This is a genomic window from Litorisediminicola beolgyonensis (assembly GCF_042679605.1).
GTDB lineage: Bacteria > Pseudomonadota > Alphaproteobacteria > Rhodobacterales > Rhodobacteraceae > Litorisediminicola > Litorisediminicola beolgyonensis.
Genome location: NZ_JBHTMU010000032.1, coordinates 1 through 49,366 on the forward strand (window position 1 = coordinate 1; position 49,366 = coordinate 49,366).

The 49,366-nt window shown below is 67.6% G+C and carries 41 protein-coding genes; 39 read left to right on the forward strand and 2 right to left on the reverse strand.

The annotated features are described in order from the left end of the window. Positions 1–138: 138 nt before the first annotated feature. The 39 genes from ACFQ4E_RS15460 to ACFQ4E_RS15650 all read left to right on the forward strand — a co-directional run bounded on the left by ACFQ4E_RS15460 (position 139) and on the right by ACFQ4E_RS15650 (position 47,176). Positions 139–1,137, forward strand: coding sequence for an Ldh family oxidoreductase (locus ACFQ4E_RS15460; RefSeq protein WP_386805109.1), 999 nt, complete (start codon positions 139–141; stop codon positions 1,135–1,137). A gap of 4 nt (positions 1,138–1,141) precedes the next feature. Next, on the forward strand, positions 1,142–2,152 hold the full coding sequence (locus tag ACFQ4E_RS15465) for a YeiH family protein (protein ID WP_386805111.1): 1,011 nt from the start codon (positions 1,142–1,144) through the stop codon (positions 2,150–2,152). Between the two features lie 17 nt (positions 2,153–2,169). Then, on the forward strand, positions 2,170–2,586 hold the full coding sequence (locus ACFQ4E_RS15470) for a universal stress protein (protein WP_386805113.1): 417 nt from the start codon (positions 2,170–2,172) through the stop codon (positions 2,584–2,586). A gap of 257 nt (positions 2,587–2,843) precedes the next feature. Then, the gene (locus tag ACFQ4E_RS15475) at positions 2,844–3,515 is read left to right on the forward strand and encodes a hypothetical protein (protein ID WP_386805114.1); all 672 of its coding nucleotides are present in this window, start codon (positions 2,844–2,846) and stop codon (positions 3,513–3,515) included. 1 nt (position 3,516) lies between these two features. Then, positions 3,517–4,530, forward strand: a complete 1,014-nt coding sequence (locus ACFQ4E_RS15480; RefSeq protein ID WP_386805116.1) for a hypothetical protein — start codon at positions 3,517–3,519, stop codon at positions 4,528–4,530. Between the two features lie 12 nt (positions 4,531–4,542). Continuing rightward, positions 4,543–6,252, forward strand: a complete 1,710-nt coding sequence (locus ACFQ4E_RS15485) for a Dyp-type peroxidase (protein ID WP_386805118.1) — start codon at positions 4,543–4,545, stop codon at positions 6,250–6,252. A gap of 10 nt (positions 6,253–6,262) precedes the next feature. After that, positions 6,263–7,609, forward strand: coding sequence for a cytochrome P450 (locus ACFQ4E_RS15490; RefSeq protein ID WP_386805119.1), 1,347 nt, complete (start codon positions 6,263–6,265; stop codon positions 7,607–7,609). Positions 7,610–7,914: 305 nt separating this feature from the next. Beyond that, positions 7,915–9,801 (forward strand): PhoX family protein, encoded by a 1,887-nt coding sequence (locus ACFQ4E_RS15495; protein ID WP_386805120.1) that lies wholly within the window; start codon positions 7,915–7,917, stop codon positions 9,799–9,801. 451 nt (positions 9,802–10,252) lie between these two features. Further along, entirely contained in the window at positions 10,253–13,027 is a 2,775-nt protein-coding gene (locus ACFQ4E_RS15500; protein ID WP_386805122.1) for a Hint domain-containing protein, read from the forward strand. Between the two features lie 226 nt (positions 13,028–13,253). Then, positions 13,254–13,838, forward strand: a complete 585-nt coding sequence (locus ACFQ4E_RS15505; protein WP_386805124.1) for an ANTAR domain-containing response regulator — start codon at positions 13,254–13,256, stop codon at positions 13,836–13,838. Next, positions 13,835–15,013, forward strand: coding sequence for an ABC transporter substrate-binding protein (locus ACFQ4E_RS15510; protein ID WP_386805126.1), 1,179 nt, complete (start codon positions 13,835–13,837; stop codon positions 15,011–15,013). Before ACFQ4E_RS15505 ends, ACFQ4E_RS15510 begins: the two co-directional genes overlap by 4 nt. 247 nt (positions 15,014–15,260) lie before the next feature. Beyond that, positions 15,261–16,628: a CmpA/NrtA family ABC transporter substrate-binding protein gene (locus ACFQ4E_RS15515; protein ID WP_386805128.1), complete on the forward strand. Its 1,368-nt coding sequence runs from the start codon at positions 15,261–15,263 to the stop codon at positions 16,626–16,628. A 90-nt stretch (positions 16,629–16,718) separates the two neighbouring features. After that, positions 16,719–17,795 (forward strand): ABC transporter permease, encoded by a 1,077-nt coding sequence (locus ACFQ4E_RS15520; RefSeq protein ID WP_386805130.1) that lies wholly within the window; start codon positions 16,719–16,721, stop codon positions 17,793–17,795. A 12-nt stretch (positions 17,796–17,807) separates the two neighbouring features. Beyond that, entirely contained in the window at positions 17,808–19,490 is a 1,683-nt protein-coding gene (locus ACFQ4E_RS15525) for an ABC transporter ATP-binding protein (RefSeq protein ID WP_386805132.1), read from the forward strand. A 4-nt stretch (positions 19,491–19,494) separates the two neighbouring features. Next, entirely contained in the window at positions 19,495–21,921 is a 2,427-nt protein-coding gene (gene nirB / locus ACFQ4E_RS15530; RefSeq protein WP_386805134.1) for a nitrite reductase large subunit NirB, read from the forward strand. Next, complete coding sequence (nirD, locus tag ACFQ4E_RS15535; RefSeq protein WP_386805136.1) at positions 21,918–22,247, forward strand: nitrite reductase small subunit NirD; 330 nt, start codon at positions 21,918–21,920, stop codon at positions 22,245–22,247. The genes nirB and nirD overlap by 4 nt, the downstream gene beginning before the upstream one ends. After that, entirely contained in the window at positions 22,247–24,877 is a 2,631-nt protein-coding gene (locus ACFQ4E_RS15540) for a molybdopterin-dependent oxidoreductase (protein WP_386805138.1), read from the forward strand. The genes nirD and ACFQ4E_RS15540 overlap by 1 nt, the downstream gene beginning before the upstream one ends. A gap of 13 nt (positions 24,878–24,890) precedes the next feature. Then, positions 24,891–26,273, forward strand: coding sequence for a siroheme synthase CysG (gene cysG, locus ACFQ4E_RS15545; protein ID WP_386805140.1), 1,383 nt, complete (start codon positions 24,891–24,893; stop codon positions 26,271–26,273). 183 nt (positions 26,274–26,456) lie between these two features. Beyond that, positions 26,457–27,752 carry a sensor histidine kinase gene (locus ACFQ4E_RS15550; RefSeq protein ID WP_386805142.1) on the forward strand — a complete coding sequence of 432 codons (1,296 nt, stop codon included), beginning with the start codon at positions 26,457–26,459 and terminating at the stop codon, positions 27,750–27,752. After that, positions 27,749–28,741 carry an NADH-quinone oxidoreductase subunit B family protein gene (locus tag ACFQ4E_RS15555; protein ID WP_386805144.1) on the forward strand — a complete coding sequence of 331 codons (993 nt, stop codon included), beginning with the start codon at positions 27,749–27,751 and terminating at the stop codon, positions 28,739–28,741. Before ACFQ4E_RS15550 ends, ACFQ4E_RS15555 begins: the two co-directional genes overlap by 4 nt. Beyond that, positions 28,738–30,171, forward strand: a complete 1,434-nt coding sequence (locus ACFQ4E_RS15560) for a nickel-dependent hydrogenase large subunit (RefSeq protein WP_386805146.1) — start codon at positions 28,738–28,740, stop codon at positions 30,169–30,171. The genes ACFQ4E_RS15555 and ACFQ4E_RS15560 overlap by 4 nt, the downstream gene beginning before the upstream one ends. Continuing rightward, positions 30,168–32,396, forward strand: coding sequence for a carbamoyltransferase HypF (gene hypF, locus ACFQ4E_RS15565; RefSeq protein ID WP_386805148.1), 2,229 nt, complete (start codon positions 30,168–30,170; stop codon positions 32,394–32,396). Before ACFQ4E_RS15560 ends, hypF begins: the two co-directional genes overlap by 4 nt. A gap of 219 nt (positions 32,397–32,615) precedes the next feature. Continuing rightward, positions 32,616–33,716 (forward strand): hydrogenase small subunit, encoded by a 1,101-nt coding sequence (locus tag ACFQ4E_RS15570; RefSeq protein WP_386805150.1) that lies wholly within the window; start codon positions 32,616–32,618, stop codon positions 33,714–33,716. Between the two features lie 2 nt (positions 33,717–33,718). Continuing rightward, a complete protein-coding gene (locus tag ACFQ4E_RS15575) occupies positions 33,719–35,512 on the forward strand; it encodes a nickel-dependent hydrogenase large subunit (RefSeq protein ID WP_386805152.1) in 1,794 nt (597 codons plus the stop codon). A gap of 15 nt (positions 35,513–35,527) precedes the next feature. Then, on the forward strand, positions 35,528–35,704 hold the full coding sequence (locus ACFQ4E_RS15580; RefSeq protein WP_386805154.1) for a hypothetical protein: 177 nt from the start codon (positions 35,528–35,530) through the stop codon (positions 35,702–35,704). Between the two features lie 35 nt (positions 35,705–35,739). Then, positions 35,740–36,489, forward strand: coding sequence for a Ni/Fe-hydrogenase, b-type cytochrome subunit (gene cybH / locus ACFQ4E_RS15585; RefSeq protein WP_386805176.1), 750 nt, complete (start codon positions 35,740–35,742; stop codon positions 36,487–36,489). A 288-nt stretch (positions 36,490–36,777) separates the two neighbouring features. Next, entirely contained in the window at positions 36,778–37,386 is a 609-nt protein-coding gene (locus ACFQ4E_RS15590; protein ID WP_386805156.1) for a HyaD/HybD family hydrogenase maturation endopeptidase, read from the forward strand. Positions 37,387–37,390: 4 nt separating this feature from the next. After that, positions 37,391–37,711 (forward strand): HypC/HybG/HupF family hydrogenase formation chaperone, encoded by a 321-nt coding sequence (locus tag ACFQ4E_RS15595; RefSeq protein ID WP_386805158.1) that lies wholly within the window; start codon positions 37,391–37,393, stop codon positions 37,709–37,711. 12 nt (positions 37,712–37,723) lie between these two features. Continuing rightward, positions 37,724–38,107: a hydrogenase accessory protein gene (locus tag ACFQ4E_RS15600; RefSeq protein WP_386805159.1), complete on the forward strand. Its 384-nt coding sequence runs from the start codon at positions 37,724–37,726 to the stop codon at positions 38,105–38,107. Between the two features lie 27 nt (positions 38,108–38,134). Continuing rightward, on the forward strand, positions 38,135–38,965 hold the full coding sequence (locus ACFQ4E_RS15605; RefSeq protein WP_386805178.1) for a hydrogenase expression/formation protein: 831 nt from the start codon (positions 38,135–38,137) through the stop codon (positions 38,963–38,965). Next, positions 38,962–39,750 carry a [NiFe]-hydrogenase assembly chaperone HybE gene (hybE, locus tag ACFQ4E_RS15610; protein ID WP_386805161.1) on the forward strand — a complete coding sequence of 263 codons (789 nt, stop codon included), beginning with the start codon at positions 38,962–38,964 and terminating at the stop codon, positions 39,748–39,750. Before ACFQ4E_RS15605 ends, hybE begins: the two co-directional genes overlap by 4 nt. Continuing rightward, positions 39,751–40,659: a hydrogenase expression/formation protein HupK gene (locus ACFQ4E_RS15615; RefSeq protein WP_386805162.1), complete on the forward strand. Its 909-nt coding sequence runs from the start codon at positions 39,751–39,753 to the stop codon at positions 40,657–40,659. Beyond that, positions 40,652–40,993: a hydrogenase maturation nickel metallochaperone HypA gene (gene hypA / locus ACFQ4E_RS15620; protein ID WP_386805164.1), complete on the forward strand. Its 342-nt coding sequence runs from the start codon at positions 40,652–40,654 to the stop codon at positions 40,991–40,993. The genes ACFQ4E_RS15615 and hypA overlap by 8 nt, the downstream gene beginning before the upstream one ends. Then, the gene (gene hypB / locus ACFQ4E_RS15625) at positions 40,993–41,820 is read left to right on the forward strand and encodes a hydrogenase nickel incorporation protein HypB (protein ID WP_386805166.1); all 828 of its coding nucleotides are present in this window, start codon (positions 40,993–40,995) and stop codon (positions 41,818–41,820) included. The genes hypA and hypB overlap by 1 nt, the downstream gene beginning before the upstream one ends. Further along, positions 41,817–43,292 carry a sigma-54-dependent transcriptional regulator gene (locus ACFQ4E_RS15630; protein ID WP_386805168.1) on the forward strand — a complete coding sequence of 492 codons (1,476 nt, stop codon included), beginning with the start codon at positions 41,817–41,819 and terminating at the stop codon, positions 43,290–43,292. The genes hypB and ACFQ4E_RS15630 overlap by 4 nt, the downstream gene beginning before the upstream one ends. A gap of 3 nt (positions 43,293–43,295) precedes the next feature. Further along, entirely contained in the window at positions 43,296–43,586 is a 291-nt protein-coding gene (locus tag ACFQ4E_RS15635) for a HypC/HybG/HupF family hydrogenase formation chaperone (protein ID WP_386805169.1), read from the forward strand. Then, complete coding sequence (hypD, locus tag ACFQ4E_RS15640) at positions 43,583–44,719, forward strand: hydrogenase formation protein HypD (RefSeq protein WP_386805170.1); 1,137 nt, start codon at positions 43,583–43,585, stop codon at positions 44,717–44,719. Before ACFQ4E_RS15635 ends, hypD begins: the two co-directional genes overlap by 4 nt. Before the next feature lie 2 nt (positions 44,720–44,721). After that, the gene (gene hypE / locus ACFQ4E_RS15645) at positions 44,722–45,765 is read left to right on the forward strand and encodes a hydrogenase expression/formation protein HypE (protein ID WP_386805180.1); all 1,044 of its coding nucleotides are present in this window, start codon (positions 44,722–44,724) and stop codon (positions 45,763–45,765) included. Positions 45,766–46,177: 412 nt separating this feature from the next. Then, on the forward strand, positions 46,178–47,176 hold the full coding sequence (locus tag ACFQ4E_RS15650; protein WP_386805171.1) for an IS1595 family transposase: 999 nt from the start codon (positions 46,178–46,180) through the stop codon (positions 47,174–47,176). Between the two features lie 77 nt (positions 47,177–47,253). Here ACFQ4E_RS15650 and ACFQ4E_RS15655 read toward each other — a convergent pair whose 3' ends face one another. Both ACFQ4E_RS15655 and ACFQ4E_RS15660 read right to left on the reverse strand, forming a co-directional pair. Continuing rightward, a complete protein-coding gene (locus ACFQ4E_RS15655; RefSeq protein ID WP_386805173.1) occupies positions 47,254–48,390 on the reverse strand; it encodes an MFS transporter in 1,137 nt (378 codons plus the stop codon). Beyond that, on the reverse strand, positions 48,387–48,911 hold the full coding sequence (locus ACFQ4E_RS15660; RefSeq protein WP_386805175.1) for a TetR/AcrR family transcriptional regulator: 525 nt from the start codon (positions 48,909–48,911) through the stop codon (positions 48,387–48,389). The genes ACFQ4E_RS15655 and ACFQ4E_RS15660 overlap by 4 nt, the downstream gene beginning before the upstream one ends. Positions 48,912–49,366: the final 455 nt, after the last annotated feature.

Here is a 49,366-nt window from a genome sequence, read left to right on the forward strand (position 1 = left end):
CCAACGGCCGCAACACCGCCGCAGAGGCCTTGGGCCACCGCGAGTTCTCCATGACCAAGCTCTACCGGAGCGCGTGACCGGAACGCGGGCGGCCCTTCGGGGCCGCCCGTCCTTGTGGGCGGCAGCATGACCGACACGATGAGACTTTCCCTGGGCGAGGCCGAGCGGCTGCTTGCGGCCGCATTCGCGGGCGCAGGCGTGCCCGGCGCGGTTGCGGCCTCGGTGGCGCGCGCGCTGGTCGCGGCGGACGCCGAGGGGCAATCGGGGCACGGGTTCAGCCGGGTCGCCGATTACGTGGCGCAGGTGCGCTCGGGCAAGGTGCGGGCCGGGGCCGGGATCGCGGTCACGCGGTCGGCGACCACGGTCGCGACCGTCGATGCGGGATACGGCTTCGCCTATCCGGCGCTCGACCGCGCCACCGCGCTTGCGGCAGAGATCGCCCAGGAACACGGATCGGCGGTCGTGGCGGTGGCGCGCTCGCATCATTGCGGGGCGTTGTCGGTGCAGGTGGACCGGATCGCGCGGGCCGGGTGCCTCGGGATCATGGTCGCCAACGCCCCTGCCGCCATCGCGCCCTGGGGCGCGAAGACGCCGCTTTACGGCACCAACCCCATCGCCTTCGCCGCGCCGCGGCCCGACGGCTCCACTTTCGTCGCCGATCTGTCGCTGTCGCGGGTTGCGCGCGGCAAGGTGATGAACGCCAGGAAGACCGGCCAGCCGATCCCCGCGGACTGGGCGCTCGACCGCGACGGCGCTCCGACGACCGATCCAGAGGCGGCGCTCGCGGGCTCGATGCTGCCCATCGGCGGCGCCAAGGGCACGGTCCTCGCGCTGATGGTCGAGATCCTCGCCGCGGTCCTGCCAGGCGCCAGCCTGTCGCGCGAGGCGAGCTCGTTCTTCGACGCCGAGGGGCCTCCGCCGGGCACCGGGCAGACGCTGATCGCGATCCGTCCGCCCGATCCGGCGGCATTCGGCGCGCGGCTGGAGCGGCTCTTCGCGCTGCTTCTGGCCGAAGAGGGCGCGCGGCTGCCGGGGGCGCGTCGCGATGCGACGCGGGCAGAGGCCGAGCGCGACGGGCTGGTCCTGTCCGAGCCATACCTGACACAGATCCGGCGCTTGGCCGGTGTGGGAGACTGACGCGATGACCGACACGCTCGACACGCTGCGACGTCTCTTTCCGGGCCTTCTCGTGGCGCTTCTGGTGGCGCTGGCGAGCCGCTTCGTCTCCGAGCATTACGGCGCGCCCGCGATGCTCCTGGCGCTTCTCTTCGGGATCGCGCTCAACTTCCTCGCCGCAGAGCCCAAGGTCGGGCCGGGGATCGCCTTTGCCTCGCGCACGCTTTTGCGCTTCGGGGTGGCGCTTCTGGGGCTGAGGATCACGCTCGAGCTGGTCACGGGCCTCGGCGCGATGGTCGTGGGGCTGATCGTGGCGGGGGTGGTGCTGACGATCCTCTTCGGCCTGTCGGTGTCGCGCTTCTTCGGCTTCCGCTACCGCTTCGCCTTTCTCTCGGCGGGCTCGGTGGCGATCTGCGGGGCGTCGGCGGCGCTGGCCATCGCGGCGATCCTGCCGCGGGACGAGAAATCCGAGGACCGGCTGGTCTTTACCGTGGTCGGCGTGACGGTGCTGTCGACGGTGGCGATGATCATCTACCCGATCCTCACCGACCTCATGGGGCTGAACGACCGCGAGGCGGGCATCTTCATCGGCGCGACGGTGCATGACGTGGCGCAGGTCGTGGGCGCGGGCTACTCGATCTCGGTCGAGGCCGGGGACACCGCGACGCTGGTCAAGCTCCTGCGCGTGGTGATGCTGGCGCCCGTGGTCGCGCTCGCGGCGCTCGTCGTGCGCAGCTACGCCAGCGAGGCCGAGATGGGCGGCACCCGTCCGCCCATCGTCCCGGTCTTCGTCATGGGGTTCCTGGCGCTCGCGGTGCTCTCGGCCTCGGGGCTGGCGCCGGAGGCCGTGACCAAAGCCGGATCGAACCTGTCGTCCTGGTGCCTTCTGACCGCGATCGCGGCGGTGGGGGTCAAGACGCAACCCGGCGAGGTTCTGAAGGTCGGGTCGGGCGCGGCGCTTCTGATCGTGACCGAAACGCTGTTTCTTGCGGCACTGGTGGCCATCGCGCTCGCCTACATGCCGTCCACCACCTGAGAGAGCGGGAGGCCCGGATGGGCAAGTTCGATCATATCGTTATCGCCGTGGCGCTCGATCACGAGGCGCTGGTGCCCGCAAAGCTCGAGATGGCGCGCGGGCTTCTTGCCCCGGGCGGCAGGATCACGCTTCTGACCGTGCTCGAGGACGTGCCCGGGTTCGTGGCCGAGTTCGTCGAGATGCGCGACGCCAACCACCTGACCACGAAGGTGCGCGACAAGGTCGCGAGTTTCGCGGGCGATGCGCCGGACGTGTCCGTCGCGGTCGCGAAGGGCAAGGCGGGCGTGCAGATCGTGGGCCATGCCGAGCGTGAGGGCGCGGACCTGATCATCGTCGGCTCGCATGCGCCCTCGGCGCGGGACTATTTCCTCGGCTCGACGGCGGCGCGGGTCACGCGCCGGGCGCATTGCTCGGTTTTCATCATCCGAGAATAGCGAATGTCCGGGCGCCGTTAACTTCAGGCGTCTGAGGCGCGTGCAGGGGCGCCCGAGCGCCGCGCATTGCGACCTTTCGAACTGGCGGCGCGCGGAACTGCCGTGCGTCTGACCAGCGCGCGCGGGAACCCGCGGGTCGGGTGACCTAGCGGAAATTATCCTTTGACAGGGCCGGGTCTTTTCCGGCCTCATACAGCCATAGCGTGCGCCCACTCAGCGCACGGATATTTTTTTATGGAAGTCATTGGAGCGCGCGCATGTCGAACGTCGCCGGAAAAGCCTATGCGATGAACGTGGTGACCCCCAGCCATCCCCGGCTCACCTGGATCAACAGATTGCTCTTCATGGCGGCGCGCGGGCTGCCGTCGAACCTGATGGGGCTTCTGGGCCTCTCGCTCATCCATTTCGCGCGCTGGGTCATCATAAAGCGCGACCAGTGGCCCGATCTGGGGCAGGGCAAGGAGACGATGGAGAGCGATTACATGCTCTTCTGCTCGAACTTCAACGGGACCTGGGACCAGTATATCGACGCCTTCTCGGACGGGATTCCGAACGGGCTGAACCTCTTTTGGTACTCGGCGACGAAATACCCGCTCTCGATCCCGATCACGCCGTTCAAGACCTACATCACCTACAACCAGATCGGCACCGACTACTATTACAACGCCACGCCCGGCTCGGCGCAGCGCGACGTGAAATCGGCGCTCAAGGTCTATGACGCGGTGCTCGACCTGACCGAGGCGCACAAGGCGGGCGATGCGGAAGCCTTTGCCCGGGCCTTCGACGCGGCGTTCCTGAAGGTGCAGACCGATCTCGGCGATCCGGGCTTCGGTCCGGTCGCGAGCCTCGATACCGAGCGCGCGGACGTGAACCGACTGGCCTTCATCGCGGCGGCGCAGCAGCGCTTCGCAAGCGAGAAGGGGGCGTAGCATGGCCGATTTCGACAGCGGACACCTGTTTCTCACTTATCTTATCCCGATCAAGGCGGGCGGGCCCAAGGATGACGTCTCGTATCGCCAGAAGGTGCGGATCGAGCTGGCGCGGCTGCCGCCCGCGCACCAGTCGCCCGCGACGCAGAAGACCAAATATGCGGCGCCCTTCGCCCGCAACACCCGCACCCATTTCGCGCGGATGTTCGTGCTCGACGACGTGGTCAGCAATGGCCGCAACCGGCAGGACGTGCTGGTGGCGACGGTGCGGGGCGTCAACACCATCGACCCCGAGCACGTGGATCGGTTGAATTCGGCCTATCTCGTCTTCACCGCCGATATCGACGCGGTCGAGGAGGACGGCGACCCGCTGCCCGCGACGCTGTCGCCGGAGCGGCAGAAGCGGGCGCGGCTCTCCTATGCGCGGCTGCTCTGGGACACGATGGGCGAGGAGATCGAGGCGATCTTCGGCAATTGTCATGGCTTCGAGAGCGTCACCAGCGCGGCGGAGTTCGGTGCCTATCTGGAGCGCTGCCATGTCGAGACGACGATGCCCTATCACGACTATTACCTGGAGCTGCCCAAGTTCAACGACCTGCCGCTGAAGCTCCTGATAGGTGTCGTGGCGGTGCCTGCGGCGGTGGCGGTTCTGGCGCTGGTCCTGGCGCTTTTCGGGATGGGGTCACTTTGGGGGTTGAGCACGCTTCTGATCGCCGTCGTCGGCATCGTGGCGACGGTGGCGGCGTTCATCGGTGCCGTGCGCTACGCCAACGCCAACGGGGCCAAGCCCCTGGCTCCGGGCAGGCATGACGACCTGAGAACCGTCCTGAAGGCGCTCTACACCCAGCAGGCTTTCGCCGATTTCGTGGCCGACCACCAGGGCGAGAGCCCCGAGCGCCTGCACGCCGCCTTCGGCGACTTCATCGCGCGGCACGCGCCGGGCGATGTCGCCCAGCCGACGCAGCGGCCGGGGGTGATCTCGTCGGCGGCGCCGCAGCCGCAAGCGCGTGTGTGAGGAGGCGGGATCATGACCTATCGGCTCAACCTGCATGACATCCAGGGCAACGTGACCCGCGCCTATGGGCGCTTCTCTTTTCCCTTCGCGCGGTATTTCTTCTTCCAGATCCGCGACCCCGCCGCGGGCCGGGCCTTTGTCGACGCGGTGCGCCGGGAGGTGACGACCTCGGCGCGCTGGCCCGAGGAGGCCGACAAGCCGGACTGCACGGTCAACATCGCCTTCACCTTCATGGGGCTCTACTGGCTCGAGGTGCCGAACCGCACGCTTCAGGGCATGCCCGAGGTCTTTGCCTCGGGGATGCGGGCGCGGGCGTCGATGCTGGGCGACCGCGATCCGGGCAAGACCGAGGAGGACGACCCCGGCTGGGACCGCGACTGGGATCCGATCTGGCGGGGCAATCGCAAGCCGGGGCTCGCGGGCGGCAAGGATGTCCATATCCTCGTGACGCTGAACGCGCAGTCGGACACCGGCGATGCAGATCCGAGGAGCCCCGAGTTCCTCGCCCGGATGAAGGTGCCGCACCCCGCGCTCGAGACCCGGACCGAGTGGCTTCGCGGGCTCTGCAATGACGGGCTGGTGCTGATCGAGGAGAACGGCCGCTCGGGCGAGGCCGCGTTCCAGGACGCCTCGGCGGTGTTCGGCGAATTCGGCGGGCTGACCCTGCCCACGGCGCGCGAGCATTTCGGCTTCACCGACGGGATCGGCGATCCGGTGTTTCGGGGCCAGTATCCCGAAGCGAGCGAGAAGACCGCCGTGATCGGGCGCGGCAAGCGAATGGGCAAGGGCTGGGAGCCCCTGGAGCCGGGAGAGTTCCTCTTCGGGCATACCGGCGAGAGCCAGGAGCTGCCGCCCACCGCGATGCCGCCCGAGTTCATGCAGAACGGCACCTTCATGGCCTATCGCAAGCTTCATGAGAATGTCGGCAGCTTCAACGCGGTGCTGGATGAGGAGGCCGAGCGCTTTGCCGCGATCATGAAGGTCGATCTCTTCGAGGCGCGTGAGACGCTGATGGCCAAGATGTGCGGCCGCTGGTCGGACGGCGTCCCGGTGGCGGTGATCCCGGATTTCGACGGCTGGGTGGCCTTCGGTCACGCGGGCGGCTGGCTGGACGAGACCGGGCGCTTCCTCAAAGAGCCTGTCGCCTGGGCGAAGAACATCGAATATATCCGCACGCCCGCGGCCTCGGATTTCCGCTATGGCGACGACATGGCCGGGTTCAAATGCCCGGGCGGCGCGCATATCCGGCGGGTGAACACGCGTGATTACCTCGATCCGCTCAACGCTTTCGGCGTCGATCCCAAGACCGGGGTGCAGCCCAAGAACCCCAAGGCCAACCATGCGCTGAACAAGCGCCGCCGCGTCCTGCGGCGAGGTCTGCCCTACGGTCCGCCCGATTTCGAGCATCGCGACGACGAGACCGAGCAGGGCGTGATCATGATGATCCTCGGCGTCGACCTTTTCCGCCAGTTCGAGTTCGTCCAGCAGCAATGGATTCAGTACGGGCTCGATTTCCACCAGGGCAACAACACCTGCCCGATGCTCGGGCGTCACGACCGCCACAGGCGGCACATGATCCCGTCGGACCCGTCCTCGGGCAAGCCGCCCTACATGATGACCAAGCTCAGGACCTTCGTGGAGTGCCGCGGCGGCGAGTATTTCTTCGTGCCTTCGATGATCGCGCTACGGATGATCGCGATGGGCATCGTCGATCCGACATGAGGGGCCGGCGATGCTGGCGCGGGTGAGCGAGGCCTTCGCGGCGGTCGGGCGGCTGATCGCCGTTCTGATCGAAGGCTTGGTCGCGCTGGGATGGCTTCTGGTGAAAGGCGCCTCCGTCTTCGCCTCGGGCGGGCGCGCGGCGCTTCTGCCGTTTGTCACGGACGCGCAGGCGCAGTCCCGGGTCTACGCGGTGCTGCGGGCGTTCTGGCCGAACCTGTCGCTCAAGGCGCAGGTGATGAAGGCCTACGAGAACACCGGCACGGCGGTGGTGACCCGCCATGCCGATTGCCTCGATGTGCTGAGCCGCGACGCGGAGTTCGAGGTGGTCTACGGGCCGCGGATGCGCAAGCTGACGGACGGGGCCAACTTCTTTCTCGGGATGCAGCCGGGCTGGCCCTATACGCGCGACACCTCGGCCATGCGCCTCGCGGCGCGGCGCACCGATGTCGCCGAGACCGTCCTGCCGCGCGCCGCGTCGCTGTCGGAGCGGATCGTCGCCGAGGCGGAGGGCGAGATCGACCTGGTCCCGGCGCTGTCGCGGCATGTTCCCTGGGACATGACCGAGCGCTATTTCGGCGTCGGCGGCAGGCCCGACGAGATGCAGCGCTGGACGACCGAGCTCTTCTGGTACCTCTTCGAGGACCTGCCCGCCGATCCCGACCTGGAGGCGCGCGCGATGGCCCATGCGGCGGGTCTGCGCGACACGCTCGACCGGGCTGTCGCCGAACGGAAAGCAAGCGGGCAGCGGGGTGAGACCATCCTCGACCGCTGTCTTGCGCTGCAAAGGGCGGAGACACCCGGGATGGACGATCTCGGCATCCGCAACAATCTTCTGGGGATCCTGATCGGGGCGATCCCGACCATCTCGAAGGCCTGCTGCCTGGCGCTCGACGAGCTCTTGCGGCGGCCCGAGGTCCTGGCGCGGGCGCATCGGGCCGCGCGCGAATGCGATCCGGTCTTCGAGCAGTTCCTCTGGGAGGCGCTGCGCTTCAACCCGCACAGCCCGATCATCTACCGGCGCGCCACGCGCGACACGGTGATCGCGCGTTCGACCTTGCGGGCGGTTCAGGTGCGCAAGGGCCAGATCGTCTTTGCCGCGACGCAGTCGGCGCTGTTCGACCGCACGCGGATCGCCCAGCCGACGCGGTTTCGCACCGACCGGCCCTGGGAGGAGTACATCATCTGGGGCTACGGCATGCACAGCTGCTTTGGCGCGGCGATCAACAAGGCGCTGATCCCGGCGATCCTGAGGCCGCTGATCGCGCGTCCGGGTCTGCGTCGGGCCGAGGGGGCGGCGGGCCAGATCGACACGGGCGGTACGCCACATCCCCAGCATTTCCACCTGCGTTTTGACTGAGGGGCCGGGGGCGTCCTGTGTTATGCTGGGCGGGATCGAGGGGAGGCGATCTTCACACCATTGCAGCGGTCTCGGCGGAGCCGGGTCCGGGCGCGCGCCCGGATCTTCGGTCTGCCCGGCAAGCCTTTGAATTTATTTAACTCGTAGATTTTTTCGCGCTGTCGCGCCGAGCGTCATGCTCCTTTCATTCGGCGGGGTGTACCTGTCGGTGTCACGCTCACCGCGGGCCTGTATCGGGCCCGCATTTCACTCTCGCCCGGCCGACCGACAGGGCCGTGGCCGAAACAGTCCTCGGGAGGGACCAGATGAAAGATATCGATCCACGCGACCTGTCCGCAGATGATTGGGACGAACTGAACAACCCGCGCCCCGATGCCTGCGATTTCGACGCGGTCGTCGACGAGGCGATCTCGCGGCGCGGCTTCCTCGGCGGCGTCCTCGCCTTCGGCTCGGGCGCGGCGGTGATGGGGGCGGGCACGCTCCTGTCCTCGACCTCGGCCGAGGCGCAGGCGGCCTCGCGCTTCGCCTTCACGCCGATCCCGATCTTCACCGACGCCACCGTGCATGTGCCCGAGGGCTACAGCTGGGCGCCGGTGGTGCGCTGGGGCGATCCGCTGACCTCGAGCGCGGGCGCGTTCGACCCCGAGACCGGCCACGATGCCGAGACCGCCCAGCATGTCTTCGGCGAGAACACCGACGGGATGTGGCTCTATTCGATCGATGGCCACGAGGTGATCGCGGTCAACAGCGAGTATGCCAATCTCAAGACCAACCTGCCGCAATCCGAGGGCGTGCCGCAGAGCGCCGACGACGTGCTGATGCTTCAGCGCATCCAGGGCGTGACGGTGATGGAAGTCGCGCCCAAGGACGGCGGTGGCTATGAGGTGGTGGTCGACTCGCCCTTCAACCGCCGGATCGACCACAACACGCCGATGCGCTTTGCCGGTCCCGCCGCGGGGCACGCGCTGCTCCAGACCGAGGCCGATCCCGAAGGCATTGCGCCGATGGGCACGATGAACAATTGCGGCTCCGGTCCGACGCCTTGGGGCACGTATCTGACCTGCGAAGAGAACTTCAACGGTTATTTCGGCTCCACCGATCCCGAGGCCGAGCTGCCCGAGGATTACGCCCGCTACGGCATCGGCCACGAGGGCTGGGGCTACGAATATCACAAGTTCGACGCCCGCTTCGACGTCTCGAAGAACCCCGCCGAGCCGCGCCGGCAGGGCTGGGTGACCGAGATCGATCCCTCCGATCCGACCTCGACCCCGGTCAAGCGCACCGCGCTTGGCCGCATCAAGCACGAGAACGCCGCCGTGACGCTCGCGCCCGATGGCCGCGTGGTGGTCTATATGGGCGACGACGAGCGGGGCGAGTATCTCTACAAGTACCGCTCGAATGGCGTCTACAGCCCCGGCGGCGACACCGATCACCTTCTGGACGATGGCGAGCTCTTTGTCGCCAAGTTCCATCCCGACGGGACGGGCGAATGGCTGGCGCTGACGCCCGAGACCACCGGCATGGACGCCGCCGAGATCCTGATCTTCACCCGCATGGCGGCCTCGGCCGTGGGCGGCACGACGATGGACCGGCCGGAATGGGTCCAGGTGAACCCGATCGCCGCCGAGGGCTACGCGTCGCTCACCAACAACAAGAACCGCGGCGTGAAGCCCAATGCCGGGGGCGACGACACCTCGGTCAACGGTCCGAACCCGCGAGAGGTCAACAATTACGGCCAGATCGTGCGCTGGTTCCCGGCCAATGACGATCACGCGATGGATGCGTTCCGCTGGGATCTCTACGTCATGGCCGGGAACCCGGTTGTGGGCGAGGGCGCCTACAAGGGCTCGTCCAATGTCACCGAGGGCAACATGTTCAACTCGCCCGACGGGATGATGTTCGACAGCTCGGGGCTTCTGTGGATCCAGACCGACGGGGATGACAGCAACGAGGGCGAGTTCGAAGGCCAGGGCAACAACCAGATGCTCGCGGGCGACCCGGCCACCGGCCAGATCGAGCGCTTCCTGACCGGACCGAACGGGTCGGAGGTCACCGGGCTCTGCTGGTCGACGGACCGCAAGACGATGTTCGTCGGCATCCAGCACCCGGGCGGCTCCTTCCCCGACGGCGAGGGCCTGCCGCGCTCGACCGTGATCGCGGTCTGGCGCGACGACGGCGGCCTCGTCGGCTGATCTCTCTCCGAGAGAGGAAGGCCGGGCGCTTCAAGCGCCCGGTCTTTTTAGTCGGTATCGAAGAGGGCGGGCGACTGGCTCCACATAGTCGTCAGTCGGCGACAGGCCGGAACATTGATGGATCGGTCCGACGCTGCATACATTCGGCTCTGGCTGCGACGGTTGGCCCTCTTGGAGTGTCGCCGGCTTTGATGGGACGACCCCCTCCAAAACCCGGCGAGTTTTTGGGGATCACATCGCGCTTACGCTAGAGGATGGACAGTTCCGACTGTGTACCGTGGCCCATTTCGAGGGTCGCATCCCGGCGGCTCGAAGAAAACAAGTCGAAGATGCGCTTTTGCAGAAATAGCCGTAATGCGCCGCATGATCGCCAGATTGTCTTTGTACTCATGCCGTTAGAGACGCCCTCGGATCGCGGGCGTGTTTCGACGTAGCGAGTAAGGCGAGAGACGTGGCGACAAATTTCGAAGTCATCTACCTGGGTCAACTCAGTATCATCGATACGACCCAGGGCAACGAGTTTGCCGAGAACCCGAACGCGATCCTCGGAACCTACGGATCGTGGTCGGACGGTCTCTACAATCACGTCCACGACCTGACCCCCGAACGTCTCACCGAAGACGACAACAACACCTACGACACCGATAACGGCGGCGGATACGACTCCTTCCGGATCGACGGGGGAGCCGCACAAAACTTCGATGTTGTCGTCACTTACAACGCGACGATCACCTATATCGACGGCACGACCGCGACCATCACCGCGGTGATTTTCCAAGACGTGACCGGCAAGACCTACCTCGCGCCGGAGATCACCAACAACGCCGATCAGGCGGCGCTGACCGCGAAGCCGATCCAGACGCTGTCGCTGAACTCGGTCGAGATCAACAGCGGCGACATGGGCGCCGACCGGGTCGCGGGGAACTTCCTCGAAGCGGTCGATGGCACGACCGGCAACGACTCGATGGGGGTCGGCTATACCGACTCCAACGGTGATTCGATCACCTCGGGTGCCGATGTCATCGATGGCGGCGCCGGCAATGACACGATCAACGCGGGTGGCGGCAACGACACGATCATCGCGGGCAAGGGCAACGACACGATCACCGGCGGCGCCGGGACCGACACGGTCATCTTCAAGGGCGCTCCGGGCGAATACGTCTTCGACTACGGGCCGAGCGGCGAGCTGATCGTCGTCGACACGGTCGCCGATCGCGACGGCACCGACCGCCTGATCGGTGTCGAGCGGGCGATCTTCAACGGCACCACCTACGAGCTCGTTCTCGGCACCGACGGCAACGACACGCTGCAGGGCACGAATGACGGGATCGCCGATCTCGTGATCGGCCATGACGGCGCCGACAGCCTCGTCGGCAACGGCACCAACGACGTGCTGGTGGGCGGCGCCGGGAACGACACGATCTTCACCGGCGACGGCAACGACACCGTCTATGGCGGCACCGGCAACGACTCGATCGGGAGTTACGGCGGAACCGACAACGGCAACGACCTGATCTACGGCGAGGATGGCAACGACACCATCATCGGCGGCGGCGGCAACGACACCATCTACGGCGGCACGGGCGACGACGTGCTCGCGGGGCATTTCGGGTCGGACACGCTTTATGGCGGTGACGGTTCGGACACGTTCACGATCACCGACGACCACGAATATGACGAGATCTATGGCGGCGAGGGCGGCACCGATTTCGACATCATCGCGTTCAGCACCTGGTCGGCCACGCAGGGTGTCACGGTCAATTTCACCGGAAACGAGGCGGGCAATTACGATTTCGACGGCACCGCAGGTTTCGGCAATTTCAGCCAGATCGAGGCCATCACCGGCACGAGCTATGGCGACACGTTCAATGCCTCCTCGACGACCTCGGGGACCGTGCTCTACGGTCTCGAGGGCAACGACACGATCACCGGCGGATCGGGCGCGGATTACATCGACGGCGGCATCGGCAACGACACGCTCGTTGCCGGTGGCGGGGCGGACACGGTCGTCGGCGGCGAAGGCAACGACTCGATCCAGGGCCGCGCCGGAAACGACTCGCTCCGCGGTGACGCGGGCAACGACACGATCGACGGCGGCGCCGGGGTCGACACGATCGAGGGCGGCACCGGGGACGACCTGCTCGTAGATACCGGCACCGAGGCCGACCTGATCTCGGGCGGCGACGGCAACGACCAGATCCTGTCCGGCCAGGGCAACGACACCATCGATGGCGGCACGGGCGACGACACGCTGCGCGGCAACGAGGGTGACGATCTGGTCACCGGCGGCGACGGGAACGACCTGTTCGTCTACGTGGCCGGCGACGGCAACGACACGATCACCGATTTCAACTTCGGCAATACCGGCACGATCAGCGACGGCAACGCCACCAACAACGACCGCATCGACCTCTCGGCCTTCTATGACAATGTCTGGGAGATCCATGCCGACCAGGCCGATGACGGCATCCTCAACCAGTCGAACACGACGACGCTCGGGGGCCGGGCGGTCGATTACTCCGACAATGCGAGCTTCGGCACCGGCAGCCTGACCTTCACCAGCGCCTCGGCCAACAACTCGTCCTATACCGCCGAGAACACCATGGTCGCCTGCCTGGTGCGGGGGACGCGGATCCGGACCCCGGAGGGCGAGCGCGCGGTCGAGGACCTGCGCGAGGGCGATCTGGTCGAGACGCGCGATCATGGACCGCAGCCGATCCGCTGGATCAGCCGGACCGTCTACCAGCGCGCCGATCTGGAGAGCAATCCCCGACGCTGCCCGGTCCTGCTGCGCAAGGGCAGTTTCGGCGCGACCCGCGATCTCTGGGTCTCGCCGCAGCATTGCATGCTGATCGAGGATGAGGACGGCGAGCCTCTGTTCCTGCGCGCGACGCATCTGACCTCGACGCCGCTCGCGCGCGTGGCGGCGGGCTGCAAGAAGGTGAGCTATTTCCACCTGCTTTTCGATTGCCACGAGGTGATCTTTGCCGAGGGCGCGCAGACCGAAAGCTTCTATCCCGGGCCGCAGGCCGTCGGGGCGCTGAGCGCGCCGGATCGCGAGGGGCTCTTCGCCAAGGTGCCGCGGCTCCGGACGCACCGGGCCGAACAGGCCTTCGGACCGCGTGCCGCCAGGGTGGCGACGCGCAAGGCCGCGATCCGGATCGGGCGGGACATCGCGTCCCGGCCCTGTGTGCCGCCGACGCGCCCGGTGCTGGCGCTGGTCTGAGGGCGGGGCGCGCCGAGGCGACTGCCGAAAGGCAGTCCAAAGGGGCGACCATCCGCTGATCAGGCCCGAGACGGCGCTGTCTCTGCCGTTACTGTTCGCATGCGCCGCCCAAATTCAGGGCGGACAGTGGCGTTTCAGAACCGGCAAAGCCCGCCATCCGCGGCGCTCCGTCGCTGCGGCGCAGAATGGAATTGCCGCAGCCGCGAAAACTCCGCATCTTCGGCACATGTCTGAGAAACTGTCGATCATCGTCGTCGAGCCGGATCGTGATCGCGCCATCATGATCGTCGACAGCCTGCGCGAGGCGGGGGACAACGACATCCACGTGATTTCCGAGGTGTCGAGCGTGGCGCGGCGCATTCTCGACATCGCGCCGGACCTTGTGATCGTCGATCTGACCAGCCCGACCCGCGACATGATCGAGGAGCTGACGCTGGCGACCTCGCCGCTCGACCGGCCGGTCGCGGTCTTCGTCGACAAGAGCGGCGAGACGCTGACCAAGGCCGCGATCGAGGCGGGGGTGTCGGCCTATGTGGTGGGCGATCTCCGGCCCGAGCGGATCCGGCCGGTGATCTCTGCCGCGGTCGCGCGCTTCAACATGTTCCGCCGGATGCGCGACGAGCTGGCCGAGACCAAGCGCGCGCTCGAGGAGCGCAAGATCATCGACCGCGCCAAGGGTCTGTTGATGAAGGCCCGCGGGATCAGCGAGGACGAGGCCTACGCGCTTCTGCGCAAGGCGGCGATGGACCAGGGCAAGAAGATCCGCGACGTCGCGGCGGCGCTGGTGACCGCGGCGGATCTGCTGTCATGACGCTGACGCATCTGTCCGTCGCGTTCATCCCGCTCACCGATGCCGCGCCGCTCATCGCGGCAGAGGAAATGGGCTTCGCCCGAGAAGAGGGCCTGAAGCTCGACCTGGTGCGGGCGCCGTCCTGGTCGTCGCTGCGCGACATGCTGGCCTTCGGCGCGGTCGAGGCGGCGCATCTGCTGTCGCCGGTGCCGGTGGCGATGGCTCTGGGGATCGGCGGGGTGGCCTCGGCGATCTCGGCGCTGATGGTGATGTCGGTCAACGGCACCGTCATCGGCACGAGCACCGCCTTGGCAGAGCGCGTGCGGGACGCAGCCGACCCTTTTGCCTTCAGCGATGCGGCGGCCGCCGCGCGGGCGCTGATCGCGGCCTCGGGTAGCGATTTGCGCATCGGCGTGCCGTTTCCGTTCTCGATGCATGCCGAGCTTCTCTATTATTGGCTGTCGGCCTCGGGTCTGCCCGCGCCGCAGGGGCTCACGATCCGCACCGTCCCGCCGCCGCTCATGGCCGAGGCGCTGGCCGAAGGCGAGATCGACGCCTTTTGCGTGGGCGAGCCCTGGGGGTCGAAATCGGTGGAGAGCGGGGCAGGGACCATCCTGCTGCCCGGCCGCGCGATCTGGAGCTTTGCCCCTGAAAAGGTCCTGGCGGTGCGGACCGGCTGGGCCGAGGAGAACCCCGACCTGACAGGCCGCCTGATGCGGGCGATCTGGAAGGCGGGGCACTGGCTCGGGACCGGCGGGGCCAACACAACGGCGGCCGAGCTTCTGGCCCGCGAGCCCTATCTCGATCTTGCGCCCGACATCATCGACCGCGCCTTCACGGGGCGTCTGGTGGTCAACGGGCGGGGCGAGGCGCGCGACTGCCCGGGCTTCATCGAATATCACGCGGGTGCGGCCACCTTTCCGTGGCGCAGCCAGGCGGCGTGGATCGGCGCGCAGATGGCGGGGCGGCTCGGGCTTGAGAAAAGCGCCGCGATCCGGGCCGCGAAATCCGTCTTCCGAACCGATCTCTACCGTCGCCACCTGGCCGATGTCGGGGCGATTCTTCCCGGCGCCTCCGAGAAGGTCGAGGGCGGAATCGCCGACGGCACCGCCGTCGCGGCGGTGAACGGACGGCTGATCCTGGGCGAAAACCGGTTCTTCGATGGCCGCGTTTTTGATCCCGACGCGCAGAACTGACCAATTTCCGGGCAGTCCCGTGCGCCGCGATGCTGCGCTGCGGAAAAATTCAAACGCGGTCTTGCGAAGCGCGCGCCGCCGGGGCTTAGATCAACTCCAAGAGCAACGGCGCTCTTACCTCCTCCCACGATAGGGCGATCCGAGCACAGCCGCTCGACCCACCCAGCGCATCCCGCGCCGGGCCGGTCTTGCGGCTTTTTTCGTTTCTTCGTCGCCAGCGGGCGACCATCACAGGGGCACATACCCGATGACCAAAATCCTGACAGGCGTTGCGTTTGCCGCGCTCATGGCCAATTCCGCCGCCGCCGAAATGCTCGATCTCGAGAAGGACGAGCTGACCTTCGGCTTCATCAAGCTCACCGACATGGCGCCGCTCGCGGTGGCCTATGAACAGGGCTATTTCCTCGACGAGGGGCTCTTTGTCACGCTCGAAGCACAGGCCAACTGGAAGGTGCTGCTCGATGGTGTGATCGACGGCCAGCTCGACGGCGCGCATATGCTGGCCGGTCAGCCCCTGGCGGCGACCATCGGCTTCGGCACCGAGGCGCATATCATCACGCCCTTCTCGATGGACCTGAACGGCAACGGCATCACCGTCTCGAACGAGGTCTGGGAGATGATGAAGCCCAACGTCCCCACGATGGAGGACGGCCGTCCCCAGCACCCGATCTCGGCCTCGGCGCTGAAGCCGGTGGTCGATCAGTTCAAATCCGAGGGCAAGCCCTTCAACATGGGCATGGTCTTCCCGGTCTCGACCCATAATTACGAGCTGCGCTACTGGCTGGCGGCGGGCGGTCTGGAGCCGGGCTACTACTCGCCCGAGAACATCACCGGCCAGATCGGCGCCGATGTGCTCTTGTCGGTGACCCCGCCGCCGCAGATGCCCGCGACGCTCGAGGCGGGCACGATCCACGGCTATTGCGTGGGCGAGCCCTGGAACCAGCAAGCGGTCTTCAAGGGCATCGGCGTGCCGGTGATCACCGATTACGAGCTCTGGAAGAACAACCCCGAGAAGGTCTTCGGCATCACCGCCGAATTCGCCGAGGAGAACCCGAACACCACGCTCGCGGTGGTCAAGGCGCTGATCCGCGCGGCGATGTGGCTCGACGAGAACGACAACGCCAACCGGCCCGAGGCGGTCGAGATCCTCTCGCGTCCCGAATATGTCGGAGCGGACCAGGAGGTCATCGCCAACTCGATGACCGGCACGTTCGAATACGAGAAGGGCGACACCCGCGAGGTGCCCGATTTCAACGTCTTCTTCCGCTACAACGCGACCTATCCCTATTACTCGGACGCGGTCTGGTACCTGACCCAGATGCGCCGCTGGGGCCAGATCGCCGAGGCGAAGACGGACGAGTGGTACGACGAGGTCGCGAAGTCGGTCTACAAGCCCGAGATCTACCTCGAGGCCGCGCGTCTCTTGGTCGATGAAGGGCTGGCGGATGAGGCCGATTTCCCCTGGGACAGCGACGGCTACAAGGAAGCGACGCCCGCCGAGGATATCATCGACGGCATCGCCTATGACGGCCGCACGCCCAACGCCTATCTCGAGAGCCTGCCCATCGGCCTGAAGGGCGAGCAGATCGTCGTCGGCAACGAGGTGCAGGGCTAAGCGCCCCTGCATCCGGGACCGGTCTGCCCGCCTCCTTATTCTGGCGGGCCGGTCCTTCTCTCTCATTCAGATACGCAAGGATCCGAGCCCATGACCGCCGTCGATCCCGGCTTTTCGAAAGCCGCAGACAAGGAAGCGCGCCGCGAGCGTCTCTTCTCCCGCATCACCAAGGCCGACCGCTGGTTCCAGGTTCTGGGTCTCTCCTGGATGACCCCCGTCCTGAAAGCCGCGGCTGGAGACAACCCCAAGGCCCAGATGTCCGAGATCTGGCGTCTTCTGGGGGTGCCGCTTCTGGCCATTGCCGGGTTCCTGGCGCTCTGGGCGGCGCTGGCGCCGACCGTGCAAACCTCGCTCGGCGCGATCCCGGGGCCGGCGCAGGTCTGGGAAGAGGCCGTCAACCTGCACGAGGACGCGGTGCAGAAGGGCGAAAGCCGCGCGGCGTTCGAAGCCAAGGTCGCGCAGCTCAACGAGCGCCGCGAGGCGCAGGGCAAGGAGCCGATCACCCGCGAATATACCGGCGCGCCAAGCTATTACAGCCAGATCTGGACCTCGATCCGGACGGTGTTCTTCGGCTTCCTGATCGCTTCGGCGGTGGCCATCCCCCTGGGCATCGCTGCGGGGCTCTCGCCGATGGCCAACGCGGCGCTGAACCCGATCATCCAGATCTTCAAGCCGGTCTCGCCGCTCGCCTGGCTGCCCATTGTCACCATGGTCGTCTCGGCGGTCTACGTCACCAATGACGGCATGTTCTCGAAGTCGTTCCTGAACTCGGCGATCACCGTGACGCTCTGTTCGCTCTGGCCGACGCTTATCAACACCGCGCTGGGCGTGGCCTCGATCGACAAGGACCTGGTGAACGTCTCGAAGGTGCTGAAGATGGGCACCTGGACCAAGATCACCAAGCTGGTGCTGCCCTCGGCGCTGCCGCTGATCTTCACCGGCCTGCGTCTGTCGCTGGGGGTGGGCTGGATGGTCCTGATCGCCGCCGAGATGCTGGCGCAGAACCCCGGCTTGGGCAAATTCGTCTGGGACGAGTTCCAGAACGGCTCTTCGCAGTCGCTCGCCAAGATCATGGTCGCGGTGCTGACCATCGGCATCATCGGCTTCCTGCTCGACCGTCTGATGTTCGCCATCCAGTCGCTCTTCACCTTCACCAACCATCGCTGAGGACAGCAACCCATGGGCATCCTGTCACTCGATCACGTCTCGAAAAGCTTCGGCGACGGCGCAGGCCGGACCGAGGTGCTGCGGGACATCACTCTTGAGGTCGAGGAGGGCGAGTTCCTCGTGCTTCTCGGCTTCTCCGGCACCGGCAAGACGACGCTGATCAACCTTCTGGCCGGTCTCGACACGCCGAGCCGCGGCACCGTGAGCTTCCGCGGAGAGAAGATCACCGGCCCGGGTCCCGAGCGCGGCGTGATCTTCCAGAACTACTCGCTGATGCCGTGGCTCACGGTGAACGGCAATGTCGCGCTGGCGGTCGATGCGATCTTCCCTGGCCTCTCGGCCCAGGAGAAGGCTGCGAAGGTCGACCATTATGTCTCCATGGTGGGGCTGAGCCACGCCGCGACCCGCCGTCCGGCGGAGCTCTCGGGCGGCATGCGCCAGCGGGTGAACGTCGCCCGGGCGCTGGCGATGAACCCCGAAGTGCTGCTCCTCGACGAGCCGCTCTCGGCGCTCGACGCGCTGACCCGCGCCAATATCGCCGACGAGATCGAGCGGATCTGGGAGGGGGACAAGAAGACCTGCGTCCTCATCACCAACGATGTCGACGAGGCCATCGTTCTGGCCGACCGGATCATCGCGCTCAATCCCGATGGGAGCCTCGGCGACGAGTTCCGCGTCACCATCCCGCGCCCCCGCGACCGCACCGCGATGAACCATGACGCGACCTTCAAGCGTCTCAGGGCGGATGTGACCAAGTTCCTGATGGATGTGGGTATCAAGGCCCGGATCGAGGGCAGCCGGATGCTGCCGGACGTCACGCCGATCCACGGCGTTCCGGCGGCGGTGGCCAAGGCGCAGGACGGGCTGATCGACACGCGCTTCCTCGATTTCAGCCAGCTCAACAAGGTCTATCCGACCCCCAAGGGTCCGCTGACGGTGGTCGAGGATTTCGACCTCAAGATCGACCGCGGCGAGTTCATCTCGCTGATCGGGCATTCGGGATGCGGCAAGTCCACGGTGCTGACCATGGCCGCCGGACTGAACGACATCTCGAGCGGCGCGATCAAGCTCGACGGACGCCATGTCGAGGGCGCCGATCCCGAGCGCGCGGTGGTCTTCCAGGCGCCGAGCCTCTTTCCCTGGCTCACCGCCAGGGAGAACGTCTCGGTCGGGGCCGACAAGGTCTACCCCAAGGCCAGCCGCGCCGAGCGGCAGGACGTGGTCGAGTACTATCTCGAACGGGTGGGCCTTGCCGATGCGATGGACAAGCCCGCCTCGGAGCTCTCGAACGGCATGAAGCAGCGGGTGGGGATCGCGCGGGCCTTCGCGCTCAGCCCCAAGCTCCTGCTCCTGGACGAACCCTTCGGCATGCTCGACAGCCTCACGCGCTGGGAGCTGCAGGAGGTGCTGATGGAGGTCTGGTCGCGGACCAAGGTCACCGCGATCTGCGTCACCCACGATGTCGACGAGGCGATCCTTCTGGCCGACCGGGTGGTGATGATGACCAACGGTCCGAACGCCACCATCGGCAAGATCACCGATGTGAAGCTGCCGCGCCCGAGAACGCGCACGGCGCTGCTCGAGCATCCCGACTACTACGCCTACCGGCAGGAGGTGCTCGATTTCCTCGAGGAATACGAGCACGGCGCCAAGCCCAGGTCGAAACCCGCCCCCAAACCGATTGCAGCGGAGTAAGCCAATGAAAAACCTTGTCATCATCGGCGCAGGCATGGCGGCGGGACGGCTCGTCGAGCATGTCGCGGATGCGGGCGGATGGAGCATCACGCTCTTCAACGCCGAGCCGCGCGGCACCTATAACCGCATCATGCTGTCGCCCGTCCTCTCGGGCGAGAAGACCTACGAGGAGATCGTCACCCACGACGCGGGCTTCTACGAGGCCAAGGGCGTGACCTGCCGTTTCGGCGAGCGGGTTCTGCGGATCGACCGCGAGATGAAGGTGGTCGAGGGCGAGAACGGGCATGTGCCCTACGACAAGCTGGTGATCGCCACTGGCTCGACCCCGTTCATCATCCCGCTGCCCGGCCACGATCTGGACGGCGTGATCGCCTATCGCGACCTCGAGGACACCCAGCGGATGATGGCGCTGGGCGAGGGCAAAAAGGCCGTGGTGATCGGCGGCGGGCTTCTCGGGCTCGAGGCCGCGGCGGGCATGCATGCGCGCGGCGTGGATGTGACGGTGGTCCATCTGATGGGGCATCTGATGGAGCGGCAGCTCGACGAGGCGGCGGGGTATCTCCTGCGCAAGGATCTGGTGGGTCGCGGCATCAAGGTGCTGGTCTCGACCAATTCCAGGGAAATCCTCGGCGAGGACGGGCGCGTGACTGCGCTCCGGCTCGAGGATGGGCGGGAGCTGCCTTGCGATCTCCTGGTGATGGCCGTGGGCATCCGTCCGGCGACGGCGCTCGCCGCCGAGGCCGGGCTCGCCACCGGGCGCGGCATCCATGTCGACGACCAGATGGTCTCGAGCGACCCGGATATCCTCGCCATCGGCGAATGCATCGAGCATGACGGCCAGATCTTCGGCCTCGTCGCGCCGCTCTACGACCAGGCCAAGGTGGCGGCCGCGACCCTTGCGGGCGCCGAGGCGGCCTTTGCCAATCGCGAGACCTCGACCAAGCTCAAGGTCACCGGCTGCGATCTCTTCAGCGCCGGCGATTTCGCCGAGGGCGACGACCGCGAGGACATCGTCTTCCGCGACCCGGCGCGCGGCGTCTACAAGCGCCTCGTCCTGCAGGACAACCGCGTCATCGGCGCGGTCATGTATGGCGACACGGTCGACGGCGCCTGGTTCCACGGCCTCATCAAGGACAGGACCGACGTCTCCGGGATGCGCGACACGCTGATCTTCGGTCCGAGCTTCCAGGGTGGCGCCGCGCTGGACCCTATGGCGGCCGTTGCAGCCTTACCGGCTGACGCAGAGATCTGCGGCTGCAACGGCGTGTGCAAGGGCCGGATCGTCGAGGCGATCGAAGGAGGCGCGGGCTCGCTCGACGCGGTGCGCGCCACGACCAAGGCCTCGGGGTCCTGCGGGACCTGCACCGGGCTGGTCGAACAGCTTCTGGCGGTGACGCTCGGGGACGCCTTCGAGCGTCCGACCGCCCAGCCGGTCTGCGGCTGCACCGAGCTCACCCACGAGGACGTGCGCCGCCTGATCAAGGCGCAGGAGCTGAAGTCGCAGCAGGCGGTCTGGCAGGAGCTCGGCTGGTCCACGGTCAATGGCTGCCATGTCTGCCGTCCGGCGGTGAACTTCTACCTGCTCGCCGATTGGCCGGTCGACTACCAGGACGACCCGCAATCGCGCTTCGTCAACGAGCGCAAGCACGCCAACATCCAGAAGGACGGCACCTTCAGCGTCGTGCCGCGGATGTGGGGCGGGATCACCAGCGCGACCGAGCTGCGCGCCATCGCCGACGCGGCGGAGAAATACAACGTGCCGACCGTCAAGGTGACCGGCGGCCAGCGGATCGACCTTCTGGGCGTCCGGGGCGAAGATCTGCCCGCGATCTGGGCCGATCTGAACCGCGCGGGGCTCGTCTCGGGCCATGCCTATGCCAAGGGCCTCAGGACGGTTAAGACCTGTGTCGGCACCGATCACTGCCGGTTCGGCACGCAGGATTCCACCGGGCTCGGGATCAAGCTGGAAAAGGCGCTCTGGGGCTCCTGGACGCCGCACAAGGTCAAGCTCGCCGTCTCGGGCTGCCCGCGCAACTGCGCGGAAGCGACCTGCAAGGATGTGGGCGTGGTCTGCGTCGACAGTGGCTTCGAGGTCGGCGTCGGCGGCGCGGCGGGCATGGACGTCAAGGAGACCGAGCCGCTGGTGAAGGTCGCCACCGAGGAAGAGGCGCTCGCCTGGACCATCGCCTTCGTCCAGCTCTACCGCGAGAACGCCAAGTATCTCGACCGGCCCTACAAGTGGATCGCCAAGGTCGGGCTCGACTGGGTCCGCGAGACGCTGTCGGTCCCGGAGGAGCGCGCGCGCCTGATCGCCGCCTTCGAGCTGAGCCAGAGCATCTACCAGAAAGACCCCTGGGCCGAACGCGCCCGGGACGAGGAGGCGCGCAAGTTCGCGCCGATCGCAGACCTGACACTGGAGGCCGCGGAATGAGCTGGATCGATATCGGGGCGCTCGAGGACATCCCCGTCCGTGGCGCGCGCAAGCTGAAGACCGCTCAGGGCTGCATCGCGGTCTTCCGCACCGACGAGGCGACGGTCTTCGCCACCGCGAATGCCTGCCCGCACAAGGGCGGACCTCTGGCCGAGGGGATCGTGCATGGCCAGAAGGTGACCTGCCCGCTGCACAACTGGGTCTTCGATCTCGAGACCGGCGCGGCGCAGGGCGCGGACGAGGGGCGGATCGCGACCTACGCGGTCAAGGTCGCCCAAGGGCGCATCCTGATCGAGGCGTCTGTCCTCGGCGAAAAGGCCGCGTGATGGACGGCGCCGGTCTCCCTCAGGTCCGTTCGACCTGTCCCTATTGCGGCGTCGGCTGCGGGGTGCTCCTGCGGCCCGACGGCGCCGGGGGCCTGGGCGTCGAGGGCGATCCGGCGCATCCGGCCAACCGAGGGCGGCTCTGCTCGAAGGGGATGGCGCTCGGGCAGACCGTGGGGCTGGAGGAGCGGCTCCTCGCGCCGCGCGTCGACGGAGTCGAGACCGGCTGGGACACCGCGCTCGATCTCGTCGCGACACGGTTCTCCGAGACCATCGCCAAGCACGGTCCGGACAGCGTGGCCTTCTACGTCTCGGGCCAGCTTCTGACCGAGGATTACTACGTCGCCAACAAGCTGATGAAGGGCTTCATCGGTTCGGCCAATATCGACACCAACTCGCGGCTCTGCATGGCCTCGACCGTCGCGGGCCACCGTCGCGCCTTCGGCACCGACACGGTGCCCGGCATCTATGACGATCTCGAAGAGGCCGATCTGGTGGTGCTGGTGGGCTCCAACATGGCCTGGTGCCACCCGGTGCTCTTCCGGCGGCTCGCCGCGGCGCGCGCCGAGCGCGGCACCAAGGTCGTCGTCGTCGATCCGCGCCGCACCGCGACCTGCGAGATCGCCGATCTGCATCTGAAGCTGCGCCCCGGCACGGATGTCGCGCTTTTCAACGGGCTTTTTGCGCATCTGCGCGAGGTGGGCGCGCTCGACATGCGCTTCCTCCTCGAGCACACGACCGGGTTCGACGAGGCCTTCCGTGCCGCCTCCGCCGACCAGATCGACGCGACGGGGCTCGCCGCGGGGGATGTCGCGCGGTTCTACCGGATGTTCGCCGCGACCGAGCGCACGGTGACGGTGTTCAGCCAGGGCGTGAACCAGTCCAGCACCGGCTCGGACAAGGTCAACGCCATCCTCAACTGCCATCTCGCCACCGGCCGGCTCGGCCAGCCCGGCCAAGGGCCCTTCAGCGTCACCGGCCAGCCCAACGCGATGGGCGGGCGCGAGGTCGGCGGGCTGGCCAACATGCTCGCGGCGCATCTCGATCTCGAGGATGCCGGGCATCGCGCGGCGGTGCGAAGCTTCTGGTCCGCGCCCGCCATGGCCGAGAGCGCCGGGTTGAAGGCGGTCGAGATGTTCCGCGCCGTGGGCGACGGACGGATCAAGGCGCTCTGGATCGCCGGGACCAACCCCGCCGTCTCCATGCCCGATGCCGACGCGGTCCGCGACGCGATCCGGGGGTGCGCCTTCACGGTGGTCTCGGACATCACCGCCCGGACCGACACGGCGCGGCTCGCGGATGTCCTCCTGCCCGCGACCGGCTGGGGCGAGAAGGACGGCACCGTCACCAATTCCGACCGCACGATCAGCCGCCAGCGCCCGGCGCTCCCCGCGCCGGGGCAGGCCCGCCACGACTGGGCGATCTTCGCCGAGGTGGGGCGGCGCATGGGCTGGGCCGAGGCCTTCGACTACCGCGCGCCCGCCGAGATCTTCCGCGAGCATGCCGCGCTCTCGAAGATCGCCGGAGGGTTCGGGCGCGATTTCGACATCTCCGGCCTCGCCGATCTGTCGGATGCCGGGTACGAGGCGCTGGAGCCCGTCCGCTGGCCGGTCTCGGCCAACCGCACGGGCGGGCGGTTCTTCGGTGACGGACGGTTCTTCACCCCCGACGGTCGCGCGCGGCTCATCCCGGTGCGGCAGGCGGCACCCGCCACCCGCCGCTCGCCGCGCTATCCGTTCCGGCTCAACACCGGGCGGACAAGGGACCAGTGGCACACCATGACACGCACCGGTCTCGCGCCGCGCCTGTCGCGCCACCTGGCCGAGCCGTTCCTGCAGATCCATCCCTCGGATGCCGAGACGGTGGGGCTCGAGCCTGCCGGTCTGGCGCGGGTGACGAGCCCGCAGGGCAGCGCCATCCTGCGCGTGTTGATCAGCGAGGATGCGGCCATCGGCGCGCCCTTCGCGCCGATGCACTGGACCGGAGAGACAGCTTCGGCGGGCCGGGTCGATGCGCTGGTCGCGCCCATGACCGACGCGGTCTCGGGCCAACCCGAGAGCAAGGCGAGCGCGGTTGCCGTCACGCCGTTCGAGGCGGGCTGGTACGGCTTCGCGGTCTCGGCGCGGAAACCCGAGGCGGACACCGCCTATTGGGCGCGCGTCCGGTCCGAGACCGGCTGGCGGATGGAGCTTGCGGGCGAGCGCGCGGAAGCGGACTGGACCGCCTTCGCCCGCGACCTCTTCGGCACCGGGTCGGAGCCGCAGGTTTTCAGCGATGCGGCCTCGGGCGTGGTCCGGCTGGCCTTCACCGCGCCCGACGGCACGCTCGACGCCGCGCTCTTCGTCTCGCCCGAGCCGGTCGCCGTTGCGCGCGATCATGTCGCGGGCCTGATCGGGCAGGCGGCGGGGGATGTGCTCGCCGCGCGCGCCGGGGGCGCGGGCTTCGATCCGGGACCGACGGTCTGCGCCTGCATGGGCGTGGGCGCGAACACGCTTCTCGCGGCCATCGGCACCGTCGGCCCCGATCTCGACCGCATCTGCGAGGCCACGGGCGCGGGTCTGACCTGCGGCTCCTGCCGCCCCGAAATCACCACCCTGATCGACCGGTTCGCCCCGCGCGAAGCCGCTGAATAGAGAGGACAGAGCCATGAAATCCTTTCCCATGTTCATTCGCACCACGGGCCGCCGCGTCGTCATCGCGGGCGGTGGCGAGCAGGCGGCGCAGAAGGCGCGGCTGATCCTCAAGACCGATGCCGAGATCGTTCTCGTGGCGCAGGACCTCGATCCCGAGCTGCGCGGGCTCGTGGCGCAGGGAAGGGCGCGCCAGCTGAGCGGGCCGGTCACGCCCGAGACCTTTGCCGGGAGCGCGCTGGCCTTCATCGCGACGGGCTGCGCCGCCGCCGATGCCGCGCTGCACGCGCTCGCCCGCGAGGGTGGCGCGGTGGTGAACGTGGTCGATCGTCCCGAGCTCTGCGATGCGACGACCCCCTCGATCGTCGACCGCGACCCGGTCGTCGTGGCCATCGGCACCGAAGGCACCGCGCCGGTTCTCGGGCGCGCGATCAAGACGCAGATCGAGACGCTGCTGCCGCCCCGGATCGGCGCCTTGGCCGGTCTTGCGGGGCGTCTGCGCGGCGCGGTCGCGGAGCATCTGCCGCAGGCGACGCGGCGCGCCTTCTGGGCCTGGGTCTTCACTGGCGCGCCCGCGCAGCTTCACCGGCAGGGAGCCGAGGCCGAGGCCGCCCAGCGGATCAAGACGGCGATCTCCGAGCGGCGCGTGCCCGAGGGCGCGGGCGAGGGGCATATCGCGCTGGTCGGCGCGGGACCCGGCGCGCGCGATCTGCTGACGCTGCGCGCGGTCGAGCGGCTGCAGGAGGCGGACGTGATCTTCTACGACCGGCTCGTCGATCCCGACGTGCTGGAGCTCGCGCGGCGCGACGCCGAGCGGGTCTTCGTCGGCAAGGAGGTCGGCGCCTCGTCCTGGCCGCAGGAGAAGATCTGCGCGCTGATCGTGTCCGAGGCGCGTCGCGGCCGCCGGGTCGTGCGGCTGAAATCCGGCGATCCGTCGGTCTTCGGCCGCGCGACCGAAGAGCTCGAGGCCGCCCGCGAGGCCGGGATCGCGGTCGAGATCGTCCCGGGCATTACCGCCGCGAGCGCCGCCGCCGCGAGCCTCGGGCGGAGCCTGACCGAGCGCGGTGAGACCGACGCGATCCTCCTGGCCACCGGCACCTGCCGCCCGGGCGATCCAGCCCCCGACTGGGCCACCCAGTTCCGTCCGGGCACGACGCTCGCGATCTACATGGGCGTGAACGCCGCCGGGCGCATCTCGGCCGAGTTGCTCTCGCGTGGCGCGCCCGCCGACACTCGGGTCGATATCCTCTGCAACATCTCGACGCCCCGGGAGCGGCACCTGGAAACGGCGCTGCCGACCCTGACCCGGACGCTCGAGGAGAACGGCATCACCGGGACCGCGCTCATCCTCGTGCGCTTCTCGAAGATCGCGTCTCCGGCCGCCCTGGCGGTGGCATGAGGCGCGGGATCCTCTAACCGACACGCCAGGGGCAGGGGGGCAGCCCGTTGGCCGCTCTTCCGCGCGGCGGTGATCTCTCGACGCGACGCGCATCGTGACGACCGTTTCTTGCGCAGCCTTCGTCTCCGGCGATAGGGTGGCGGCATGGACTTCCAGTCAACACCCCCGGCGGGCGGAGACCCGGTGCACGCTCTGAGCGAAGACACGTGGCGCGACGTGATCGCCGCGATGGACCGCACCTATTCGGAGCTCGTCGATTACCAGAACCTGCTGGAGCGCCAGAACCAGGAGCTCGACGAGATCCGCGGCTTCATGGCGTCGGTGCTGGCCTCGGTCTCGGATCTCCTGATCGTCGTCGATACCGCGCGGCTGATCGAGCGCACCGGGGGCGCCATCGCCACGATCCTCGGGACGACGAGCGATCCCGCGCCGGGTTCGAAGCTTGCGGACCTTCTGGAGCCCCATGCCCGCGACATGCTCTTTGCCGTCCTCGACCAGGTGATCCGGGATCGCCAGCCGCGCATGGTCGAGGTCGAGTTCGCCACCGCCGATGGGCCGACGCCGCTCGAGGTTAGCGTCAGCCCTCGGCTCGACACCCGCGGCCGAAGCCGCGGCGTCGTGCTGGTGGGCCGTCCCGTCGGCGAATTGCGCTCGGCCTATCGCGAGCTCGAAGCGAGCCACATGGCGTTGCAGCAGGCGCAGGCGCGGCTGGTGCAGCAGGAGAAGATGGCCTCGCTCGGCCATCTCGTGGCGGGCGTCGCGCATGAGCTGAACAACCCGATCAGCTTCGTCTACGCCAACACCCACGCGCTCGAGAAATACACTGCGCGGTTCGAGACCTATTTCGACGCCGTCCAGGCGGGCACCAGCCGCCCCGAGCTCGTCGCGCTGCGCGAAGAGCTGCGGCTGGACCGCACCGTCAGCAACCTGCGCGAGGCGATCCGGGGGGCGAAGGAAGGGGCCGAGAGGGTTCGCGACATCGTCGAGGACCTGCGCCGCCTGAGCGCCGGGGGCGGCGGCGAGCCGGTGCCTTTCGACCTGGTCACCACCGCACGGACCGCCGCCGACTGGGTCCGGCGCGGCACCAAGACACCGGTGGAGATCGTGTTCGACAGCGACCCGGTCGTTCAGGCCTACGGAACGCCCGGACCGGTCCAGCAGATCGTGATGAACCTCGTCCAGAACGCCATCGACGCGCTGGCCGATGCCAAGGACGCGCGGATCGTCCTGACCGTCGAGAAGAGCGAGGGGCAGGCGGTGCTCCGGGTCGCGGATAACGGCCCCGGGATCGACGCCGACAAGGCGATCTCGATCTTCGATCCGTTCTTCACCACCAAGCCGGTCGGCAAGGGCACGGGGCTTGGCCTCTCGATCTCGCATCGCACCGCGGAAGAGAACAATGGCAGCCTGACCCTCTTGCGGACCGGCGCCGAGGGCAGCACCTTCGAGTTGACGCTGCCGCTGAGCGAGGGTGCATGAATATTCTCTGGTTGCAATCGGCTGGCTGCGGCGGCTGCACCATGTCGCTGCTCTGCGCCGAAAGCCCCGGTGTCTTCGACATCCTGGGCGATGCTGGTCTGCGGTTTCTCTGGCATCCGGCGCTCAGCACCGAGACCGGCGGCGAGGTGCGTCGCCTCCTTGCCGAGGTCGAGGCGGGACGGACAGCGCTCGACATCCTCTGCGTCGAAGGCTCGATCCTGACCGGGCCGCGCGGCACCGGACGCTTCCAGATGCTCTCGGGGACCGGGCGCTCGATGCTCGACTGGGTCCAGAGCCTCGCGCCGCTGGCCAAGCACGTGGTCGCCGTGGGCACCTGCGCGACCTATGGCGGCGTCACATCGGCGGGCGGCAATCCGGCCGATGCGGTGGGGCTGCAATATGACGGCAGCCGTCCGGGCGGCGCGCTGGGCGCGGGCTTCCGCTCGCGCTCCGGCCTGCCGGTCGTCAATGTCGCCGGCTGTCCGACCCATCCCGACTGGGTCACCGAAACGCTGCTTCTGATCGCGGCGGGCGCCTTGGGGGCGGGCGATCTCGACAGCCTCGGGCGGCCGTTGTTCTACGCCGAGAACCTCGTGCACCACGCCTGTCCGAAGAACGAGTTCTATGAGTTCAAGGCAAGCGCCGAGAAGCCGGGGCAGCTTGGCTGCATGATGGAGCACCTGGGCTGCGTCGGCACGCAGGCGGTGGGCGACTGCAATATCCGCGGCTGGAACGGCGGCAGCTCCTGCACGCGCGCGGGCTACGCCTGCATCAATTGCACCGCGCCCGAGTTCGAGGAGCCGAACCACCCGTTCTCGGAGACCCCGAAGATCGCCGGCATCCCGGTGGGCCTGCCATCGGACATGCCCAAAGCCTGGTTCATGGCGCTCGCGTCGCTGTCGAAGGCCGCGACGCCCAGGCGGCTCTCGGAGAACGCGACATCGGACCGGACGCGGATCACGCCCACCATCCGCGAGCGCAAACCATGACCGAACGGTCCTTGCTGGTCGGCCCGTTCAACCGCGTCGAGGGCGATCTCGAGATCCGGCTGGAGATCGAGGACGGCCGTGTCGCGGCAGCCTACAACAACGCGCCGCTCTTTCGCGGGTTCGAGGCGATGATGCTCGGCAAGGATCCGATGGATGCGCTGACGATCACGCCGCGGATCTGCGGCATCTGCTCGATCAGCCAGTCCTTCGCCGCCTCCGAGGCGCTGGGCGCGCTGGCGGGCGCATCGCCCGCGCCGCAAGGAGCGCTCGCGGCGGTGATCATGCACGGGGTCGAGAACCTCTGCGACCATCTCACCCATTTCAACCTCTTCTTCTGCGCCGATTTCGCCCGGCCCGCCTATGCCGGGGCCAGGTGGCACGACCGCGCGGTGGCGCGCTTCACCGCGATGGAGGGCTCTGCCGCGAGAGCCTGCGTCGAGGCGCGGGCGCAGATCCTGCACATCGTCGGGCTCCTGGGCGGCAAGTGGCCGCACACGCTGGCGATCCAGCCGGGCGGGGTGACGCGCGCGCCGACCGCGCGCGACCGCATCCGCATGTCGAGCACGCTCAGGGGCTTCCGCCGTTATCTCGAAACCGTGGTCTTCGGCGCGCCGGTCGAGGAGTTCGCCGCGCTGGAGACGGCCGAGGCGCTCGCGTCCTGGGACCGGGGCGACGCGGGGCTCTTCATGGAGATCGCCGCAGATCTGGGCCTCGGCGCGATGGGGCCCGGGCCCGGGCGCTACCTGTCTTTCGGGGCCTATCCCTTGCCCGGGGGCCGCGCGATGGCGCAGGGGCTCTGGGAGGCGGGCGCGCTCACGGCGCTCCACACCTCGCAGATCCTCGAGGACCTGAGCCATGCCTGGATGCTCGGTCCCGACGCGCATCCGGCGCGGGGCCAGACCTTCCCCGACGAGGACATGGCCGCGCCCGCCTATAGCTGGTGCAAGGCGCCGCGACTGGGTGGCGCGGTGATCGAGACGGGTGCCTTTGCCCGCCAGGTCGTCGACGGCCATCCCGCGGCGCTCGATCTGGCACGGAGCGGCTCGACGGTGCTCGCGCGCGTGGCCGGACGGCTTCTCGAGATCGCGCGGACGCAGCTCCTGCTCGAAAGCTGGGTCGAGGCGCTGCGCCCGGAAGAGCACTTCATGCGCGATGTGGCCCTGCCGAACGAGGGCACCGGCGAGGGGCTGGTCGAGGCCGCGCGCGGCGCGCTCGGGCATTGGATCCGGGTCGAGCGCGGGCGCATCGCGGGATACCAGATCATCGCGCCCACGACCTGGAATTTCAGCCCGCGGGACGGCGCTGGCACGCCCGGGGCGGTCGAGGCGGCGCTCGTCGGCGCGCCGGTGGGCGAGGACGAGGACACGCCGCTCTCGGTCCAGCACATCGTGCGCAGCTTCGACCCCTGCATGGTTTGCACGGTGCATTGACCGACGGCGTCCGCATCCGGGTGCGCGGACAGGTCCAGGGCGTCGGCTTCCGGCCCTTCATCTGGCAATTGGCGCAGCGCTTCGGCCTTGGGGGCTCGGTTCTGAACGATCGCGAGGGCGTGCTGATCTTCGCGACCGGCACCGATCTGGACGGGTTTCTCGCGGCGATCCGCTCCGAGGCGCCGCCGCTTTCGCGCATCGACGCCATCGAGACCGCCGCGCATCGCTTCGAGGTCGCGCCCGTGGGCTTCGGGATCGCCGAGAGCCAGGGCAGCGGGGCCGAAACCCGGGTGACGCCGGACGCGGCCACCTGCGCGGAGTGTCTTGCCGATATCCGGGGCAGCGATCCGCGGCGCGCGGGCTACGCCTTCACCAACTGCACCCATTGCGGGCCGCGCTTCACCATCCTGCGCAGCCTTCCCTACGACCGGTCCCGCACGACCATGGCGGAATTCGCGATGTGCGCCGAGTGCGCGGCCGAATATGCCGACCCCGCCGACCGGCGGTTCCACGCGCAGCCGGTGGCCTGCGCCGCCTGCGGCCCGCAGCTGCGCTTCGACACGCCGGGCGATCCCGTCGCGGCGGCGGCCGCGGCGCTCCTTGCGGGCGCGGTGCTGGCGGTCAAGGGGCTCGGCGGGTTTCACCTCTGTTGCGACGCCACCAATGCGGAGGCCATCTCGACGCTCCGGACGCGCAAGCGACGCCCGACCAAGCCCCTCGCCCTGATGGGGCGGTGGGAGGATATCCGCACGTATGCGGACCCGAGCGACGAGGAGGAGGCGGCGCTGGCATCCTCCGCCGCGCCGATCGTGCTCCTGCTCAGGGCCGCGCCTCTGCCGGAGACGCTCGCACCGGGGCAGGCGCGGCTCGGGTGGATGCTGCCCTATACGCCCCTCCACCATCTCCTGCTCGACCGGGTCCAGCGCCCGCTGGTGATGACCTCCGGCAATCTCTCCGGCGAGCCGCAGGTGATCGGCAATGACGAGGCGCGGGAGGTGCTGGGCGCGCTGGTCGACGGCATTCTCGACCATGACCGCGAGATCGCGCGGCGGCTCGATGACAGCGTGATGCGGATGGCGCCCTCGGGTCCGATGATCCTGCGCCGCGCGCGGGGCATGGCGCCGGACACGCTGCCGCTGCCCGACGGGTTCGACGACGCTCCGCAGGTCGCGGCGTTCGGAGCGCATCTGAAATCCGCGATCTGCCTTGTTAAAAACGGGCAGGCGCTCCTGTCGCATCACCTGGGCGATCTCGACAATGCGCTGACATGGGACGAGTTCGTGAAGGCGGACTGGGATTACGCGGCGCTTTTCGATCACCGGCCGGAGGTCTTCGCCTGCGATCTGCATCCCGACTACCTGTCGTCGCGCCATGCCTGGGAGCGGGCGGGGGGCGCGCCGGTCGAGGTGCAGCACCACCACGCGCATCTCGCCGCGTGCCTTGCCGAGAACGGCTGGCCGCTCGATGGCGGCGCGGTCGCGGGCATCGTGCTCGACGGTCTGGGGCTCGGCGCGGACGGGAGCGTCTGGGGCGGCGAGCTGCTGCTGGGCGATTACCGGGGTTACGAGCGCCGCGCCCATCTGCGGCCCGCGCCGCTGATGGGGGGCGATGCCGCGAGCCGCGAGCCTTGGCGGAACGCGCTGGCGCGGCTCGATCAGGCGGGCTTGCCGGGCGTGGCGGACAGACTTTTCCCGGAGGCGCCCCGTGACATCCTGAGGCAAGCCGCAGAGCGCGGGGTGAACGCGCCGCTTTCGTCCTCGGCCGGGCGGCATTTCGATGCGGTGGCGGCGATCCTCGGGCTGTCCCCGGCGCGGCAGAGCTTCGAGGGCGAGGCAGCGATGGCGCTCGAGGCCGTGGCCGACGGTGTCGTCGGGCCGGACTACGCGTTCGGGACGGATGCGCGGATCATCGAGCCGTCCGAGGCGCTGACGGCGATGGTCGCGGACCTGGAGGCGGGCATGTCCGTGCCCGAGATCGCGGCGGGCGTCCATGCCGGTCTCGCGCAGGCGTTCGCGACGCGCGCGAGGGCGCTGGTCCGCTCGGGCGAGGCGAAGGCCGTGGCATTGTCGGGCGGCTGCTTTCAGAACGCCCGCCTGCTCTCCGAGACGCTTCGGAGCCTCGCCGGCGTCCCGGTCTTGATCCACGCGCGCGTGCCCGCGAACGATGGTGGACTGGCGCTGGGGCAGGCGGTGATTGCCGCGGCGCAGAGCCTCGGGGGCCGGTAAGGGCGCGACCAGAGCCCGTGGAAAGCGGACAGTCCGCAGCCGTGGAGGGCTCCTCGGCCTTCTGCGGGCTTTGCGATAACTCTATGAAAAATTTCACTTAAAGACGTACGCGCTGGACAACGCGCTTTTCTCACCTTTCTGCCTCGGCCGCCCCCATCAAGGAGGGGGAGACAGGTCTGCGCCGTTCCGAGCGCAGGCCCCAGACGGAGGAGACAGGCCTTGTCGCAGATCGAAACCTTCTATGACGTGATGCGCGCGCAGGGGATCACCCGGCGCAGCTTCATGAAGTATTGCGCGCTCACAGCGAGCGCACTGGGCCTCGGCCCCGCATTCGTTCCGAAAATCGCCAATGCGATGGAAACCAAGCCCCGCACGCCGGTGGTCTGGGTCCACGGGCTCGAATGCACCTGCTGTTCGGAAAGCTTCATCCGCTCGGCGCACCCGCTCGCCAAGGACGTGGTGCTGAGCATGATCAGCCTCGATTACGACGATACGTTGATGGCGGCGGCCGGACACGCGGCCGAGGCCGCGATGATGGAGACGATCGAGAAGTACAAGGGCAACTACATCCTCGCCGTCGAGGGCAACCCGCCCCTGAACGAGGACGGGATGTTCTGCATCTCGGGCGGCAAGCCCTTCGTCGAGAAGCTGCGCATGGCGGCCAAGGACGCCAAGGCGATCATCAGCTGGGGGGCCTGCGCCTCCTATGGCTGCGTGCAGGCCGCCAAGCCCAACCCGACGCAGGCGACGCCGGTGCACAAGGTCATCACCGACAAGCCGATCATCAAGGTTCCGGGCTGCCCGCCCATCGCCGAGGTCATGACCGGCGTCATCACCTACATGCTGACCTTCGACCGGCTGCCCGAGCTCGACCGGCAGGGCCGCCCGGCGATGTTCTACGGCCAGCGCATCCACGACAAGTGCTACCGCCGCCCGCATTTCGATGCCGGGCAGTTCGTCGAGGAATGGGACGACGAGGGCGCGCGCAAGGGCTACTGCCTCTACAAGATGGGCTGCAAGGGCCCGACCACCTACAACGCCTGCTCGACCGTGCGCTGGAACGAGGGCGTGAGCTTCCCGATCCAGTCCGGCCACGGCTGCATCGGTTGCTCCGAGGACGGGTTCTGGGATCAGGGCACGTTCTACGACCGCGTCACAGACCTGACCCAGTTCGGTGTCGAGAAGAACGCCGACGAGATCGGCCTTGCCGCGGCCGGCGTTGTGGGGGCGGGTGTGGCGCTTCACGCCGCCGTCACCGCGCTCAAGGCCGCGCAGAACAAGGCGCAGAAAAACCCCAGCAAAACCAGTGAGGAGGCCTGAGCATGGTCGTCCAGACACCCAACGGCTTCGCGCTCGACGACAGCGGCCAGCGCATCGTGGTCGACCCGGTCACCCGGATCGAAGGCCATATGCGCTGCGAAGTGAACGTCGATGACGAGGGCTATATCCGCAACGCGGTCTCGACCGGCACCATGTGGCGCGGTCTCGAAGTGATCCTCAAGGGCCGCGACCCGCGCGACGCCTGGGCCTTCACCGAGCGCATCTGCGGCGTCTGCACCGGCACCCACGCGCTCACCTCGGTGCGCGCGGTCGAGGACGCGCTGGAGATCGAGATCCCCGAAAACGCGAACTCGATCCGCAACATCATGCAGCTCAACCTCGAAATCCACGACCACGTCGTGCATTTCTACCACCTGCACGCCCTGGACTGGGTCAATCCGGTGAACGCGCTCCGCGCCGATCCCAAGGCCACGTCCGAGCTGCAGCAGGCGGTGTCTCCGTCCCACCCGCTCTCCTCCCCGGGCTATTTCAGGGACGTGCAGAACCGCCTGAAGCAATTCGTCGAGAGCGGCCAGCTGGGCCTCTTCAAGAACGGCTACTGGGACAACCCGGCCTATCTGTTGCCGCCCGAAGCCGACCTGATGGCCACCACGCATTACCTCGAGGCGCTCGACCTGCAGAAGGAGATCGTGAAGGTTCACACGATCTTCGGCGGCAAGAACCCGCATCCGAACTGGCTGGTGGGCGGCGTGCCGTGCCCGATCAACGTCCATTCCACGGGTGCGGTCGGCGCGATCAACATGGAGCGGCTGAACCTCGTCTCGTCGATCATCGAGAAATGCGACGAGTTCAACCGCAACGTCTACCTGCCCGACGTGATCGCCATCGGCGGCTTCTACAAGAGCTGGCTCTATGGTGGCGGGCTGTCCTCGAAGGCGTGCCTCGCCTATGGTGACATCCCCGAGCATCCCAACGATTTTTCGCCCGAGCAGCTGCACCTGCCGCGCGGCGCGATCATCGATGGCGACATGAGCACCGTCCACGACGTCGACGTGCGCGACCCCGAGCAGATCCAGGAATTCGTGGATCACTCCTGGTACGAATATGCCGAGACCGGAAAGGGGCTTCACCCCTGGGACGGCGAGACCCAGGCCAAGTTCGAGCTCGGACCGAAGCTCAAGGGCACCCGCACCAACATCAAGGAGATCGACGAGGGCGGGAAATACAGCTGGATCAAGGCCCCGCGCTGGCGCGGTCACGCGATGGAAGTGGGCCCGCTCGCTCGCTACGTCGTCGGCTACGCCAAGGGGCACGAGGAGATCAAGGACCAGGTCGACGGTCTTCTGCGCAAGATGGACCTGCCGGTCGACGCGCTCTTCTCGACCCTCGGGCGCACCGCCGCGCGGGCCCTGGAAAGCGAGTATTGCGGACGGCTCCAGCGGCACTTCTTCGACAAGCTCGTGGCCAACATCAAGAACGGCGACGAGAGCACCGCGAATGTCGCCAAGTGGGATCCCTCGACCTGGCCCAAGGAGGCCAAGGGCGTCGGCATGACCGAGGCGCCGCGGGGCGCGCTCGGCCACTGGGTGCGGATCAAGGATGGCCGGATCGAGAACTACCAATGCGTGGTTCCGACCACCTGGAACGGCTCGCCGCGCGACAGCCAGGGCAATATCGGCGCCTTCGAGGCCAGCCTGATGAACACCAAGATGGAGCGCCCCGAAGAGCCGGTCGAGATCCTGCGCACCCTGCACAGCTTCGACCCCTGCCTGGCCTGTTCGACCCACGTGATGTCGCCGGACGGTGAAGAACTCACCACCGTCAAGGTTCGCTAAGAGGAGGATCCAAGGATGAAACGGCTTCTGACCCTGATGATCATGGCGCCCGGTGCCGCTCTCGCGCATGGCGTGCATGGTCCGGTTCCCGCAGAGGCGCATGGCCTGGCGCATGCCGGGCCCGTGCTCGCGGTCCTGGTGATTGCCGGCGCGGCGGGGCTCGCGCTCAAGCAGCGCCGGTGGCGGCCATGAGGGACGACGCGACCATGATCGCACCCGGCGGGCCGATGCGGCCCGCCCGGGACTACGCGAGCGAACCGCTGACCGGGGACGCCACGGCGGAGGATCGGGCGACGATCACCCGCAACACCTCGGTCTATGTCTACGAGGCGCCGGTCCGTCTCTGGCACTGGGTCAACGCGCTGGCGATCCTCGTCCTGTGCGTGACCGGCTACCTCATCGGCTCGCCGCTTCCGTCGCTCGAGATGAGCGAGGCGACCCACCAATTCGTCTTCGGATATATCCGCTTCGCCCATTTCGCGGCGGCGATGATCATGACGGTGGGCTTCTTCGGCCGCATCTACTGGGCGTTCGTCGGCAACTCGCACGCGCGGCAGATGTTCAAGCTGCCCTTCTGGCGGCGCGACTGGTGGGCCGAGCTGGTGGACGAGGCCAAGTGGTACGCCTTCCTGCGCAAGCGTCCGAAGAAATACGTGGGCCACAACCCGCTGGCACAGATCGCGATGTTCTTCTTCATGACGGTCGGCATGACCTTCATGATCCTGACCGGCTTCTCGCTCTATTCCGAAGGGGCGGGGCGTGGAGGGGTGCTCGATGCGCTGTTCGGGCCGCTCCTCGACTTGGTCGGCGGCAGCCAGACCATGCACCAGCTTCACCACCTGGGCATGTGGGCGATCGTGATCTTCGTGATGATCCACATCTACGCCGCGGTGCGCGAGGATATCATGTCGCGCCAGACCATGGTGTCGACGATGATCTCGGGCACGCGGACCTTCAAGGACGACGATCCCAACTGAGCGCCTCGGCGCACAGCGATAACCGGAAGCGGGCGCCTGGCGCCCGCTTTCGTCGTTTTGGAGGGTGCGGTTACTCTTCGGTAAATTTTCCGATGATTTGGAATAAAACTTTCCACATCAAATCCGTTTTGAGTAAGGTATGCGAGTGAATACCGATGCAGAACATGGGGTTAACGATTTTTAACGCAGCTCGATATTTTGGGGAGCCGTTCCGGAAATCGGCAAGCTAGACCTGTTTGCAGCCACGGATGGGATATCGACTTTCCATCCAAGCCAGGGGAGGGGCGCATGGCAGGGAACGTTCTTATCATGGGTATTGGCAATGTGCTCTGGGCCGACGAGGGCTTCGGAGTGCGCTGCGTCGAGCATCTGGCGCAGCACTGGTCCATCCCCGACGGGGTCACATTGCTCGATGGCGGCACGCAGGGTCTCTACCTCCTGCCGTTCCTCGAAGAGGCCGACACGCTGATCGTCTTCGATGCCATCGATTACGGGCTCGAGCCGGGCACGCTGAAGATCGTCGAGGGCGACGCGGTGCCCCGCTTCATGGGCGCCAAGAAGATGTCGCTGCACCAGACCGGGTTCCAGGACGTGATCGCCACCGCGCAGCTCATGGGCTACTGCCCCGAGGAGCTGCTGCTCATCGGGTGTCAGCCCGAGGAGCTCGAGGATTACGGCGGCGGCCTGCGCGAGGTGGTGTCGGCCCAGATCGAACCGGCGGTGCATGTCGCCCTGACGCGGCTGGCTCAAATGGGGGTCGTCGCGAAACCCGGCCGCACCAGGTCCGATCTGCTGGCCGATCCGTCGATCATGCAGGGCGCCTACGAGGCGGGCCGCCCCTCCGAGGAAGAGGCCTGCCGCACCGGCGACGCCCGCTTCTTCCCGGCGGCGGATTAGGGCCATGTGCGTGGGGCTGCCCCTTCGGATCACGGCCATCGACGGCATCGCCGCCCGGGCCGAGGCAGACGGCCATCTGGAACTCATCGACCTCTCGCTCACGCCCGAGGCGCGGGTCGGGGACTGGATCCTGACCTTCCTCGGTGCCGCGCGCGAGGTCATCTCGGCCGCCGAGGCGCAGAAAATCTCGGCCGCATTGGCGGGGCTTCGCGCCGTGATGCAGGGCCATGATCTCGGCGATGCCTTCGCCGATCTCGAAGCCGACGGGCCGCAACTGCCGCCCCACCTTCACGCCGCGCTCGCCGCCGGCCAGACCACTGGATAGGAGACCCGACCCGTGTCGCATCCGCTCATCACCCGCCTCGAGACCGAGTTCGGCTATCCCGTGCTGACCAGCATGGCCGATGTCTCGAGCTTCACCGAAGCCCCCGGTCACCACGTGATCTTTGTGCCCGGCGACGTGCGCCGGAACCTCGAGACGCCGGATGTCGCCGTGATCCTGCCGGAGCTGCGGCAGGCCTTTCAGGGCCGGTTCGACTGCGCCGTCGCCGCCGAGAGCGTCGAGTCCGAGCTTCGCGAGGCCACCGGCGTCTTCAAGACGCCGAGCCTGATCTTCTTCACGAACGGGACCTGCACCGGCGGGATCCCCAAAGTCCGCGACTGGTCCGAATACGTGGAGCGGATCACCCATCTCCTCGCCCAACCCGTCGCCGCAGAATAAGGAGCGCCGCCCGTGACCAACCCGTTCATGATGCCGCCCACCGGCTTCGGCCCCGGCTCCCAGCCGATGGAGCAGGGCGACGAGGCGCTGGAATACATGCCGCTGCCGCAGGACATGCGCACCTATTCGCCGCGCATCCCCGAAATCGAGCGGCTGGCCGAGGCCGACCTGACGCCCGCGCTGTCGCTTCTGGGCGAGGTGGCCGCCGCCGCCGCGACGGTCGGCGCCTCCGGTGGCACGATGCGCTTCGATCTGGCACCGCTCGACCGCGCCAACCGGGCGCTGGTGGCCGAAACGCTCGGAAGCGGCGAGGTTGCCGCGAAGCTCCGCAGCGTCCCGGCGGTCGCGGTTCAGGAAAGCGACTTTGCGGGCATCTGGACGCTGCAAAGCGCCCGGGGCGACGCGATCGAGGTCGGGAGCGTACCCGCCTGCCTGACCGAGGCGCCGTTCCGACCGGCGCGGGATGCGCAGGGCAGCGAGGCTCTCAAGGCCCCCGGCGTGGCGAACGCGCCGTCGATCCTCGTCGAGCTTCAGGACAAGTCGCGGAGCTTCGATCCCGCCGCCGATCTGCATGTCGTCAACCTGACGCTCCTGCCGCATACCGAGGCCGATCTCGCCGCGCTCGACGCGGCGCTGGGCGAGGGGGCCGTCACGATCCTCTCGCGCGGCTACGGCAATTGCCGGATCACCGCGACCGCGCTGCCGCATGTCTGGCGGGTGCAGTTCTTCAACAGCCAGGATCACCTGATCCTCGACACGTTCGAGGTGACGACCATGCCCGAGGTCGCCTGCGCGGCGCCCGAGGATCTGACCGACAGCGCCAACCGCCTGGTGCAAGTGATCGAGGCCATAGCATGACCCGTTTCGAAGGCAGCTTCCTCGGCGCCGAGGACAAGATCAGCGCGCAGGCGATCATGGAGTGCAAGATCTGCTGGACACCCTACGATCCGGCGGAGGGCGACGATTATCGCCAGGTCGATCCCGGCACGCCGTTTACCGCGCTGCCCGAAGACTGGTCCTGCCCGAATTGCAGCGCCCCGAAAGAGCAGTTCATGGTGCTGGAGGACCCCGGTTCGGTCAGCGTCGCGGAAGCCAAGCGCCTCGACGAGCTGACCTCGCGCCTCGTCGCAGATTTCCGCGAGATCTGGCACTCGAAGATGCGCGACGTGCCGATGGTCAACAAGCTCCTCTCCGTCGAGGCGGTGGGCTGGCAGGTGGTCGACGGGCGGCCTCTGGGCGTGTTGATCTCGCCGTGGTTTCTCAACCTCGTGCAGCTTCCCGGCGAGGGCGAGGATTGGTCGGGTCTGCGGGCGGGCGACAAGGAGATGATCGCCTTTCCGTCCGGCGAGTACGAGTTCATCCACAACACCCGCGAGATGTCGGGCGGCTACAAGGCCTGCTCGCTCTTCTCGCCCATGGGCGCGTTTTCGAGCCAGAAGCAGGCGCAGGAGGTCGCGCAGGCGGTCATGATCGCATTGTTCGACACCGAGAACCGCGCCGAGACCGACCGCGCCGCCGATATCCGCGCGGCCCGCGAGGCGGATCTCGCACCGAAGGAGGACGAACCGCCCGTTCTTTCCGAACCGCGCACCCGCCGCGCGGTCATCACCGGGGCCATGGCCTCGGGGGGCGAGGTCGGCTGAGTGCTCGACCTCGCCGCATATCCCCTGCGGGCGCGCCCGGTGCCGCCGCTGCCGGTCGAAAGGCTGGTTCTTGGCAGACCGGTGGAGGAGGCGGCAGAGCTCTTGCCGCGGCTCTTCAACCTATGCCGGGTGGCGCAGGGCACAGCCGCCCGCGCGGCCTTCGGGCTGCCGCTGGCGGAGGGCTGGCAGGAGGCGCTGCGCGCCGAGATCCTGCGGGAGCATGTGGTGAAGCTCTGCCTGAAATGGCCGGGCCTGATGTCGCGGCCCGCCGTCGCGCTGCCCCCGGTCTGGCAGACGGACATGGGGGCCTTGAGCGAGGCGGTTTTCGGCGAGGGGCGCGCCGTGCCTCGGGATATCGAGAGTTTCGAGGACTGGCTGGCGCAAGGGCAGGGCGCGGCCCCGGTCCTGGGCGCGATCGGCGCGCTCTTCGCGCCGGGAGAGGGCGCGCGACCTGTCCTGCCGCTCACCGATGAAAGCTCGGTCTTTTCCTCTGTCCCGCAAGAGAACTCGGTGCCCGCCCGCCATGCGCGCCATCCGCTCCTTGCCGGGATCGAAGCGCGCTGGGGCCGGGGGCCGCTCTGGTCCGCGACGGGGGTGCTTCTCGATCTCGCGGCACTCCTCGACGGGCGCATGCCGCCCGCGACATTGGCCAGCGGTCGCGCGGTCGTTCCCGCGGCCCGAGGTCTCTACGGAGTGCGCGCGACGGTCGAGCGCGGTGTCGTCACGCGGTTCGAACGCGTCACCCCGACCGATCATTTGCTCGCGCCGGAGGGCGGCTTGGCGCACTCTCTTGCCAGCCTGCCGCCCGAGAGGGCGCGCGCGCTGGCGCCGCTTCTCGTCGCGGTGCTCGATCCCTGCTACCCGGTCAGCCTCCGGGGTGCCCAGGATGAGGACAGGACCGATGCATGAGATGTCCCTCTGCGAAGGCATGCGCCAGGTCATCGAGGACCAGGCGCGCGCACATAACGTCTCGCGCATCGCGCGCGTGCGGGTCGAGATCGGCCGCTTCGCCGGGGTCGAGACGCGGGCGCTGCAGTTCGCCTTCGACGTGGTGATGCGGGGCTCGGTCGCGGAAGGCGCGGAACTGGTGACGCTCGATCTGCCGGGACGGGCGATGTGTTACGACTGCATGACAGAGGTCGAGATCGAGGAACGGCTCGACCCGTGTCCTCTCTGCGGCGGCGGAAAGCTGATGCCGCAAGGGGGCGACGAGATGAGGATCAAGGACCTGGAGGTGGCCTGATGTGTACGGTTTGCGGATGTAGCGATGGCGAGACGACGGTGCACGGGCATGCCCATGATCACGCGCACCCTCACCACCATCACGATCACCATCACCACGATCATCATCACTACGGATACGGACCGGCGGGCACCGAGGTGCCGGGCATGTCGCAGGAGCGCCTGATCGAGATCGAGACGGACATCCTGACCAAGAACGACCGCTACGCGACCGAAAACCGCGCGCAGCTGGCGGCGCTCGGGGCGCTGGCGGTGAACCTCGTCTCCTCGCCCGGCTCGGGCAAGACGACGCTTCTGTGCAAGACCATCGAGGCGCTCGGAGACCAGCCGCTCGCGGTCATCGAGGGCGACCAGCAGACCCAGAACGATGCCGATCGGATCCGCGCCACCGGCGCACGGGCGGTGCAGGTCAACACCGGCAAGGGCTGTCACCTGGATGGCCACATGGTCGGGCACGCGATGGCGCATCTGGAGCTTCAGCCGCGCTCGATGCTCTTCATCGAGAATGTCGGCAATCTCGTCTGCCCGGCGGCGTTCGACCTGGGCGAGGATGGCAAGGTCGCGATCCTGTCGGTGACCGAAGGCGAGGACAAGCCGCTGAAATATCCCGACATGTTCACCGCCGCGCGGCTGGCGATCCTGAACAAGATCGATCTTGCGCCGCATTGCGATGTCGATCTGGATCTCTACGAGGCCAATCTCCGCCGCGTGAACCCCGGCATCGAGATCCTGCGCGTCTCGGCGCGGACCGGCGCTGGCATGGCCGCCTGGGTGTGCTGGCTCCAGGCTCAGCTTGCCGACAAGAGCGTGCGGGACGCGGCGGAATGAAAGCGCTGCCGACCATCCTTCTCGTCGATGACGAGACGCATGCGCTGGCGGCGATGCGCATGGCGCTCGAGGATGATTTCGAATGCCTGACCGCCGAGACCGCCGACGAGGCGACGCGGTTGATGGAGGAGAATTTCGTCCACGCGATCTTCTGCGACCACCGGATGCCGGGAAAGACCGGCGTGGAGTTCCTCTCCGAGGTCCGCGACCGTTGGCCCGAGACCGTGCGGATCATCATCACCGGCTACACAGAGACCAACGATATGATCGCGGCGATCAACGATGCCGGGATCTACCAGCTGATCACCAAGCCCTGGCATCCCGACCAGCTGATGATGGCCGCGAAGAACGCCGCGCAGCTCTTCCGGCTCAGCCGCGAACACGACCGGCTGTCTCTCGAGATGCGCTTCATGGGCAAGACCGCCGAGAACAAGGTCGAGGCGCGGCGGCGGACCCTGCGCGAGGGCTTCGGCTTCGAGCGTATACTGCGCGGCCCGAACTCGCCGATGAACGCCACGGTCGCGCTTGCGCGGCAGGTCGCCAGTTTCGACGTGCCGGTGCTGATCTCGGGCGAGGCGGGGACCGGCAAGGACATCATGGCGCGGGCGATGCACTACGCCTCGCTCCGCTCCGACCAGTCGTTCTTCGAGCTGAACTGCGTAGGCCTGCCCGACGACGTGCTTCGGCTGGAGCTTCTCGGGGCACGGAAGGGGGCGCTCGCGAACCTGCCCAGCACCAAGATCGGACTCCTGCAGAAGGCCTCGCGCGGGACGCTGTTCCTAAACGGCGTCGACAGCCTTAGCCCCGAGATGCAGCTGCTCCTGCTCCGGGTCGCGACCGAAGGCAGCTTCGAACCGCTCGGGGCCTCGGAGACGCTGACCACCAACACCCGGCTCATGGTCGGCAGCCATGCCGATCTGACCCGGGCGGTGGCCGATGGCGGCTTCCGCAAGGATCTCTACTACGCGCTGGCGGCGACCGAGCTGACCCTCCCGGCGCTGCGCGACCGGCTGGAGGATCTCGACATCCTCGCAAGCCACATCCTCGCCGAGCTTGCCGCGGAACATTCGAAGCCGGTCGAGGGTCTGACCTCGCTCGCGCTGGAGTTTCTCGGCAATTACGACTGGCCGGGCAACCTGCCCGAGCTCTCCAACGAACTGACACGCATGCTGATCCTGAGCCAGGAGCCGCGGCTCGGGCCCGAGATCATCTCGCGGCACATCCTGCAGGCCGACCCCTCGGTCCGCGCCGACCCGCGTGCGGCGGATGTGCTGACCGGCGAGGGCACGCTCAAGGATCGGGTCGAAGTGATCGAGGCGCGCATCCTGCGCGAGACGCTGACGCGCCTGAAATGGAACAAGAGCCGCGCCGCCGAGGAGCTTGGCCTGAGCCGCGTCGGCCTGCGCTCCAAGCTCGACCGCTACGGCGTGGCGCAGCCGGGCAAATACGATCCCGCAGAAGAGGAGGACTGAGCCATGTGTCTCGGCATACCCGGACAGATCGTCGAGATCACCGATCCCGAGAGGCTGATGGCGATGGCCGATGTCTCCGGCGTGCGGCGCGAGGTGTCGGTCGCCTGCGTGGTGACCCCGGATCTGCAGGACCTCGTCGGCCAGTGGGTGCTGATCCATGTCGGCTTCGCGATGTCGGTGATCGATGCCGAGGAGGCCGAAAAGACGCTCGAGGCCCTGCGCGGCCTCGGCGAGGCGCAGGAAACGCTCGAGGCGATGGCCGAGGGCGAAGCAGCACTTGAGGGCACGCAATGAGATATGTCGAGGAATTCCGCGACCCGGCAGCGGCCAAGGCCGTGCTGGCGGCCATCGAGGCGGTGGTCGGCGAGATCGGCGCGACGGCGGAGTCTCCGGTCCACATCATGGAGATCTGCGGCGGGCATACCCATGCGATCTTCCGCTACGGGCTCGACCGGCTGACCCCGCCGGGGATCGAGTTCATCCACGGACCCGGCTGCCCGGTCTGCGTGCTGCCGATGAGCCGGATCGACGAATGCGTCGAGATCGCCGAACGCCCCGAGGTGATCTTCTGCACCTTCGGCGACGCGATGCGCGTGCCCGGCACCCGCAAGTCGCTGATGCAGGCCAAGGCCGACGGCGCCGATATCCGCATGGTCTACTCGCCCCTCGACGCGCTGGAGATCGCCCGCCGCAATCCCGAGCGCGAGGTGGTCTTTTTCGGTCTGGGCTTCGAGACGACAACGCCCTCGACCGCGCTCAGCATCCAGCAGGCGGCGCGCGAGGCGCTCGGCAATTTCAGCGTCTTCTGCAACCACATCACCGTGCCGCCGCCGATCAAGGCGCTGCTCGACGACCCGCATATGGTGCTCGACGGGTTCGTGGGCCCGGGGCATGTGTCGATGGTGATCGGCACGCATCCCTACGATTTCATCGCGCAGGAGTACGGCAAGCCGATCGTCGTCGCGGGGTTCGAGCCGCTCGACCTTCTGCAATCGGTGCTCATGGTCCTGCGCCAGATCCGCGACGGCCGCGCCGAGGTCGAGAACCAGTATGCCCGCGTCGTGCCCGAACACGGCAACGCCGTGTCTCTCGCCGCCATTGCCGATGTCTACGAGCCGCGCCCGAGTTTCGAATGGCGGGGCCTCGGCGAGATCGACGCGAGCGGGCTGCGGATCCGGCCCGCCTACGCGCGGTTCGATGCCGAAGAGAAGTTCGGCGTCGGCTACGGCGCCGGTCCGCGGCAGGTCTCCGAGCCCGAGGGCTGCGCCTGCGGCCAGGTCATGACCGGTCGCATCAAGCCGACCGCCTGCCCGCAATACGGCACCGGCTGCACGCCCGAGATGCCGCTCGGCGCGCTGATGGTCAGCTCGGAAGGGGCCTGCGCCGCCTATTTCCAATACGGCGCATTCGCGGAGGCGGCGGAATGAACATGACGGCACCGATCCCCCAGAGCCGCCTGCGCGGCGACCGGGTCACGATGGCCCATGGCGGCGGCGGCAAGGCCATGGCCGACCTGATCTCGGAGATCTTCACCGATGTCTTCCAGCCGCCCGGCTCCGAGGACCAGGCGCGCCTGACCGCAGCGGCCCTGGCCGAGCCGGGCGCACAGCTGGCCCTCACGACCGACAGTTTTGTCGTCTCGCCCCCGGTCTTTCCGGGCGGCGATATCGGCAAGATCGCGGTCTGCGGGACGGTCAACGACCTGGCCGTCGGCGGCGCGAAGCCGCTCTGGCTATCGGCGGCCTTCATCATCGAGGAGGGCTGCGAGTTCGCGCTCCTCCGCCGGATCGTCGCCTCGATGCAGGCCGAGGCCGAGGCCGCGGGCGTGCGCATCGTCACCGGAGACACCAAGGTCGTGGAGCGCGGCGCGGCGGACAAGGTCTTCGTGACCACCTCGGGCGTCGGGGTGATCCCGCCCGGCCGCGACATGCAGGCGAGCCGCATTCGACCCGGCGACGTGGCGCTCGTCAACGGCGTCCTGGGCGATCACGGCGCGACGATCCTCGCGGCGCGCGGAGACATGGCGCTCAGCACCGATATCCGGTCCGATTGCCAGAGCCTGAACGGGTTGATCGAAGCGGTCCTCGACGCCGCGCCGGGAACCCGCGCGGCGCGCGACGCGACACGCGGCGGGCTGGCCTCGGCGCTGAACGAGATGGCCGCCGCGGCGGGCGTCGCCATCGAGATCGACGAGACCGCCTTGCCCCTGCGCGCCGAGGTCCGGGGCGTCTGCGAGGTCCTTGGCCTCGACCCGCTCTATCTCGCCAACGAGGGCACGCTCGTCCTCTTCGTCCCCGAGGAAGAGGCCGATGCGGCGCTCTCCGCCATGCGCGCGCACCCGGCGGGCGCCGGAGCGGCTCTGATCGGCAAGGCCAAGGACGGACCGGCCGGACGGGTCACGATGACGACGCTCTTCGGAGGCCAGAGGCTGGTCGACCGGCTCGTCGGAGAGCAGCTCCCGCGGATCTGCTAGGTGTATAGGTCCGCGCTGAGCGGTGTCTCGCTTCGGGTCGGAAGGCTCGCTGCGCGCGAGCGGCATAGCCACATTTGAACAGGCGAAACACGGGCTGATTTGCCGCGTGACGGGGAGGCCAACGCGCGCTTTGACTGTTGGATAGATTAATCAGAGCAAACATACGTTCCCGGACTACACTGGTGACGGACCCAAAGTCGGTCTTTCGATCAGTGGGATGGTCTGCAAGTTTTGGGCGCGCCCGGTGTGGTCGAACCCGTCGGTTTGCGCAGCAACGCCAGAGCAACGGTCTCTGTGGATGGTCAGCTCGGATTTCGGCGATGCCGAAAAATTTGGGTGTGTCCGCAAACCGTGTTGGTTGGCTTCGCCTTAACCTAAAAGGGCTTATATTCCCCCGCTTTTGCAGTGGAGGATGACCTTGCTACACCACGACTTTCGCCGTTTTCTCGATGCCCTCGACAAGCTGAACCCGACCCAAATCGAGGACGCCCAGACGAAGATCCAAGATCTCCGGCAAAAAACGGAGGCGATCTCGGAGATCGAAGCACGGACAAACCAAGGCCACAAGTGTCCGTTCTGCGGCGACGAGCGGCGTCAGAAATGGGGCCGAACCAGAACCAAGGTCCAGCGTTACCGATGCTGCGGCTGCCAAAAGACCTATTCAGGACGAACCGGGAGCGCCATCGGCCGCATCCATCGACCCGACCTGTTCATGGAGGCGCTGAAGGATATGCTGGGCACTTCCGCACCGCAGTCGGTGCGGAAGCTCGCCAAGCAGCTCGACCTCAACAAATACACGATCTGGCGCTGGCGGATGCTCATGTTCTCGATCATCAGCAACAGCAGCGCAGCCGCGGGATTCTCCGGAATTATCGAAGCTGATGAGACCTATCAGCGGGAGTCCCGCAAGGGATCACGGGAGTGGGTTCGATACTTCGCCGACAGCCAGAATGAGCCGCAGCCGCCGCGTCCCCGGTGGGAAGACTTCACCACCAAAGGGCTGAAGATGATGCGCGGCCTCTCGAAGTGGCAGCTTCCCATTCTTACCGTTGCCGACCGCGGTGGTTCTCGCCTCTTCCGGAGACTGCCGAACCGCAAGAGCGCCACCGTGGAGCGCGCCATGAGCCCCCTCGTGCCGGACGACGCCGTGCTCTGCTCTGATGGAGGCAATGGCTACAAGGAACTCGCGTCGGCGCGCAACTTGGAGCACTTCGTCGTCGGTAGCAAGCCGGGCACGCGTGTCGCGGTAGGCTGCTATCACATCCAGAACGTGAACTCGCTTCACGCTCGCTACGGCAAGTTCATCGAGCCGTTCTGCGGTCCGGCGACAAAGAACCTCGACGGCTACATCCGGTGGCTGGAAGCGCGGATGTCTGGGGTGCGACCCGCGGAGATCGTCCGAGCATCGTGAACCAAGTGTCGCGCAGCGGTCTGCCTTGAGCCTTTCCGCCACATTCGAACGAAGCCCCCGCCGGTGCCTTCCGCAGTCTACGCGGCTACTCTCCTGGTCGCGCTTCTTGCCCGAAAGGCTCCGGCAAGGAGCGCGATGACGGTGAAGCAGATCACGGCGGGACCCGCGCCTGGACCTGCCATCAGAAACCCGAAGAGAGGGGCTCCGGCCGTCTGGCCCACGGCGATGGTCAGGAACCCGATCATGAGCCCGGTCGCGGGGCGGTCCGGCAGGGCGTGCGTGCCCCAGACGAGGTAGACCCCCGTCAGCATCACATACGCCGCCCCAAAGAGTGCGCCCCCGATCAAGGCGAGGGCTGGAGTGGCAATGCCCGATCCGACCGCTATTATGCTCGCCGACATCAAGCCCAAGAAAGTCCAGTGAACCGGGTCGAGACCGAACCGGCCGACGAGCGTGCCGGCCCAGGCTCCGGCAATGCCTCCGGCGCCGATGCAGGTCCACAGGATGCCGGTTCCGGTCGGCCCCCATCCCAGCTGCTGCGACACGAGGTGGCCTCCGAAGGACCACAGGGCGGTGCTCGCAGCGCCCATCAGGAACGACGCGAAGATCAAGCGCGCCACTGGGCCATTCATTGGAGGCAGACCGCCGGCGCCCTGCCGGCCCCGAGAGGCCGGAAGGGAGACTGCCGCCGCGAGCGCGAGCACCACCGCCACGGCAGTGAAGGCGCCGAAGGCCAGCCGCCACTGCCCGGCTATCGCCAGAGCGATCGGTCCCGAAAGGGCGACGCCTGCGCTCGTCCCGGCATTGATTACCGTATTCGTGAGATCCTGACGGCTCTTGCGCACCGCGGCCGCCACGGCCGCGGCCATGGGCGGAGAGGCGAGGCCCGTGCTCGATCCCGCCACCACCACGGCTATGGCGAGGATCAGCGGCGACGGCGCAAGTGCGATCCCGGCCATGCCGGCGGCGGCGACGATGGCCGCCCCCACAGCGACAGCCCGCGCGCCGATCCGCTCCGTCAGCACCGCCGAGGCGAAGATGGCGATGCAATAGCCGGCGAACGAGCCGCCGGAGATGATACCGCTGAGCGAGGGGCCGAGGCCCAGATCACTGTCGATCTGCGGTAGGAATTGACCGAAGGCGAAGCGGGCGAAGCCGTAGCAGACCGCGATCAGGCCGAAACCTATGGCACCGATGCGAAGGGCGGGGCTCATGTGCGCGCCCTCTCCATTAGGATGACGGCAGCCGCCCTTGCGGCGGAGACGGCGTCCGCACCTCGGTAGACCGCCGCCTGGGTCGCTCCTTCGAGGAGAACCAGCACCTGTTCGGCCAAGACCGGGTCTTGGCGTCCGAGATCCACTGCGACAACCTCCTCGATCCGTAGATTGAACGCCGCCTTGTGCATCGCGACCGCCTCGGCGATCTCAGGCGTGTCGCCGCCTGTTTCGGCGCGTGATCGCAGAAACAGGCACCCTCGCGTGCCCTCTACCCGCACCCAGTCCTCAAGCGCCGCGAACAGCGCATCGACGCTCTTCACCTCGAGCCGAGCCATGAAGCGCCGGTCCCGCTCCGTCAACACCCGCGCCATGAGCTGCGCCTTGCTGCCGGCATGCTTGTAGAGTGTCCGGCTCGACATCCCCGCAGCAGCGGTCAGACGGTCCATTCCGGTGGCCATGTAGCCGTGCCGATCGAAGAGCCGCTCGGCGGCGGCGGTGAGCTTGTTGGTCATGTCCATGGAGAGCTTCCTTCGGTGTCCATAGACACAAAGCAAAACGATCGTTTTACATTGCAAGTTGGTAGGGGCAGAAATCAGTTCTGTCCGCACAGCGGACCAACACGGTTTGCGGACACCCCCAAAAATTTTCCACTGCAGGGCTCTTCCGCGCGCGTCAGGCCGTCTGATCGAGCGAGTCTTACGGTGCTCTGGCAGCGGGTGTTGAACCGGAGCTCGTGGATCATGAGACCGGATCTGTATTATGCAGCGCCATTTTTCCTTCCCGCCTCGCCAAATGGCTACCGTCTGCGCATCTCTGACTGATCAAGCGGTCTTGTCCGCAATTATGGATCAATCTCAGGCATGAGCGTAAACATCTTGGGAGAAGCGTCAGTAACAGACTGAATAGCCCCGCGTCTCTTAGACGCCCTCGTGCCTCAGTTTCTGCTGCCGCTCGAACTCGAGGGGCGACAGCA

Excerpts from the sequence above, each read along its gene's own strand:
- ACFQ4E_RS15460 (WP_386805109.1), top strand. The coding sequence starts at position 139 with ATGAGACTTTCCCTGGGCGAGGCCGAGCGGCTGCTTGCGGCCGCATTC.
- ACFQ4E_RS15465 (WP_386805111.1), top strand. The coding sequence starts at position 1,142 with ATGACCGACACGCTCGACACGCTGCGACGTCTCTTTCCGGGCCTTCTC.
- ACFQ4E_RS15470 (WP_386805113.1), top strand. The coding sequence starts at position 2,170 with ATGGGCAAGTTCGATCATATCGTTATCGCCGTGGCGCTCGATCACGAG.
- ACFQ4E_RS15475 (WP_386805114.1), top strand. The coding sequence starts at position 2,844 with ATGTCGAACGTCGCCGGAAAAGCCTATGCGATGAACGTGGTGACCCCC.
- ACFQ4E_RS15480 (WP_386805116.1), top strand. The coding sequence starts at position 3,517 with ATGGCCGATTTCGACAGCGGACACCTGTTTCTCACTTATCTTATCCCG.
- ACFQ4E_RS15485 (WP_386805118.1), top strand. The coding sequence starts at position 4,543 with ATGACCTATCGGCTCAACCTGCATGACATCCAGGGCAACGTGACCCGC.
- ACFQ4E_RS15490 (WP_386805119.1), top strand. The coding sequence starts at position 6,263 with ATGCTGGCGCGGGTGAGCGAGGCCTTCGCGGCGGTCGGGCGGCTGATC.
- ACFQ4E_RS15495 (WP_386805120.1), top strand. The coding sequence starts at position 7,915 with ATGAAAGATATCGATCCACGCGACCTGTCCGCAGATGATTGGGACGAA.
- ACFQ4E_RS15505 (WP_386805124.1), top strand. The coding sequence starts at position 13,254 with ATGTCTGAGAAACTGTCGATCATCGTCGTCGAGCCGGATCGTGATCGC.
- ACFQ4E_RS15510 (WP_386805126.1), top strand. The coding sequence starts at position 13,835 with ATGACGCTGACGCATCTGTCCGTCGCGTTCATCCCGCTCACCGATGCC.
- ACFQ4E_RS15515 (WP_386805128.1), top strand. The coding sequence starts at position 15,261 with ATGACCAAAATCCTGACAGGCGTTGCGTTTGCCGCGCTCATGGCCAAT.
- ACFQ4E_RS15520 (WP_386805130.1), top strand. The coding sequence starts at position 16,719 with ATGACCGCCGTCGATCCCGGCTTTTCGAAAGCCGCAGACAAGGAAGCG.
- ACFQ4E_RS15525 (WP_386805132.1), top strand. The coding sequence starts at position 17,808 with ATGGGCATCCTGTCACTCGATCACGTCTCGAAAAGCTTCGGCGACGGC.
- nirB (WP_386805134.1), top strand. The coding sequence starts at position 19,495 with ATGAAAAACCTTGTCATCATCGGCGCAGGCATGGCGGCGGGACGGCTC.
- nirD (WP_386805136.1), top strand. The coding sequence starts at position 21,918 with ATGAGCTGGATCGATATCGGGGCGCTCGAGGACATCCCCGTCCGTGGC.
- ACFQ4E_RS15540 (WP_386805138.1), top strand. The coding sequence starts at position 22,247 with ATGGACGGCGCCGGTCTCCCTCAGGTCCGTTCGACCTGTCCCTATTGC.
- cysG (WP_386805140.1), top strand. The coding sequence starts at position 24,891 with ATGAAATCCTTTCCCATGTTCATTCGCACCACGGGCCGCCGCGTCGTC.
- ACFQ4E_RS15555 (WP_386805144.1), top strand. The coding sequence starts at position 27,749 with ATGAATATTCTCTGGTTGCAATCGGCTGGCTGCGGCGGCTGCACCATG.
- ACFQ4E_RS15560 (WP_386805146.1), top strand. The coding sequence starts at position 28,738 with ATGACCGAACGGTCCTTGCTGGTCGGCCCGTTCAACCGCGTCGAGGGC.
- ACFQ4E_RS15575 (WP_386805152.1), top strand. The coding sequence starts at position 33,719 with ATGGTCGTCCAGACACCCAACGGCTTCGCGCTCGACGACAGCGGCCAG.
- ACFQ4E_RS15580 (WP_386805154.1), top strand. The coding sequence starts at position 35,528 with ATGAAACGGCTTCTGACCCTGATGATCATGGCGCCCGGTGCCGCTCTC.
- cybH (WP_386805176.1), top strand. The coding sequence starts at position 35,740 with ATGCGGCCCGCCCGGGACTACGCGAGCGAACCGCTGACCGGGGACGCC.
- ACFQ4E_RS15590 (WP_386805156.1), top strand. The coding sequence starts at position 36,778 with ATGGCAGGGAACGTTCTTATCATGGGTATTGGCAATGTGCTCTGGGCC.
- ACFQ4E_RS15595 (WP_386805158.1), top strand. The coding sequence starts at position 37,391 with ATGTGCGTGGGGCTGCCCCTTCGGATCACGGCCATCGACGGCATCGCC.
- ACFQ4E_RS15605 (WP_386805178.1), top strand. The coding sequence starts at position 38,135 with ATGATGCCGCCCACCGGCTTCGGCCCCGGCTCCCAGCCGATGGAGCAG.
- hybE (WP_386805161.1), top strand. The coding sequence starts at position 38,962 with ATGACCCGTTTCGAAGGCAGCTTCCTCGGCGCCGAGGACAAGATCAGC.
- hypA (WP_386805164.1), top strand. The coding sequence starts at position 40,652 with ATGCATGAGATGTCCCTCTGCGAAGGCATGCGCCAGGTCATCGAGGAC.
- hypB (WP_386805166.1), top strand. The coding sequence starts at position 40,993 with ATGTGTACGGTTTGCGGATGTAGCGATGGCGAGACGACGGTGCACGGG.
- ACFQ4E_RS15630 (WP_386805168.1), top strand. The coding sequence starts at position 41,817 with ATGAAAGCGCTGCCGACCATCCTTCTCGTCGATGACGAGACGCATGCG.
- ACFQ4E_RS15635 (WP_386805169.1), top strand. The coding sequence starts at position 43,296 with ATGTGTCTCGGCATACCCGGACAGATCGTCGAGATCACCGATCCCGAG.
- hypD (WP_386805170.1), top strand. The coding sequence starts at position 43,583 with ATGAGATATGTCGAGGAATTCCGCGACCCGGCAGCGGCCAAGGCCGTG.
- hypE (WP_386805180.1), top strand. The coding sequence starts at position 44,722 with ATGACGGCACCGATCCCCCAGAGCCGCCTGCGCGGCGACCGGGTCACG.
- ACFQ4E_RS15650 (WP_386805171.1), top strand. The coding sequence starts at position 46,178 with ATGACCTTGCTACACCACGACTTTCGCCGTTTTCTCGATGCCCTCGAC.
- ACFQ4E_RS15655 (WP_386805173.1), bottom strand. The coding sequence starts at position 48,390 with ATGAGCCCCGCCCTTCGCATCGGTGCCATAGGTTTCGGCCTGATCGCG.
- ACFQ4E_RS15660 (WP_386805175.1), bottom strand. The coding sequence starts at position 48,911 with ATGGACATGACCAACAAGCTCACCGCCGCCGCCGAGCGGCTCTTCGAT.